Below are 42001 nucleotides of genomic sequence, written 5' to 3' on the forward strand. Positions count from 1 at the left end.
GTGGGCGAGACGCGGGTCCTGATCGTCACCTCCGAGACGCAGAGCATTCATGAGCTGGGCGTGCCGCGCTCGGAGCTGTTCTACGGGATGATCCTGGACCTGGAGACGAAGAGCCTGGTCCAGGTTCTGCGGCGAACGCCGGACGTGCTGGCGACGCTCTATGGCGGCGCCTCTGTGCGCCAGACGGCCCAGGGCGCGGCGGTCTTCACGCGGGGCGTCAACGTAAGCAATGGCCAGATCAACCTGCATCGCGTCGATCCGGGCACGGGACGGGGGCGAAGCGTGGAGTCCATGGACCGTGACACGCAAGGCTATGTCCTGGATGCACAAGGCGAGGTGATCGCTCTTTCCCGGTATTTCGAACGCAGCGGGCGCTGGTCTCTGCGTCTGCCGGATGGGCGAGGCTTCCGCGAGGTCTGGGCCGTGGACGCCCCGGTCGATACGCCCGTCCTCCTCGGTCTGGGGCGAACCCCGCGGACGATCGTGATCAGCGCGGACCGGCCGGATGTCGCCGCTGGCGGCGATGATTCGGAAACCGGCTTTGTCCTGTTCGAGGTCAATGTGGACAGCGGCGAGTGGACCCGCCTGCCGTTTGAGCACGACCCGGATTTTCTGGTTCACCATCCGCAAAGCCTGCTGCTGATCGGGGCGGGGCGCACGGAGGAGGGCGGGGTTCGTTATGAATTCCTGGCCCCGGAGGCGGCGCGGCGATGGGGCGCCATCGAGCGGGCCTTTCCCGACAAGGCGCCGCGCCTGGTGTCGTGGAACGACAGCCTGAAACTGATCCTGGTCTTCATCGATACCGGCGAGTCCGGCCTCTACCAACTGGTCGATTTTGAGACCGGCGTCGCCACCATCGTCGGCGACGCCTATCCGGCCATCCCGGCGGCCCAGGTCGGCAAGGTCCGTCCGATCCGCTATGCGGCGGCGGACGGGCTGGACATCCACGGCTATCTGACCCTGCCGCCGGGCGTGGAGGCGCCGACAAACCTGCCTTTGGTCGTCCTGGCGCATGGAGGGCCGGCGTCGCGCGACATCGCCGGCTTCGACTATTGGGCCCAGGCCCTGGCGTCGCGCGGCTATGCGGTCCTGCAGGCCAATTTCCGAGGCTCGACCGGATATGGGCGCGCCTTCCTTGAAGCCGGCTATGGCGAGTGGGGCCGCAAGATGCAGACGGATTTGTCCGACGGGGTCCGCTGGTTGGCGGCCGAAGGCGTCGTTGATCCCGCTCGCGTCTGCATCGTCGGCGGCAGCTACGGCGGCTATGCGGCCATGGCCGGGTTGACGCTCGACAAATCAGTCTATCGCTGCGGCGTATCCGTCGCCGGAGTGTCCGACCTGCGCCGGATGGTCAATTGGGAGGCGCAGCAGGAGGGCGAGCGGAACGGTCAGGCCGTTCGCTATTGGAACCGTTTCATGGGGGCGGCGCGACTGAACGACCGAGCGCTGGACGCTTTGTCGCCGGCCTTGTTGGCGGAGGCGGTCGACAGCCCGCTGTTGCTGATCCACGGCAAGGACGACACTGTCGTTCCCATCGAGCAGAGCCGGGTGATGGCCGAGGCTCTGCGGCGCGCGGGCAAGCCGGTGGAGCTGATCGAACTGGCGGGCGAAGACCACTGGATGTCACGCGCCGAGACGCGTCAGCGGATGCTGCGTGAAACCGTGCGCTTCCTTGAAGCGAGCAATCCGGTCGGTCCAATGCAGACGGCGCCGTGACTCCGCTTGCCTCGCGCGGGTCTTCGGCGTAAAAGCCGCCCCTTCGCGTACCGAACAGCCGGGCTAACAGGCATGCCTGGGCCGTTCGTTTCAGCTCCGCACCTTGGGCTCAAGCAGCTCGAAGAGCGGTAGCCCACTAAAATAGAGAGAGTGAAAATGCCGAAACTGAAGACGAAGTCTGGCGCCAAGAAGCGCTTCAAATTCACGGCCACTGGCAAGGTGAAAGCCGGCGTTGCGGGCAAGCGTCACCGCTTGATCAGCCACAACTCCAAGTACATCCGCCAGAACCGCGGCACCTCGGTCATGGCCGACGCCGACGCCAAGAAGATCAAGTCCTACATGCCGTACGCCTGATCGGCGCGCTGCATACCTGATCATCCTGTCACACTGAATTTGAACTCAAGCCTCTGAAGCAGTGAGCCGCCGCGCGGCGAACGTTAGAGGCTTCCCGAAGGGAAAAACAAAATGGCTCGCGTCAAACGGGGCGTAACGTCCCACGCCAAGCACAAGAAGGTTCTGAAGCAGGCCAAGGGCTTCTACGGCCGCCGCAAGAATACGATCCGCACGGCCAAGGCCGCCGTCGACCGCGCAGGCCAGTACGCCTACCGCGACCGTCGCAACAAGAAGCGTTCGTTCCGCGCCCTGTGGATCCAGCGCATCAACGCCGCCGCCCGTCTGGAAGGCTTCACCTACTCGCAGTTCATCCACGGCCTGGACAAGGCCGGCATCGTGCTGGACCGCAAGGTCCTGTCGACGATCGCCGCCGACGAAGCCGGCTTCAAGGCCATCGCCGAGAAGGTCCGCGCCGCTCTGGCCGCCTAACTCGCGACTGCGCTCAAGCAGCTCAGCCCCGCAGGCTGAGCGGTAGCGTATAAAGGTAAAAACGCCCGTCCCGTTCTCGGGGCGGGCGTTTTTCGTGGCCAGGCCTGACCTTTTCGCCCGATCAAGCGTTGGGGTTCGACAGCCGGGTCGACAGGCGACCTTGGCGGTTCAGGAGGCTTTGCCGATGTCCATCGCCCGCGTCACCGAAATCACCGCGTCGTCCACGGTCAGCTTCGACGACGCCATCACCCAGGGGATCGCCCGCGCCGACAAGACCCTGCGTCATGTCGAAGGCGCCTGGGTCCAGGACCAGAAGGTGGTGGTCCGCGACGGCAAGATCGCCGAGTACCGGGTCAATATGAAGATCAGTTTCGTCCTGGCGGATTGAGGGAGCGACTGCGCCTGATCGACGCTGAAGGCTTTGCGTGACGGCCATGTCGGGCTAGACGCTGCGGACCATGACCGATCTCGCCCAGCTAGAACTCGACCTGATCAACGCCATCGGAGCGGCCGAAAGCGTCGCTGCGATCGAGGAGGTGCGTGTCGCCGCCCTCGGCAAGACCGGCGCCGTCTCGGCCCTGCTCAAGGGGATGGGCGCGCTCAGCCCCGATGAACGCCGCGAACAGGGGCCGATCATCAACGGTCTGCGCGACCGCGTGAGCGCCGCCATCGCCGCCAAGAGGGCCGAGCTGGAGGCCGCCGAGCTGGACGCCAGGCTGCTGGCCGAGCGGGTCGATCTGACCCTGCCCGCCCGCCCGCGCCGCAAGGGCGGGGTGCACCCGACCATGCAGGTCATGGACGAGATGATCGCCCTGTTCGCCGAGATGGGCTTCGCCGTGGCCGAGGGCCCGGACATCGAGGACGACTTCCACAACTTCACCGCCCTGAACTTCCCGCCCAAGCACCCGGCGCGGGAAATGCACGACACCTTCTTCCTCAAGCCCGACCCTGAGACGGGCGAGCGCAAGGTGCTGCGCACCCACACCAGCCCGGTGCAGGTGCGGACCATGATGAGCCAGAAGCCGCCGATCCGCATCATCGCGCCCGGCCGCACCTTCCGTAAGGATTCGGACGCCACCCACACGCCGATGTTCCACCAGATCGAAGGCCTGGTGATCGACCGCGACATCCACATGGGCCATCTGAAGACGACGCTGGAGACCTTCATCGCCCGCTTCTTCGAGCTGGACGACGTCAACGCCCGCTTCCGCCCGCACCACTTCCCCTTCACCGAGCCCTCGGCCGAGATGGACATCCGCTGCGACCGTTCGGGCGGCAAGCTGACCCTGAACGAGGGCGACGACTGGCTGGAGATCCTGGGTTGCGGGATGGTGCACCCCAATGTGCTGCGCAACGCGGGCATCGATCCGGACGAGTATCAGGGCTTCGCCTTCGGCATGGGCGTCGACCGCCTGGCCATGCTGAAATACGGCGTCTCAGACCTGCGCCCCATGTTCGAGGCCGATACGCGCTGGCTGGCGCACTATGGCTTCTCCGCCTTCGCCGCGCCCAATGCGGCCTCGGGACTGTCCTGACATGAGCCTGCTTCCGATCAATCGTCCCGTCGCCAAGGCCCAGGATCTGGGGGCTTCGGTCTTTGAAAACCTCGACCTGTCCCTGCAGGAAATCTTCGCCCATGCCGTGCGCGGGGGGCAGCCGGTGATCCAGGGGCGCACCTTCACGGGCTGTCGCATCCAGGGTCCGGCCATTCTGCTGGTGTCCAACCGCGTGACCTTCGAGGACACGAATTTCGGCGATAGCCGCGGCGATATCCGCAACCTCCTGCTCAAGCCCGTGGGCGACAAGGTGATCGGAGCCCTGCCGGTGCGCGACTGCGCCTTTATCGGCTGTGAATTCTACGGCGTCGGCTTCACCGGGACAGATGAGTTCATCGCCCAGGTCGCCGCCCTGCCCACCGCTATCTAGACCGAGACACCCATGACTGACGTCACCGCCCCCATCACGCTTGAACGGCTTGGCCCAGGCCCGGAATACAAGGGCAATGTCTGGCTGCCGCAACTGTTCATGGAGACCAGCCGCGCCGGCGTGCCGGTCATTGAGAACCGCACCTTTGTCGAATGCCTGATCGAGGGACCGGCGGTCCTGTTGCCGCTGGAAGGCTGCCGTTTCGACGGTTGCAACATGGGCGACGCCCACGGGGACCCGCGCAATCTGCTGTTGCAGCCTGTCGGGCCCGAGCGTGTCACGGGCGCCATCCCGCTGAAGAACTGCACCTTCATCAACTGCCGCTTCATCGGCGTCGGCTTTACGGGAACCCAGGCCTATCTCGACGAGATGGTCGCGGCTCTGGGCGGCGTTCCGCAATGAAGTTCACGCTTTCCTGGCTGAAGGACCACCTCGAGACCGAGGCTGACGTCCACCAGATCGCCGAGGCCATGACCATGGCCGGGCTGGAGGTCGAGGACGTCCATGACCCCGTGGCCGTCCTGGCCCCCTTCACCGTGGCCAAGATCCTGTCGACGGCGCGGCATCCCGACGCCGACCGCCTGCAGGTCTGTCAGGTCGAGACCGTGGACGGCCTCAAGGAGATCGTCTGCGGCGCGCCCAATGCGCGACCGGGCCTGACCACCATCTACGCGCCCATCGGCGCCTATGTGCCGGGTCTGGGCGTGACCCTGGTCGAGAAGCCGGTGCGCGGCGTGGTCTCGCACGGCATGCTCTGCTCGGCCTCCGAGCTGGAGTTGGCCGACGAGAGCGACGGCATCCAGGAGCTGCCGCCGGAGATTCCGGTCGGAACTCCGGTCGCCGGCCTGTTCGGCGCCGAGCCGGTCATCGACTTCGAGGTGACGCCGAATCGGCCCGACTGGCTGGGCGTCGCCGGCATCGCCCGCGACCTGGCCGCCGCCAGCGTCGGCAAGCTGAAGCATTTCGACATCGCCGTGGTGCGCGGCGCCTTCCCCTCGCCGATCTCGGTGCGGCTGGATGCGCCCGAGATGTGCCCGGTCTTCGCGGGTCGCGTCATCCGGGGCGTCAAGAACGGCCCGTCGCCGGCCTGGCTGCAGAAGCGCCTGACCGCCATCGGCCTGCGCCCGATCAACCGTCTGGTCGATGTCACCAACCTGATCGCCTATGACCGCGCTCGCCCGCTGCATGTCTATGACATGGGCAAGCTGTCGGGGACCGAGATCGTCGTTCGCGCCGGCCTGACCTCGGCTGAGACGGGCGAGCCCGAGCATCTGATCGCCCTGGACGGCAAGACCTACACGGCTTCGCCCGCCGACTGCATCATCGCCGACGCGGCCGGCGAACGCCCCATCGGCCTAGGCGGCGTCATGGGCGGCGAAAGCACCGGTTGCGACGAGGCGACCACCGACGTCTTCCTGGAGAGCGCCTGGTTCGAGCCCATCGTCATCGCCCAGACGGGCCGCACCCTGGGCATCCATTCCGACGCCCAATACCGCTTCGCACGCGGCGTCGATCCGGTCTCGGTGACGCCGGGGCTGGAACTGGCCACGCGTCTGATCCTCGACCTGTGCGGCGGCGAGCCGTCCGAGATCGTCTTCGTCGGCGAGCCGCCGGCCAGCCCGGCGCCCTTCGCCTTCGACCCGGCCTATGTGCAACGCCTGACCGGCATGGAGCTGAGCGACGACCGCATCGGCACCATCCTGGGCCAGCTCGGCTTCCTGATCACAAAGGGAGGCGCCGATCAGGCCGAGCCCTGGACCGTGACCCCGCCCTCATGGCGTCGCGACGTCGAGGGGCGCGCTGATCTGGTCGAGGAGGTGGCGCGTATCGAGGGCTTCAGCGCCCTGCCGAACACGCCCCTGCCCGAGGTCGCCCGCCATGCGCGCGGCGTGCTCAGCCCGCGTCAGGCCCGCGTCCGCGTCGCCCGGAGGGCCCTGGCCGCCCTGGGCTACGCCGAGGCCGTGACCTGGTCCTTCACCAAGCAGTCGACGGCCGCCCTGTTCGGCGGCGGCGATGATCGTCTGGTGCTGGAAAACCCCATCGCGGCGGACCTCGACTGCATGCGGCCGTCGGTCCTGCCCAACCTGATCCAGGCGGCGGCGCGCAACGCCGCGCGCGGTCACGCCGACGCGGCCCTGTTCGAGATCGGTCCTATCTATCTGAATGATCAGCCGAACGGTCAGCGCACCGTCATCGCCGGCCTGATCGCGCCCCACCCCGACCGTCACTGGGGCGGCGCGGGCGAGGACGCCCTGTTCGGCCTCAAGGGCGACCTGTTCGCCCTGCTGGAGGAGATCGGCGCGCCGGTCGCCTCGCTGCAGCTGGCGCAAGGGGCCAACCAGAGCTGGTGGCATCCGGGTCGCTCGGCCCGTCTGCAACTGGGGCCCAAGAACGTCATCGTCGAGTTCGGCGAACTGCACCCGCGCGTGCTCAAGGCCCTGGACGCCGACGGCCCCATGCTGGCCTTCGAGATCATCCTCGACGCCGTGCCCGAGCCGCGTGGAAAAGGCGGCAAGGCGCGCGGCGCGGCGGACCTGCCGAACCTGATGCCGCTGAGCCGCGACTTCGCCTTCCTGCTGGACGAGGCCAAGGCCGTGGGCGACCTGACCCGCGCGGTGGCCGGCGCCGACAAGGCCTTGATCGCCGAGGTGCGCGTCTTTGACGTCTATCGCGGCCAGGGCGTGCCCGAGGGCCAGAAGTCGGTCGCGGTCGAGGTCGAGATCCAGCCGCGCGCCGCCACCCTGGCCGAGGCCGAGATCGAGTCCCTGACCGCCAAGATCGTCGCCGCCGCCGCCAAGGCCGGCGCGGTCCTGCGGAGCTGATCATGGCGGACAAGAAGCCCTGGGCCGAGGTTCAGTTCGAACGCAGCCTGTTCCGCGCCCGCTGGCTGATGGCCCCCTTTTATCTGGGGCTGGTCCTGGCCCTGGTCATGCTGCTCGTCGTCTTCGTGCGCGAACTGATCTATTACGTGCCGCAGGCCTTCGTCATGGGCGAAGGTCACATGAAGTCGGACGGCGCCATCCTGGCCATCCTCAGCCTGGTGGACCTGTCTCTGGCGGGCAATCTGCTGCTGATCGTCATCTATTCCGGCTATGAGAACTTCGTCTCCAAGCTGGACCTGGACGAGAACCACGTGGATCGGCCGCCGTGGATGGGCTCGGTCGACTTCTCGGGCCTGAAGATGAAGCTGATCGCCTCCATCGTGGCGATCTCGGCCATCTATCTGCTCAAGAGCTTCATGAACATCGGCAAGCCGGGCGTGCCGCTCGACGAGGCGGGGCTGATGTGGGCGGTGATCATCCACCTGACCTTCGTGGCCTCGGGCGTCCTGCTGGCGGTCATGGACTGGGTCGCGGCGAAGACCGACAAGCACTAGAAAGCCCTTCTCCCGCAAGGTGAGAAGGGAAGCGGCCATCTGACGAAGCCTTGATCGCGCCGGGCGGCGCGCAATACGGCCAAGCAAGCTTCGGTTAACCTTAAAGCCCCAAGGCTGCCGCAAAAGACACGGACGGTAGGTCGAGCCCGCGACGATGGGCGCACCGTCCTCTGTCAGGAGCCTCGACATGCATCGCCGCCAACTGATCCGCACCAGCCTTGGTCTCGCCGCCGCCGGCGCTTTGCCTGCCGGCCTGGGGGCCTGCGCCTCGACGCGCCAGCCGACCGATCCCAACTATCCGATCGCCTCGGATCAGAACGCCCAGGCCTATACCTTTGACGAGCTGGTGGCCGCCGGCTCGCGCGAGATGGGCATCGCCGCCGAGGCCATGGGCTCGGCCATCGAGCGCATCTTCGCCGAACAGGGCGACCGCCCGACCGCCTATATCGCCGGCGAGGAAGCCGCCGGCGCCGCCGTGGTCGGCGTGCGCTACGGTCGCGGCGCCCTGCATATGAAGGACCTGTCGGCCTCGCAGGAGGTCTTCTGGCAGGGGGCCTCGATCGGCTGGGACGTGGGCGGCAACGCCAGCCGCGTCTTCACCCTGGTCTACGGCCTCTATCACCCGGACATGCTTTATCGCCGCTATCCGGGCGTCGAGGGCTCGGCCTATCTGGTCGCCGGCCTAGGCGTGAACTATCAGCGCGCCGACGGCATCGTCCTGGCCCCGATCCGCACCGGCGTCGGCCTGCGCCTGGGCGCCAATGTCGGCACCATGAGCTACAGCCGCCAGCGGAATTTGTTGCCTTTCTAAGAAGGAAGAGGGGCTATCGCTCGCTGCTTGAGCTGCATCCTTGGGTGCTAGCGTCCGCCGCGCGGCGGCGGACTGCTTGAGCGCAGAGGGGCGCCTCTATCCCACCGTCATCCTCGGGCTTGACCCGAGGATCGAGTGTTCAGCACGCACTTCGTTCGAGGCGCTCGCACCTGCGCCCGACCCTCGGGTCAAGCCCGAGGGTGACGGCGTGTTGGGGCTAACTACGGGTCGCGATGAGCGCTTCCAAGCCCTCGCACCAGGTTGGATACTTCGGCCGCCAGCCCAGTTCGGCCTTGGCGCGGGCGTTCGAGAGGCGCTTGGAGTCGTTGTAGAAGCGGCGCATGGCGTCCGACACCGACGGGTCGTCCAGCGCCACCTCGGGCGGGAGGGGCAGGCCCAGGCGACGGGCTGCACCCTTCATGACCACGTCGGCCGGGGCCGGCTCGTCGTCGGCCAGGGTGTAGGCGCGGCCCGGATGGGGGCGGGCCATGGAGGCGAAGAAGCCGGCGACGGCGTCCTCGACATGAATACGGTTGAACACCTGGCCGGGCTTCTTCACCAGTCGGGCGCTGCCGTCGCGCAGACGGTCCAGCGGCGATCGGCCGGGACCATAGATGGCGGGCAGGCGGAAGATCTGCACCGTCAGACCCATGCCGCGTCCGGCGTCCAGCCAGTCCTGCTCGGCGCGGACGCGGCGCGCGCCCTCCAGGCTGGCGGCGTTCAGTTCGTCGTCCTCGAAGGCCCAGCCGCCGGCCCGGTCGCCATAGACGGCGGTCGAGGAGACGTAGCCGATCCAGTCGGGATAGGCCTGTGAGGCCGTCAGGGCCGGGACCAGGGCCTTGAGGCCAGGGCAGCCAGCGCCGTCGGGCGCGGCGGTGATCAGGATGGCGGAGGCGGCGGCGACGGCGGCTTGCAAGGCTTCGGTGTCGGCGGGATCGACGGCCCCCACGCCTGCCTTTGTGAACTCAGCGCGCCGCGCCGGATCGCGCGAGGTGGCGAAGGCGCGACCGCCGTGACGCATGGCTTCGCGCGCCGCCTCAAGCCCCAGATAGCCGCCGCCGAAGACCAGAAGCGAAGGGGCGGCGGGGGCAGGCTGGGTCATGGCGGTCCGGTCAGGCGATCAGGCGGTCTTGACGACGACGGGGGCGACGGCGGGGGCTGAGTCCGCCCCCTGAGACTGCAGCGCTTGGGCGCGCTTGCCGTTCCAGCTGGAGACGCAGGGGATCTTGGCGCGGTCGGCGCGGTCGGCGTAGCGGCGGGCGATGTCGGTGACGTCGGCCATCAGACCCTCGGCCAGGGTGATGGGCTTCAGGCCCAGGTCGCGGAACTGGTCGTTGGCGACGACCAGCTCGTTCTCGTCGGCCTCCTGACGCGGATTGGCGACGTTGTGGACCTCGGCGCCGGTCATTTCGGCGACCATGACGGCCAGGTCGCGCACGCGGCGGCTCTCGGTCATCTGGTTGAGGATCTTGACCCGGTCGCCGGACTTCGGCGGGTTCTTCAGCGCCAGTTCGACGCAGCGCACCGTGTCCTGAATATGGATGAAGGCCCGCGTCTGGCCGCCCGAGCCGTGAACCGTCAGCGGATAGCCCAGCGCGCCCTGCATCAGGAAGCGGTTCAGCACCGTGCCGTAGTCGCCGTCATAGTCGAAGCGGTTGATCAGGCGTTCGTCCTGACGGGTTTCCTCGGTCTGGGCGCCCCAGACGATGCCCTGATGCAGGTCGGTGATCCGCAGGCCGTCGTTGCGGGCGTAGAACTGGAACAGCAGGGCGTCCTGCGTCTTGGTCATGTGATAGATGCTGCCCGGATTGGGCGGGAACAGGATTTCCTGCTCGGTCGGGCCGTGGTCGGTGTCGACCGTGACCTTCAGATAGCCCTCGGGGATGCGCAGACCGGCGGTGGTGTAGCCATAGACCCCCATGGTCCCCAGGTGGGCCAGGTGGACGTCCCGTCCGCTTTCGACGATGGCGGCCAGCAGGTGGTGGGTGGCGTTGATGTTGTTGTCGACGGTGTAAAGCTTGTGCCGCGCCGACTTCATCGAATAGGGGGCGGCGCGCTGTTCGGCGAAGTGGACGACGCTGTCGGGCGCCCAGTCCTTGATCAGGGCGACCAGGCGGTCGAACTCCTGGCCCACCGTCAGGTTGACGAAGTCGATGCTGCGGCCGCTGACTTCGCGCCATGCCTTGATGCGTTCGCCCATGGTGCGGATGGGGGTCAGGGACTGGACCTCCAGCTCATTGTCGATGTTGCGACGGCTGAGGTTGTCGACGATCAGCACCTCCCAGCCGCGCGCCGACAGGTGCAGGGCCGTGGGCCAGCCGCAGAAGCCGTCGCCGCCGAGAATGATTACGCGCATGGGTCGAACCTTCGTCTCGTCTCTTGATGCCTAGCCGAACGCGTGAAGGGGCGAAAGCGTGGCGCTTGGGCGCGGGGGAAGCGTTCGGCGAGGAAAAACAGGGTCTGAATAGTCTGAATCGTCTGAATTGCAGGCGAGGGTCGAGCCGCAACCTCAGGATGACATGGCCGGAAGCTCCGGTGCGTTGAATGGACCTGCCGGGCGGTTTGGCGTTGAAGAGGCACGGCTTTTCAACGCCAACCTTGCTGGCGGGCGGCTGACCTTGGACCTTAGAGCAGGGCCGTGATCGCGGCGCGGGTCGCTTCGCCCAGGTCGGGACGCTTCAGGGCCAGGGCCACGTTGGCGCGCAGCAGGCCGATCTTGTCGCCGCAGTCGTGGGTCACGCCCTCGTACTCATAGGCCGTGAAGGTCTGGCTCTTCATCAACCGGTCCATGGCGTCGGTCAGCTGGATCTCGCCGCCGGCGCCGCTCTCCTGGGTTTCCAGCAGGTCGAAGATTTCCGGCTGCAGGATATAGCGGCCCGAGATCGACATGTTGGAGGGGGCCGTGCCCTGCTTGGGCTTTTCGATCATGCCCTTCATGGCGAAGCGGCGACCGTCGCGGCTCGAGGGATCAACGATGCCGTATTTGTGGGTCTCGGCTTCCGGCACGGCTTCGACGCCGATGACATTGCCGCCGACCTCGGCGTAGAGGTCCGCCAGCTGCTTCAGGGCGCCGGGCTGCGAATCCACGATGACGTCGGGCAGGATGACGGCGAAGGGCTCGTGGCCGATGATGTCGCGGGCGCACCAGACGGCGTGGCCCAGGCCCTTGGGCTGCATCTGGCGGGTGAAGCTCATCTCGCCGGCGGTGGCCAGTTCGGCGTTCATGGCCGCCAGGATCTCGGTCTTGCCCTTGGCCGCCAGCTGGGCTTCCAGTTCGATCTGGTGGTCGAAATAGTCCTCGATAGCCTGTTTGGCGCGGCCGGTGACGAAGACGATGTGCTCGATCCCCGCCTCGCGCGCTTCCTCGACGATGTAGGACAGGATCGGCCGGTCGACGACGTTCAGCAGCTCCTTGGGCGTGGTCTTGGTGCCGGGCAGGACGCGGGTGCCCAGGCCGGCCACGGGAAGAACCGCCTTGCGAAGGCGTGCGGGGGAAGTCGTCATCAGTCGTCCTGAAACAGCCGTTGGGCGCCTGTCATAGGCGCAAACCGTGACGGTTCCAAACGCGGCCCCGTCATTTGGGTTCACGCTTTCCTCCCCATTCCATGGGGAGGGGGACCACGCAGTGGTGGAGGGGACGACGCAGAGGTCAGACGTCGAGACGCCCCCTCCGTCACGTCGGCTTCGCCGCCGCGCCACCTCCCCATCGCTGCGCGACAGGGAGGAAGAGGCGCTATTCCACCGTCACCGACTTGGCCAGGTTGCGGGGCTGGTCGACGTCGGTGCCCTTCTGGACGGCGGTGTAATAGGCCAGCAGTTGCACCGGCACGGCATAGACCAGGGGCGCGATCAGGGGGTGGCAGTCGGGGGCGTCGACGCGGCGGATGCCGGCGCCGTGCGGGGCCGGGGCGGTCGCCGGAGCGATCATGACCACCGGGCCGCCGCGGGCGGCGACCTCCTGCAGGTTGGAGGCGGTCTTCTCATAGACCTCGTCCAGGGGAGCCAGGGCGATGATCGGGGTCTTCTCGTCCACGAGGGCGATGGGGCCGTGCTTCAGTTCGCCGGCGGCATAGCCTTCGGCGTGGATGTAGCTGATCTCCTTCAGCTTCAGCGCGCCCTCCATGGCCAGGGGGAACATGGCGCCCCGGCCCAGGAACAGCACGTCCGTGGCCTTGGCCAGGTCGTGGGCGACGGCGCGGATCTGGCCGTCCATCTGCAGGGCCTCGGCGATCAGGCGCGGGGCCTCGAACAGGGCCTTGACCAGTTCGGCCTCGCGCGCCGCGTCGATGCGGCCGCGCGCCACGCCCGCCGCCACGGCCAGGGCCAGCAGGGCCGAGACCTGGGCGGTGAAGGCCTTGGTCGAGGCGACGCCGATTTCCGGCCCCGCGTGGGTCGGCCACAGGACCTCGGCCTCGCGCGCCATGGACGAGGTGTGGACGTTGACGACGGCGGCGGTCTTCAGGCCCTGCGCCTTGCACCAGGTCAGGCTGGCCAGGGTGTCGGCGGTCTCGCCCGACTGGCTGACGGCCACGGCCACCGTGCCCGGCGTCAGGGCGGGGGAGCGGTAGCGGAACTCCGACGCGATCTCGACGTCGCAGGGCAGGCCGGCATATTTCTCGAAGGCGTATTTGCCGATCTGGCCGGCGTAGAAGGCGGTGCCGCAGGCGATGATCTGGATGCGGTCGACGGCGGCGAAGTCCACGGCTTGCGGCTTGGCCGTGCCGGTCACCAGGTCGAGGTATTCCGACAGGGTGTGCTGGACGCTGTCGGGCTGTTCGTGGACTTCCTTCTCCATGAAGTGGCGATAGGCGCCCTTCTCGACCATGGCCGAGGAGGCCGAGACCTGCACGATGGCGCGGTCGGCGGGACGGCCAGCCGCGTCGAACATATGGGCGCCCGAGCGGGTCATGGCGACGTAGTCGCCTTCTTCGAGGTAGCTGATCTTCTGGGTGAAGGGACCGACCGCCAGGGCGTCCGAGCCGAGATACATCTCGCCCTCGCCCCAGCCTACGACCAGGGGGCTGCCGCGACGGGCGCCCAGGATCAGCTCGTCCTCGCCCTCGATCAGGACGGCGAGGGCATAGGCGCCGGTCAGGCGGTCCAGCGTGGCCTTGAAGGCGTCCAGCGGGGGCAGGCCCGCCGTCAGCTTGTGGTCCAGCAGATGGGCCACGACCTCGGTGTCGGTCTGGCTCTCGAAGACGCGGCCCTCGGCCTCCAGCTCGGCCTTCAGCTCGGCGAAGTTCTCGATGATGCCGTTGTGGACCAGGCAGACGCGGCCGGCCTTGTGCGGGTGGGCGTTGGCGGTCGTGGGGGCGCCGTGGGTGGCCCAGCGGGTGTGGCCGATGCCGATGGTCCCGGCCAGGGGTTCGGCGGCCAGGACGGCCTCCAGTTCGCGGATCTTGCCCTTGGCGCGGCGGCGCTCGATGCGGCCGTCGACGACGGCGGCGATGCCGGCGGAATCATAGCCGCGGTATTCCAGCCGCTTCAGGCTGTCGATCAGACGGGGAACGACGGCGCCTGCGCCCGTGATGCCGATGATGCCGCACATATGGTCTGCTCCGGTGAAGGGGCCGGGCGGTCGCGCTTTGCGCGAGGCCGCCGTAAGAGGTAAGCGAGAGGGTTCCGCCCGTCTCGCCCTTTGAGTTTGATCTAGGGGAAGCGCGGACCGGCGACATCAAAAAATGGGTTTCGGAAGGTTTCTTTGCAAACCTGACGGGGCCGCCAGCGAAGGACGACGCCCTTGGGCGAGAGAAAATACTTCGGCACCGACGGCATTCGCGGCCGGGCCAACACCCATCCGATGACGGCCGAGGTCGCTTTGCGGGTCGGGCTGGCGGCGGGCAAGCTGTTCCGCACCGACGACGATCGTCGCCATCTGGTGGTGATCGGCAAGGACACGCGCCTGTCGGGCTACATGATCGAGCCGGCCCTGGTGGCGGGTCTGGCCAGCGTGGGCATGGACGTGCGCACCTTCGGCCCCTTGCCGACGCCCGGCGTGGCCATGATGACGCGGTCGATGCGCGCCGATCTGGGCATCATGATCTCGGCCTCGCACAACGACTATGCCGACAACGGCATCAAGCTGTTCGGGCCGGACGGCTACAAGCTGTCGGACGAGATCGAGCTGAAGATCGAGGCCATGATGGACGAGGGCCTGGATCAGGACCTGGCCCCCGCCAACAAGCTGGGCCGGGTCAAGCGCATCGACGACGCCCCGCCGCGCTATATCGAGATCGCCAAGTCGGCCTTCCCCAAGCGGCTCAGCCTCAAGGGCCTGCGCATCGCCATCGACTGCGCCAACGGCGCCGGCTACCGCGTGGCGCCGACCACCCTCTATGAGCTGGGGGCCGAGGTCTTCCCCGTCGGCGTCGAGCCGAACGGCCTGAACATCAACGCCGACTGCGGCTCGACCCATCCCGAGGCCGTGTCCGAGGCGGTGAAGCGTTATCGCTGCGACATCGGCATCGCCCTGGACGGCGACGCCGACCGGGTCATCATCTGCGACGAGAAGGGGCATGTGGTCGACGGCGACCAGATCATGGCCCTGATCGGCCTGGACTGGGCCAAGCGCGGCCGCCTGAACGGCAAGGGGGTGGTGGCCACCGTCATGTCCAACCTGGGGTTGGAGCGGAAGCTGCAATCCGAAGGCCTGACGCTGGAGCGGACCAAGGTGGGCGACCGCTACGTCATGGAGCGGATGCGCGCCGGCGGCTTCAACATCGGCGGCGAGCAGTCGGGCCACATCATCCTGAAGGACCACGCCACGACCGGCGACGGCCTGATGGCGGCGCTGCAGGTGCTGGCGGTTCTGGTCGAAAAGGGCGTGCCGATGAGCGAGCTGGCGCGCCAGTTCGAGCCGGTGCCGCAACTGCTGCAGAACGTCCGCTACACCGCCGGCAAGCCTCTTGAAGACGCCAAGGTCCAGGCCGCCATGGCCGAGGCGGAAGCCGCCCTGAACGGCGCGGGCCGTCTGCTGGTGCGTCCGTCCGGCACGGAAAAACTGATCCGCGTCATGGCCGAGGGCGACGACGAGGCTCTGGTGAAACGCGTGGTCGCCGATGTGGCGGCGGCGGTGAAGGCGGCGGGCTGAGGGGATCGGCGGGCGCCGCGAACGGCACCCGCCTCTGTCCTCAGATCGAAGCCAGGGCCTGATCCACGTCGGCCCACAGGTCCTCGACGTTCTCGATACCGACCGACAACCGCACCAGGTTGTCGCCGATGCCGCTGCGCGCCTTGGCCTCCGGCGTATAGTCCGAGTGGGTCATGCTGGACGGGTGCGAGGCCAGGCTCTCGGCGCCGCCCAGGCTGACGGCCAATTTGAACAGCCGCAGGGCGTTCAGCATGCGGAAGGCCTCGGCCTCGCCGCCCGGCAGTTCCAGCGAGAAGGTCGAACCCGAACCCTTGCACTGGGTCGCGAAGATGGCCTGCTGTTCGGGCGAGGCGTCCGGTCCCCCGGCGGTCAGGACGGCGCTGACGCGGGGATCGGCGCGCAGGCGTTCGGCCAGTATCAGGGCGTTGTCCTGGGCTCGTTCCATGCGGATGTGCAGGGTCTCCAGACTGCGCAGCAGCAGCCAGGCCGTGTGCGGATCGGTGTTGGTGCCGCAGATGGTGCGCATCTCGCCCACTCGCGCCATGAGGTCGGCGGAGCCCATGCAGCCCCCGGCGATCAGGTCGGAATGGCCGCCGACATACTTGGTCAGCGAATAGAGGACGAGGTCGGCCCCCAGCTCCAGCGGGCTCTGCCACAGGGGGCCGAGGAAGGTGTTGTCCACCGCCACGATCGGACGTTCAGCCTGATCCACGGCCTTGGCGCCGACCACGGCGCGGGCGATGTCGACCAACTGATTGGTCGGGTTGGCCGGCGTCTCCAGATAGACGGCGGCCAGGCGTCCGCCCGTCGTCTTCGCCTCGGCCGCTGCTGCGATCATGGCGGCGTCCAGGGCGTCGGCGCCCTCGGCGGCGGGCACGCTGATCGCCTTGACGCCGTAGCGGGGCAGGATGCGGTCGAACAGGTATTCGGTGCCGCCATAGGCCGGGGCCGTATAGAGGATGACGTCGCCGGGGCGCACCATGGCCAGCATGGCGGTCGAGATGGCGGCCATGCCGGTCGAGAAGACCAGGGCCTTGTCGGCATTGTCCCAGACGGCCAGGCGATCCTCGAGGATTTCGAGGTTGGGGTTGTTGATGCGCGAGTAGATCAGGCCCAGGGCCTCGTCCGGGTCGCGCTGGCGCAGGCCATAGGCGACCTCGAAGAAGCGCTTGCCGTCCTCGGCCGACTTGAAGACGAAGGTGGACGACTGGAACAGGGGCGCCTTGATCGCACCTTCAGACAGGGCGGGGTCATAGCCATAGCCCATCATCAGGGTTTCGGGCGCGAGGGTGCGAGCCCCCAGAACGCGGGTGCGGTGACGGTTCATTTTTATGTTTCCTCTCCTGTTTCGGTGATAGCCGACCCAGAAAAGGCGCGCCAGGCGTTGAATTGCCAATTGTTTGGCGATCTTTCGGCAAATTTTGCCGTGACTGACTTTGGGTCAGTTCGCCAGGGCGTGGGAGAGCGCCTCGATGCGCTGACGGATGTCGGGCACGGCGATGGTTTCCCAGAAGGCGGCGCGGGCGGGCGGGCCCAGGACGTAGAGGTCCGGGTCCGGCGTCCCGTCGGCGTGGCGGACGCGACCGGTCTGATCCAGGTCGAGGCCCAGCCTCAACGGATCGAGGCGGGCGCGGCCCTCGGCGATCAGGGCGGCCGTCAGCGGCGTCGCCGCCGCGTCATGGCCGGGACCGGTGCAGTCGATCAGCCAGGGGGCGGACAGGGTCTGGTCGGCGTTGTTCGCGGTCAGATGCACCGTGACGCTGTCCGCCGAGGGGATGACCTCGCGGATGCGTCCGGCGCGAACCGTGAGCCGGCCTTCCTTGGTAAGTTGATCCAGTTCGGCTGCGATCTCGGGCGCGATGCGGTGGCGATGGACGTCCCACCAGGGGCGCAGGTGGCGCAGGAAGCGGGCGCGCTCGGCCTGGGTTGCGGCGGCCCACAGGTCGAGCGTGATGGGGCGATAGCCTTCCATGACCCGTCGCCAGCCGTGGGCCTGCGCCAGTCGCCGCGCTGTTGACAGGCGAGCGGACAGCGGACCGCTCAGGGCCTGGGGCGGGAGGTCGATCGGCGCGTCGTGGTGCGGGCCGTGCGCGCGGGGCAGCAGGCCGCGCCGCGAGGCCGCCACAGCCCGACCGCGCCAGCCCTGGCTGGACAGCGTCAGCAGGACGTCGACCATGGTCAGGCCGGCGCCGAGGATCAGGACATCGTCGTCGGGCCGGATGGGCGTCAGGGCGTCAGGCGTCCAGGGGTTGGCGATGATGCGGCCGTCTTCGCCGGTCCGGGTCGTGCGCGGCGCGGGATTGCCGGTGGTCAGGACCACGGCGCGGCCGTCGATCCGCTCGCCCGTGGACAGGATGGCGGAGCGGTCTTCGACGGCGATGGCGGCGCCGGTCACGCGGCGGATCAGACCGGGATGCGCCGTCTCGGCCGCCTTCAGCCGGTCGCGGACGTAGAGGCCGTAGAGACGGCGCGGGGCGAAACCGTTGGGGTCCGACTGATCGGGATGATGCGCCGTCAGCCAGTCGACGAAGTCGGCGGGGCGGTCGACGACGGCGCTCATTCGCCCGGCGCGGACGTTCAGGCGGTGGGCGTCGTTGCTGGTGGAATAGGCCACGCCCGGACCGAAGGCGTCGCCGCGTTCGATCAGGGTTGAGGCCTGGCCCCGTTCGGCCAGCCGCGCGGCCAGCATGGCCCCGGAAAAGCCGCCGCCGACGATGACCACGGGGAGGGAGGAGGCGGCGTCGTTCATCGCTTCACCTCGCCCGAGGCGGGGGGAGAGGTCAATCGCTGGATCATCCTCTCCCCAGCTCGCGACCGATCAGATTTCCTGATTGAAGGCGCCGATCTCGGGGTGAGCGGCCAGGCGCGGCTTCACTTCCTTGCGGAACAGGTCGCGCATGTCGTCGGCCGAGCGCATGCTCTCGACCACCACCACCAGCTCGGGCTTGTTGCTGGAGGCGCGGACCAGGACCCAGGAGCCGTCCTCCAGGTGGACACGCACGCCGTTGACGGTGATGGCCTCGACGATCTTGCGGCCCAGGATCGAGCCGCCGCTGGCCGCCAGATCCTCGTATTCCTTCACGATCCTGGCCAGGACGTCGTACTTCAGCTCGTCGTCGCAGTGCGGCGACATGGTCAGGCTGGTCCAGGCGTCGGGCAGGGCGGTCTTCAGTTCGCTCAGCGACTTGCCGGGGTTGCGGTCCAGCATGGCCAGAACGGCGCCGGCGGCGACCAGGCCATCGTCGTAGCCGTGGCCGAGATCGCCCGAGAGGAAGAAGTGACCCGACTTCTCGAACCCGGCCAGGGCGCCCAGCTCGGCGGTCTTGCGCTTGATGTAGGAGTGGCCGGTCTTCCAGTAGACGGTCTCGGCGCCATTGGCCTTGAGCACCTCGTCGGTCTTGTAGAGGCCGGTCGATTTCACATCGACGACGAAGACAGCGTTCGGGTGGATGGCCGACAGGTCGCGGGCCAGCATCAGGCCTATCTTGTCGGCGAAGATCTCCTCGCCGGTATTGTCCACCACGCCGCAACGGTCGCCGTCGCCGTCGAAGCCGAGGGCCAGGTCAGCGCCGGTTTCCTTCACCTTTTCCGCCATCGCCACCAGCATGACGTGGTCTTCCGGGTTCGGATTATATTTGGGGAAGGTCCAGTCGAGGTCGGTGTCCATCTCGATCACCTCGCAGCCCATCAGGCGCAGGGCCTCGGGGGCGAAGGCGCCGGCGGTGCCGTTGCCGCAGGCGGCGACGACCTTGAGCGGGCGGGTCAGCTTCAGCTTGGAGGCCACGTCCTTGATGTAGGTCTCGCGGAAGCCCTCGACGCGCTCGACGCGGCCGCCGGGGCGCGCGACGCCTTCGCCGTTGAGGACGATTTCCTTGAGGCGGGTCATCTCGTCGGGGCCAAACGTGAGCGGCGCCTGGGCGCCCATCTTGACGCCGGTCCAGCCGTTCTCGTTGTGGCTGGCCGTGACCATGGCCACGCAGGGGCAGTCCAGCGCGAACTGGGCGTAGTAGGCCATGGGCGACAGGGCCAGGCCGATGTCCACCACCTCCATGCCGCCTTCCAGCAGGCCCAGGATCAAGGCCTGCTTGACCGACAGGGAGTAGGAGCGGAAGTCGTGGCCGACGGCGATGCGGGGGCGCACGCCGATCTCGTGGGCGTAGGTGGCCAGGCCGAGGCCGAGGGCCTGAATGCCCAGCAGGTTGATCTCTTTTTCCAGAATCCAGCGGGCGTCGTATTCGCGGAAGCCGGTCGGCTTCACCAGGGGAAGGGTTTCGTACTCCGCCGTATTGGGGCGGATGTCCTGGCGCGGTTTCGACATGGGTATTCCTGAAGCATAGGCAGTTGGGCGAACGAAGTTCAGCTATCCGCCCTCAATCGTTGCGGTATAGCGGGCCTCCCCGGAGAGGCCAACAACGCACGAGGACCAAGCTGGCTGCATTCTTTTCCCGCATCGTGAAACCTTGACCGCCCCCGCGTCCACGGCCTACGCGAGAGGCTGCCATACGGAGACGCCCATGCCCCGCCTGATCCTGCTGCGCCACGGCCAGAGCCAGTGGAACCTGGAAAACCGTTTCACCGGCTGGGTGGACGTCGATCTGACCGCCGAGGGCGAGGCCCAGGCGCGGCGCGGCGGCGAGTTGATCGCCGGGGCCGGGTTCAAGCCTGCCGTCATGTTCACCTCGGTCCTGACGCGGGCCAAGCGCACCGGCGCCCTGGCCCTGGATTCGGCCGGTCTGAAGGACGTGCCGGTGGTCGAGGACTGGCGCCTGAACGAGCGCCACTACGGCGGCCTGACCGGGCTGGACAAGGCCGAGACGGCGGCCAAGCACGGCGAGGATCAGGTCAAGGTCTGGCGTCGCAGCTATGACGTGCCGCCGCCGCCCCTGGCCCCCGGCGGCGAGTTCGATTTCGCCTCGGACGCTCGCTACGCCGGCAAGGAAATCCCGGACACCGAGAGCCTGAAGACCACCCTGGACCGGGTCCAGCCCTATTGGGACGCCGAGATCGCCCCGCGCCTGAAGGCCGGCGAGGACGTGCTGATCGCCGCCCACGGCAATAGCTTGCGCGCCATCGTCAAGCTGCTGTTCGCGGTGCCGGACGACCAGATCGTCGGCGTCGAGATCCCCACCGGCAATCCGCTGGAGATCGACCTGAACGGCGAGCTGAAGCCGGTCGCCGCCCGCTATCTGGACGAGGGCCGGGCGCAAGCCCTGCCGCCTATCGCATGAGTTCGGCCAGCACGAACGCGGCGGGGGACGACGCCGTCCATATGCGCCGCGCTATTGATCTGGCGCTGGCCAGCATGGGCGAGACCTGGCCCAATCCGGCGGTCGGCTGCGTCCTGGTCAAGGACGGGGTGGTGCTGGCCGAGGCGGCCACGGCGCCGGGCGGCCGTCCGCACGCCGAGGAACAGGCCGTGCCCGCCGCTGGCGAGGCCGTGAAGGGCGCGACCGCCTATGTCACCCTGGAGCCCTGCGGCGCCCGGTCGTCGGGCCGCAAGTCCTGCGCCCACTTCCTGGCCGAGGCCGGGGTGGAGCGGGTGGTGATCGCCGCGCTTGATCCCTCGCCCTTCGCCTCGGGACGGGGCACCGAGCGGCTGCGCCAGTCGGGCCTGACGGTCGAGACGGGCCTGCTGGCCGAGGACGCCGCCGTGCTCAGCGAAGGCTTCCTGCATCGTCTGGAAACCGGCCGGCCCATGGTCCGCATCAGCGAGGACGGAAAGGGCTTCGACGGCCGTTTCGTCGCCGCGCCGCGCGCCGATCTGACGACCGAGCTGAATCGCCTGGGCGAGGCCGGCTACACCCGGCTGTGGACCAATGAGGGCGAGCTGGCCGAGGCCCTGCGCGACCAGGGTCTGCTGACCGACTAGGGCCGCTGAAACCCCGGTTTCCGCAAAGCTTCCTTAATGGGGCGTAAGCCATGTTGGCGGCATGAGCGACGCCGCCGATCCTGTCCGCAAGAAACCGACCCAGGCCGAGGTCGATCTGATCTGCGCCAAGCATGATCGGCTGTGGCAGGCGCGGCCCGGCGGGGCGCGCGCCGTCTTCGCCTGGATGGACCTGTCGGGGCTGACCTTGCGGGGGCGCAATCTGGCCGATGCCGACTTCGCCGCCGCCCGTCTGCACAACTGCGACCTGTCCGGGGCCAAGCTGGACAACGCCAACTTCTTTGGCGCGGACATGCAGGACATCAACCTGGTCGACGCCAGCCTGAGGCGGGCGGATCTGCGCGGCGCCTGCCTGCGCGGGGCCGACCTGTCGGGGGCCGACCTGTTCGAGGCGGACCTGCGCGAAGGCACGATCGCGGCGGCGGACGGCAAGCTGGGCTTCCGCGTCATCGAGGCTCAGAAGCGCGGCGACACCCAGGCCCAGGGCGCCAGTCTTGTCGGGGCCAACCTGCAACGCTCGCGCATGACCGGTGTGGTGGCCATCGCCGCCGACTTCACCGATGCGGTGATGAAGGACTGCAAGCTGGTCCGGGCCAATCTGAAACAGGCCAACTTCACCGGGGCCGACTTGGCCGGGGCCGATCTGTCGGGGGCGGACCTGTCGGGCGCGGATTTGACGGACGCCATCCTGGTGGGGGTGAAAGCCGCCATGTGGCGCACCGACGGGGCCAATATGGAGGGCGCGTTGACCGACAATCGGTCGGCGGGCGAGTCCGTGAGCCGCATGCCCGCCGCCGAAATGCTGCGCGAGCACGCCCAGTGGTGCGAGACGGGCGGGGCCGAAGGCCAGCCCTCGGTCTTCGACGGGGTCGACCTGCGTCCGCTGGAATCCATTCGCGGCCTGAACCTGACGGCTCTGTCGGCCAAGGGGGCGGTCTTCTACGGCCTGGACATGGAAGGCGTGCAGCTTCAGGGCGCTCAGCTGGAGGGCGCCGACCTGCGCTCGGCCAATCTGCGTCGGGCCGACCTGCGTGGGGCGCGGTTGGGGCGCGCCAAGCTGAACGGGGCCGACCTGCGCGAGGTGCAACTGGGGCCGCTGATGCTGGGGCCCGAGCGGCTGCTGCCGGCGGATTTGTCTGGCGCCATCCTGCGCGGGGCCGACCTGTCGGGCGCCGACCTGCGCCGCGCCGTGCTCAAGGAGGCGGATCTGAGCCGCGCCGTCATGCATGGGGCCCAGGTCAAGCAGGCCGACTTCACCGGGGCCCAGACGGGCGGGGCGCGGGGTCTGGACCCGGCCGATCTGAAGGCGGCCTAGACCCTACACTCGTCATCCCGGCCGAAGCGCAGCGCAGAGCCGGGACCGCCCCATACTCAACGTCGGCGTTTTGAGCGGTCCCGGATAACGGCTGCGCCGTTTCCGGGATGACGGAATGATCGAGCAGGCACGAAAAAGGGGCGACGCGAGCGCCGCCCCTTCCCGGTTTCAGACGTCAGGCTGCGTTCAGGCGGCCTTCTTCGCCTTGTCGGCCTTGCCGGCGGTTTCACCCTCGATCAGGGCCTTGCCGGTTGCGATCTCGATGCGGCGGGGCTTGAGGGCCTCGGGCAGTTCGCGTTGCAGGTCGATGGTCAGCAGGCCGTTCGACAGGTCGGCGCCCTTGACCACCACATAGTCGGCCAGCTGGAAGCGGCGCTCGAAGTCGCGCTCGGCCAGGCCGCGATGCAGATAGGTCTTCTGGGGCGCGCCGTCGTCGTTGGCGGCCTTCTTGCCGGTGACGGTCAGGGAGTTTTCCTTGGCCTCGATGTTCAGCTCGTCAGGCGTGAAGCCGGCGACGGCGATTTCGATGCGATAGGCGTTCTCGCCGGTCGTCTCGATATTATAGGGGGGCCAGCCGTTCTCCTGGCTGGAGCGCGCGGCGCTTTCCAACTGGCGGGCCAGGCGGTCGAAGCCGACGGCGGAACGGTACAGTGGCGAGAAATCATAGGTACGCATGGGTCATCCTTCTGACATTCAGCAAGGTTGAGCCGCCCGGCGATTGGCGCCCCGGACGGCGGAGGGTGTCAGTCCCGGCGGTCCGAAATCGGCCCCGTCAGGTCTGGAGAGCCCGGGATCGGCGCTCTCGGATGAAGAGGTAGGCGCGCATTTTCGCGCCGCAAGGGGCGCTCGGCCCGCGCGAGGCGCGCGAAATCGTCGCTTGGTCCAATCCGCGCCTTGCCGAGGCCGCGAAGCGCCGTAAGGGTTACAGATTGTTTCTTTTCAGGACCGACCGGAGCCCCCCATGCGATCCCTCGTCCTCGCCGCCCTAGTGGCGAGCGCTCTCGCCGCGCCGGCTTTCGCCCAGAACGCCCCGCCCGAGACGCCCGCCCTGCCGCACCGTCAGGGCCTGTCGATGGAGATGCCCCAGGTCGAGGAGGACGCCGCGCTTCAGGCCGCCATCGCCTCGACCGCCCGGCCCGAGGCCGACCGCGTCCGCGACAGCCAGCGTCATCCGTTCGAGACCCTGACCTTCTGGGGCCTGCAACCCGGCCTGACGGTGGTGGAGATCGAGCCCGGCCGCGCCGGCTGGTGGCGCAACATCCTGGAGCCCTATGCGGCGGCCACCGGCGGCCGCTATGTCGCTGTCGGCCGACCGACCGAGGGCATGGGCGTCGAGGATGGGACGGCGGACATGGTGGTGGTGGCGCGCGCCTTCCACAACTGGTCCGGCGACGGCCGCACCGACCCCTATCTGGCCGCCTTCTTCAAGGCGCTGAAGCCGGGCGGCGTCCTGGCGGTCGAGCAGCACCGCAGCGTCGACGGCCTGAACGTCGCCGACGTCGCCTCGACCGGCTATGTGCCCGAAAGCTATGTCATCCACGCCGCGCGTCGCGCCGGGTTCGAGCTGGAGGCGCGCAGCGAGCTGAACGCCAATCCCAAGGATGATCGCGACCATCCGTTCGGCGTCTGGACCCTGCCGCCGGTCCGCACGTCGGAACGCGCGGGCCGCACCCTGACCGCCGAGGAACGCGCCGCCTTTGACGCCGTGGGCGAGAGCGACCGCATGACCCTGCGCTTCCGCAAGCCCGAGACCGTGAACTGATGCCGTTTGCGGTTTTGACCCCGGTGGAGAACGGCCTTAAGCCCGAAGGCATGATGATCCTGACCCAGGGAGGCGCGCATGGCTGAGCGATCGACGCGACGCGCGGTTCTGGCGGGCGCCTGCATGGCCGCCTTCGCCGGCCTGGCCGCCTGCGGCAAGAAGGAAGACAAGGCGGCGCCGCAGGCTCCGGCCGCGCCCGCCGGGCCGCCGGAAGGCTCGCTGGAGTGGGCCGTGGCCGGACCCTGGCGCTCGGCGTCGGACAAGGCGCGCGACGTCTGGCGTCACCCGATCGAGACCCTGCGTTTCTTCGGTCTTCAGCCCAAGATGACGGTGGTGGACTTCTGGCCCGGCAGCGGCTGGTTCATCGAGATCCTGGCCCCCTATCTGAACAAGGGCGGCGGCTCGCTCTATCTGGCGGGCTTCGCCGAAGGTCCCGCCGCGGACCCCGCCCAGATCGCCATCAACAACGCCCTCAAGGCCAAGCTGGAGGGCGACAAGAAGCTGTACGGCCAGGTCCAGTTCAGCGCCTTCGGCGCCGGCACGGGGCCGGTGGCGCCGGCGGGCACGGCCGATCTGGTGTTGTTCATGCGCTATATCCACGCCTGGATGGCCGCCGGCCTGGCCGAGAAGGCCTTCGCCGACGCCTATGCGGCTCTGCGGCCCGGCGGCGTCCTGGGGGTCGAGCAGCACCGGCTGCAGCCGGACGAAGACCAGGACCCGGCGGCGGCCAACGGCTATGTCCAGGAAGCCTTCGTCAAGCAACTGGCCGCCGAGGCCGGCTTCGTCTTCGTCGAGGCGTCCGAGATCAACGCCAACCCGGCCGACACCAAGGACCACCCCTTCGGGGCCGACACCCTGGCGCCCATTCGCCTGACGGCGCCCATGGGCCAGCCAGCCAATCCCGAGTTCGACCGCACCAAGTACGACGCGATCGGCGAGAGCGATCGCATGACCTTGAAGTTCAGGAAGCCCGAGTGAACCGCGCCACCGCCTTCGCCGCCCATGCGCCCCTGATGGGGGTTCCCGGCGCCGCTTCGCCCCCCGGCGGAGAGGGCGACTGGTATCGCGGCGCGGGCGGGCTTCGTCTGCGCGCGGCCCTGTGGACGCCGTCGGCCATGGTGGCCAAGACGCCGCGCGGCACGGTGGTGCTGAGCCCCGGCCGCACCGAGCCGATCGAGAAGTATTTCGAGGTCATCGGCAACTTCCTGGCGCGGGGCTTCTGCGTCCTGGCCCACGATTGGCGCGGTCAGGGCCTGTCGGCGCGGCTGCTGCCCGACCGTCTGCGCGGCCACGCCCGCGCCGTCGAGGAGTTCCTGGACGACTACGCCCGCCTGCTGGACGCCTATGAGACCAAGGCGCCCAAGCCCTGGATCATGGTCGGCCACTCGATGGGCGGGGCGCTGAACCTGCTGTCGCTGGAGGCGGGCGAGAGCCGGTTCGCCGGCGCCGTCCTGTCCAGCCCCATGCTGCGCATCAAGACCGGCAAGCGGTCGATGTGGTCCGTCAAGCTGGCGGTGCGGTGGAACCTGCGCCACGGCAAGGCGGGCGACTATGTGCTGGATAATCCCGACGATCCGTTCGACCACACCTTCGAGAAGGACGGCCTGACCTCGGATCAGATCCGATACGACCTGTGGCGTCAGCAGCTCTACGCCTGCCCGCACCTGGCCATCGGCGGCCCGACCTGGGGCTGGCTGGCCTTTGCTCTGGACGCCGGCGAGCGGGCGCTGAAGCCGCGCGCGCTGAAGTCGGTCAAGATCCCGGTCTGCGTGGTTCAGGCGTCCGAGGACGACAAGGTCTGGAAGCAGACCAACCGCTGGGCGGCGCGCCGTCTGGGACGGGGCCGCTATGTCGAGGTGCCCGGCGCCCTGCACGAGGTCATCATGGAGGCCGATCCGCTGCGCGGCGTCTTCCTCGACGAGTTCGACGCCCTGGCGGGCTATGTCGCCCCCGCCGAAGGCCAGGCGGCGACGCCCGCCCCGGAAAAGGGCGTGGCCTAAGCCTTCAGCACCGCGAGCGCCTGATCGGTCAGGGCGGCGTCGCCCACGGCCAGGATGCGGCCGTCGCCGTCGGGAGCCTGGCCGGTCCAGCTGGTGACCTTGCCGCCCGCCGCCTCGACGACCGGCTTGAGCGCCGACCAGTCCCAGACCTTGAGCTCGGTCTCGGCCACCAGGTCGATGCGGCCCGCCGCCACCATGGCGTAGGCGTAGGCGTCGCAGCCCAGGCGCGCCAGACGGACCGAGGCGCGCAGGCGCGTCCAGGCCTCGCGGTCGGCGCCGACGAAGATGTCGGGGTCGGTGGTGGCGATCAGGGCGTCGTACAGGGCCGGGCAGGCGCGGGTCTTCAGCGGGGTCTCGGCCCTGTCGCGCAGCAGGCGGGCGCCGGAGGGGCCGCCGAGGAAGATCTCGTTCAGATAGGGTTGGCCGATGGCGCCGATCACGGGCTGATCGTCATGACGCAGGGCGATCAGGGTGGTCCACAAGGGCAGCCCGGCGATGAAGGCGCGGGTGCCGTCGATGGGGTCCAGAACCCAGACGTGGTCGGCGTCGGGGCGGTCCTCGCCGTATTCCTCGCCGATGACGCCGTGGTGCGGATAGCGGGCGGCGATCAGGCGGCGGATGGCGGCCTCGGCGGCGCGGTCGGCCTCGGTGACGGGGTCGAAGGCGCCGGGTCCGGCTTTGTTCTCCTGGGCGAACGCGCCGCGGAAGAAGGGCAGGGCCGTGCGGGCGGCCTCATGCGACAGTTCGACGGCGAAGGCTTCCAGTTCGGTCATGCCGAGCAGATACACCGCCCCGCGCCGAGGAGCGAGGGGCTGATCTGACGAAGGGTCAGGCGGCCTTGCTGCCGGGGTGCAGGCTTTCGGCGCGCACGAAGGGCTCGATGCTGACCGTCGGGGCGGCGCGTTCGACGGCTTCGCCGAGACCGTCGTAGAAATAGGTGATCGGGGTCTCCAGCGCCTCGGCCAGCTCCCACAGGCGGGCGGCCGAGATGCGGTTGGCGCCGCATTCGTATTTCTGGATCTGCTGGAAGCGCACGCCGACCTGAACGGCGAGCTGCTGCTGGGTCAGGCCCAGAAGACGACGACGGCGACGCAGGCGGCGGCCCAGGTGAAGATCGATGTCGGCGGCCATGACGGCCCCTCCCTCTGATGATCTGCGCTGTGCCGGATCGGCACGGCTCAGGCCTCGCGCCGCAAGGGGCATGCCGTTTTCGCCTGTCGCGCGAACGGTGAAGCTTATTCCGCGTGGCAGGCAACCTGAGCGGTCGCGGCGCATTACGGTCAAGGCATCACGCCTTTTCACGGGAGGGATTGAATGAGCGGATTTGGATTCATCGCCTGGATCATCATCGGCATCGTCGCCGGATGGCTGGCGGAAAAGATCATGAAGCGCAGCCACGGCCTGCTGACCAATCTGATCGTCGGCGTCATCGGCGCCCTGATCGGCGGCTTCCTGGCCAACAACCTGCTGGGCATCGACGCCTCGGGCAACTGGATCGTCGGCATCATCGTCGCCACGGTCGGCGCGGTGGTGTTGCTGTTCCTGCTCGGCCTGGTCAAGAAGCGGGCCTGAGCCGTTTTCGGATCTGGAACGACAAAGGGGCGGCCCATGACGGGCCGCCCCTTCTTCATTCCGACCTGAGGGATCAGGCGGTCGGTTCGTCAGCCGCGGGCGGCTCCACCGGCTCGGCCGGGGGCGCGTCCGTAGCGTCAGCCGGCGGGGCGGCTTCGGCCGGAGCCTCGCCGCCGATCGGCGCGGCGGACTGGAAGTCGGCCAGGCTGGCGTTGACGACGATGGCGTCGCCTTCCTGACGGATGCCGGCCACCGGCACCGGGCGGACCGAGCCGTCGGCGCCGCGCACGGTCAGTTCCTGACCGGCGGCGCCGTTCTGGGCGCCGACCAGCTTGCCGAGTTCCGAACCGTCGGCGCTCTTGACCGTGGCGCCGGGCGTCAGGGTCAGGCTTTGGGGTTGGGCCGCAGGCGCCTCAACGGGAGCCGGTTCGGGCGTCTGCGGCGTCGTGGCGTCTTGTGCGAGCACAGGGGCGGCGAAGAGGAAGGCGCCGGCGATGCCGGTCAGCAGGGCGGTCTTGCGGATCATGAGGTTACTCCGGTCAAGCGAGTCTGGCGCTCGCGAAAAGGTGAACTCGCTGCATTTCAGATTGTTTCACCTGCCTAGAAATGACCTTTTCAGCGCCCCAAACCGCCGATTCTTGCTCTATGACGGGCGATCATCCCGAGAGGACGAATGACAGCGACGAAACGACAGGGCGGAGCGGGGCGAATCCTCCAGCGGTTGGGAGGCCTGGCCTATGAGTTGACGCCCCAGGTCTTCGCCGTGGCCTCCTTCATTCTGGGCGCGATCATGCTGCTGTCGGCGGCGACCCCGGCCTTTACCGGACGGCTGCAACTGCTGGACCGGATCGCGGCGCCCCTGCTGATCGACCTGTCGCATTTCGGCGCCAGCGTGACCGGCTTCCTGCTGCTGCTGGTGTCGGCGGGCCTGTGGCGCCGGCGACGGGGCGCCTATTACGCGGCCCTGTTCGGCCTGATGCTGGGGGCGGTCTTCTCGCTGATGAAAGGGCTGGACTGGGAGGAGGCGGCCGAGCTGACCCTGGCCGCGGCCCTGCTGCTGCCGTGCCGCGCCGCCTTCAACCGACGTTCGCGCCTGGGCGAGCCCTTGCGGCCCGGTTGGCTGCTGATGCTGGCGGCGGCCGTCGTGGCCATGCTGTGGCTCGGCTTCTTCGCCTATCGCGACACGGCCTATACCGATGAGCTGTGGTGGACCTTCCTGACGGACAAGCAGGCCTCGGGCTTCCTGCGGGCGGGCGCCGTCCTGGCCATCCTCACCCTGGCGGTGGCGGTGCGCTCCCTGCTGACGGCGCCCGGCGCGCGCAGCCACGGCCCGGCGGGGCCCGCCGACATCGAGCGCGCCCGCGCGGCCCTGATGGAGGCCGACACGGCGGCGCCCGAGGCAGGGCTGGCCCTGCTGGGCGACAAGGCCCTGTTGTTCAGCCCCTCGGGGCGCAGCTTTATCGCCTATCGCGTGCGGGGGCGGCGCTGGATCGCCATGGGCGAGGCGGCGGGCCTGAAGGCGGAGCGGCTGGAGCTGCTGTGGGCCTTCGCCGAGATGGCCGACAGCTACGGCGGCACGCCGGTCTTCTATTCGGTGGGCGAGGGCATGCTGGCGGACCTGGCCACCCTGGGCCTGGCCGTGCGCAAGGTGGGCGAGGCGGCCGTCATCGACGCCGAGCACTTCTCGACCGAGGGCAAGGGCAAGCAGAACCTGCGCACCGCCGTGAACCGCGCCGAGCGCGAGGGCGCGACCTTCGAGGTGCTGGCGCCCGGCGCCGTCCGGCCGCTGGAGGTCGAGCTGCGGGCGGTGTCCGACGCCTGGCTGGATCACCACAACGGGTCGGAAAAGGCCTTCTCCCTGGGGCGCTTCGACATCGACTATCTGGATCGTTCGCCGGTCGCGGTGGCGTGGGAGGACGGCCGCATCGTCGCCTTCGCCAACCTGCTGGTCGGGGCGAACGGCGAGGAGGCCATGATCGACCTGATGCGCCACGACCCGGACGGGCCGCACGGCATCATGGACTATCTGTTCACCCGCACGGCCCAGTGGGCGCGGGCCGAGGGCTTCAGGCGCTTTGACCTGGGCATGGCGCCCCTGGCGGGGCTGGAGGACCGTCGTCTGGCCCCCGTCTTCGCCCGCGTCGGCGCCCTGGTGTTCGAGGAGGGCGGGGCGGTTTACGGCTTCCAGGGCCTGCGCGCCTACAAGTCCAAGTTCGGGCCGGACTGGCGGCCCAAGTTCATCGCCGCCTCGACCTCGACCCCCCTGGCCCTGGCCCTGCTGGACGTGGCCCTGCTGACCAGCGGCGGCTGGCTGGGGCTGCTGGGGCTGAAGAAGTAGGGCGCGTGTCATCCCGGACGACCTGAAAGGTCGATCCGGGACCGCCAGAGGTAGCGACCGTCGCGTGTGTGGCGGTCCCGGCTCTCCGCTCCGCTGCGGCCGGATGACGGGATGAGGCAAGCGGCCTCAAGCAGCCCGAAGGGCGGTAGGCTCGGCAAAGACGGCCTCAAGCAGCCCGAAGGGCGGTAGGCCCCAAAAAGAAAGGCGACCCTTGCGGATCGCCTTCTTCATGTCGGTTGTCGCCGGCCTTAGTCGGGGCGCTGGCGCTTCTTGCGGAACGAGGGGTTCAGCGTCTGCTTGCGCAGGCGGATCGACTTGGGCGTGACCTCGACCAGCTCGTCTTCCTCGATGTAGGCGATGGCCTGTTCCAGCGACATCTGGCGCGGCGGGGTCAGGCGAACCGACTCGTCTTTGCCGGCGGCGCGGACGTTGGTCAGTTGCTTGCCCTTGATCGGGTTGACGTCCAGGTCGTCCCAGCGGCTGTTCTCGCCGATGATCATGCCCTGATAGGTCTTCTCGCCGGCGCCGACGAACATGACGCCGCGGTCTTCCAGGTTCCACAGGGCGAAGGCGGCGGTTTCACCGTCCGAGTTCGAGATCAGCACGCCCTTCAGACGGCCCTCGATGGCGCCCTTGTGCGGCTCGTAGTGCGAGAAGACGCGGTTCAGCACGCCCGAACCACGCGTGTCGGTCAGGAACTCGCCCTGATAGCCGATCAGCGAACGCGACGGGCACTTCAGCTGGATGCGGGTCTTGCCGGCGCCCGAGGGGCCCATGTCGGTCATTTCGGCCTTACGGGCCGACAGCTTCTCGATGACGATGCCCGAGAACTCGTCGTCGACGTCGACCATGACGTCTTCGATCGGCTCTAGCTTCTCGCCGTTCTCGCCGGTCTGGAAGACCACGCGCGGACGCGAGATCGAGACCTCGAAGCCTTCGCGGCGCATGTTCTCGATCAGAACGCCCAGCTGCAGTTCGCCGCGGCCGGCGACCTCATAGGCGTCGCCGCCTTCGGTCGTGGTGACGCGGATGGCGACGTTGGCTTCGGCTTCCTTCAGCAGGCGGTCGCGGATGACGCGCGACTGGACCTTGTCGCCTTCGCGGCCGGCCAGGGGGCTGTCGTTGACCGAGACGGTCATGGAGATGGTCGGCGGGTCGATCGGTTGGGCCGGCAGGGCGTCCATGACTTCCATGGCGCACAGGGTGTCGGCCACGGTCGCCTTGGACATGCCGGCGATGGCGACGATGTCGCCTGCTTCCGAACCCTCGTCCAGGGGCTGACGCTTCAGGCCGCGGAAGGCCAGAACCTTGGTGATGCGGCCGCGCTCGATTTCCTTGCCGTCACGGTCCAGGGCGTGGATGGCCATGCCGGGAACGGCCTTGCCGCTCTGGATGCGGCCGGTCAGCAGGCGGCCCAGGAAGGGGTCGCTTTCGATCAGGACGTTCAGCATCTGGAACGGCTTGTCGCGGTTCTCTTGCACCTTGGGAGCCGGGACGTGGTCGACGATCAGGTCGAACAGGGGGTGCAGGTTGTCGTTGGGGACGTTCAGGTCCAGCGTGGCCCAGCCCGAGCGGCCCGAGGCGTAGATGTGGGGGAAGTCCAGTTGCTCGTCCGTGGCGCCGATGGCGGCGAACAGGTCGAAGGTCTCGTTGTGGACGCGGTCCGGATCGGCGTGGGCGCGGTCGACCTTGTTGATGCACAGGATCGGGCGCAGGCCCATCTTCAGCGCCTTGGTCAGCACGAACTTGGTCTGGGGCATGACGCCCTCTTCGGCGTCGACCAGGATGACGCAGCCGTCCACCATGCCCAGGATGCGCTCGACTTCACCGCCGAAGTCGGCGTGGCCGGGGGTGTCGATGATGTTGATGCGGGTTTCGCCAGCCTTGCCGTTCCACAGCACCGAGGTGCACTTGGCCAGGATGGTGATGCCGCGCTCTTTTTCCTGGTCGCCCGAGTCCATGGCGCGCTCAGTGGTCGCCTCGTTGGCTCGGAAGACGCCGGACTGAGCCAGCAGCTGGTCAACCATGGTGGTCTTGCCGTGGTCAACGTGGGCGATGATAGCGACGTTACGAAGGTTCATTTCGGGCTCGGGCGGACTGTGTTCGGCCACGGAAGTCCGGGCCGCTGCAAGATGCGGAAAGCGGGAAGGAAGCGGCGCCTCTTACAGCCCTATCGACCGAAAGGCCAGCGGGGCGGTTCGATTGTGCGTCAGCCGGGTAAAATGAGCACGATCGTCGCCAGCGCAAGCGCGCCGATCAGCAGGGCCGAAAGGGCGGCCACGGCGGCCACGCGCGGGCCGGCGCGGACGACGGCGCGCGGATCGACCATCAGGCCCAGGGCGGCCATGGCGATCAGGGTCATCGACGTCACCCCGGCCTGAAGCGGGGGCAGGACGAACTCTGGGATCAGGCCCGCCGAGCGCAGACCCATCAGGATCAGGAAGACGATGATAAACCAGGGGGCCATGTGGTGCAGCCTGGGCCGCTTGGCGCCTTCGACTTTTCCAGAGCGCATCAGGCCCAGGACCAGGCAGACCGGACCCAGCATCAGGACGCGGACCAGCTTGACGATCGCGCCGGTCTGGACGGCCAGCATCCCGGCGGGGGCGGCGGCGGCCAGGACCTGAGGCACGGCATAGACGGTCAGGCCAGCCAGGACGCCGACGCGGGTAGCGTCATAGCCCATCAGGGCGCCGACCACCGGGACCAGCAGGACCACGGCGATGCCCAGGACGGCGGTGAAGCCGATGGCGGCGGCCACGTCCTGGCCCTCGGCCTCTATGACGGGGGCGACGGCGGCGATGGCCGAGTTGCCGCAGATGGCGTTGCCGCAGGCGACCAGCAGGGCCATGGCGGGCGGCAGGCCGAAGGCGCGGCCGAGCGCATAGCCGCCGACGATGGCCAGGGCGACCACGCTCATGATGGCCAGCAGCATGACGGGGCCGAGCGCCATGACGGCGGCGCCGGACACGGTGGCGCCCAGCAGGGCGACGGCGACCTCCAGCAGGGTCTTGGCGCTGAAGGCGATGCCGGGCGCCCAGAGGCTGGACGGGGTCCAGACCAGGCGCAGGGCCGCCCCCACCAGGATGGCGATGACCAGACCCTCGACCCAGGGGTGGCCGAACAGGGCGGTCTCGATCAGTTGCAGGCCATAGGCGGCCGCGCCGACGCTCGCGCTCAGCAGGACGCCGGGCAGCAGGCGGGCGACGCCGCGCAGCGGGGCGGGCAGAGCGCCGGTCTGGCGGAGGTGATCGGAGACGGAATGATGAGCGGTCGCCATGAGGCTGCATCCTCTGCTCCGGCTTCTGATCAATCCAACGGATAGTTCTGGATTTAATGATCGAGAAAAGCGATTGATTGGCCATGACGCTGGAACAGCTCCGCATCTTTGTCGCCGTGGCCGAGCGCCTGCACATGACGCGGGCGGCCGAGGCCCTGCACCTGACCCAGTCGGCGGTCAGCGCGGCGGTGGCGGCGCTGGAGGCGCGGCACGGGACCCAGCTGTTCGACCGGGTGGGCCGGGGTCTGGCCCTGAACGCGGCGGGCGCCGCCTTCCTGCCCGAGGCCCGCGCCGTCCTGGCCCAGGCCGAGGCGGCGGAACAGGCCCTGGACGATCTGGCCGGTCTGAAGCGCGGCGCGGTGCGGCTGTTCGCCAGCCAGACCATCGCCGCCTACTGGCTGCCGCCGCGCATGGCGGCCTTTGCGCGGGCCCATCCGGAGATCCAGCTGCACCTGTCGATCGGCAATACGCACCGGGTGGTCGAAGCGGTGCTGGCGGGCGAGGCGGAACTGGGCCTGATCGAGGGGGCGTTTGAGGCCCCCCGGGTCGAGAAGGTGCGAATGGACGCCGACCGGCTGGTGGTGGTGGCGGCGCCGGGGCATCCGCTGGCGGGGCGGAGCGAGGCGCTGTCGGCGGCGGAGCTGAAGGCGCTGGACTGGGTGCTGCGTGAAGAGGGTTCGGGGACGCGCAGCGAGTTCGAGGCGGCCTTGCCGCGCGGCGTCGCGGCGGGGCTGCGGGCGGTTCTGACCCTGCCGTCCAACGAGGCCATCCTGTCGGCGGTGGCGGCGGGGGGGCTGGTCACGGCGATCTCGGAACTGGCCGCCCAGCCCCTGATCGAGGCGGGGCGGCTGGTTCGTCTGCCGCTCGATCTGCCCGAGCGGCCGTTTCATCTGCTGCGTCACCGCGAACGGCGGCCCAGTAGGGCGGCGGAGGCGTTCGCCTCCGCGCTCTAGGGATTTTAGACCTTGGCCGAGCGGCTGCGGATCCAGGAATAGAGGGCGAAGGTCAGGACCGCGAAGGCGACCAGACCGGCCCACATGGCGGGCCAGGCCGTGTCCTTGGGCAGAAGCGCGAAGGGGGCTTCGTTCCGGGTGCTGACGATGACGGCGGCGGTGAAGACGCCGAACAGGCTTTCCCCGACGATCAGGCCCGACGCCAGCAGCACGCCCATGCGACGACCGACGTCGGCGAAGCGGGTCGTGGCGATCCACTTGTCATAAGCCCAGCCGCAGACGGCGCCGACGACCAGCATGGTGGTGACAGCGGCCGGCAGATAGACGCCGATGCCGGCGGCCAGGGGCGGCAGCTTGACCTTGTCCTTGGTGGCGCCGCGCAGGACGACATCGAGGATGATGACGAGGACGCCGACGACGGCGCCGATGCCGATCAGGTCCCAGCGCAGCTCGCCGCTGATGACGCCCTTGGCCAGGGCCGAGATCAGGGTGGCCTGGGGCGCGGCCAGGGTCTGGGCGCCTTGGACGATGGCGGGCGGGCCGCCCTCGAAACCGAAGGCCTGGTTCATCATGTCCAGGACGAAGGGGATGACCAGGGCGCCGGCGACGACGCCGACCAGCAGGGCCGTCTGCTGACGCCAGGGCGTGGCCTCGACCAGCTGGCCGGTCTTGAGGTCCTGCAGGTTGTCGTTGGAGATGACGGCCACGGCGAAGACCACGGCGGTGACGATCAGGGCGAAGGCGATGATCGACGGATCGGCGGGCACGCCGGCGATGGCCATGACGCCCAGCATCAGCAGGGAGGCGATGATGATGGCCAGGATGCCGACGCCCGACACGGGGCTGTTGGATGAGCCGATCAGGCCGGCCATGTAGCCGCAGATGGCGGCCACGGCGAAGCCGATGACCACGACATAGATGAGGCCGCCGACGACCAGCAGGGGGGTGGAGCCGGCCAGGGCCGTGCCCTGGGCGAAGACGGCCAGCAGGACGGCGATGCCGACCAGAGCGGCGATCGACAGCAGGCCGACGAACTTGATCGGAATGTCCTGCTCGGTGCGGTCCAGGACCTCGCCGTGGGCGCGCTTGGTCTGGGCGGCGACGGCCGAGGCCAGGCCGGCGACCAGGGGCTTGGCCAGCTTGGCCAGGGTCCACAGGGCGGCCACGCCGATGACGCCGGCGCCGATGAAGCGGACTTCCTTGGCCCAGACGGTCATGGCCAGTTCCTCGGCGGGCGCCCCGGCGGGCAGGGTTCCGGCGATGGAGGGCACGCCGTGGGCGGCGGCCCAGGCCATGAACTCGGGCGAGGTCAGGATGGGCACGAAGATCAGCCAGGCCAGGATCAGGCCGAACAACTGGGTCAGGCCGACGGCCAGACCGATCAGGTGACCGGCGCCCAGAAGGGCGAACTGCATGGAGAAGCCGACGCCGGTGGCGCCGCCGCCGAGCGCGGCGGGCAGGCGCGCGAAGGCGACGGTCTCGGCGGCGAAGACGCGGGCCGAGGCCAGGAAGGCGAAGAAGGCCGAGGCGACGGCGCTGCCGATGACCACGAACAGGCCCGAGCGGTTCTCGCGCACGGCCTCGGCGGATTCATCGGCGCCGGGCGAGCCGACCTTGAGCACCTCGGCGGCGGCGACGCCCTCGGGGTAGGGCAGGCCGCCCTGGACCACCAGGGTCCGGCGCAGCGGAATGGAGAAGGTCACGCCCAGCACGCCGCCGAGCACGCAGATGGCCACCGATTCCCAGAAGGGGAAGTTCATCCACCAGCCGATCATGACCAGGCCGGGCAGGACGAAGATGATGGAGCTCATGGCGCCGCCGACCGAGGCGACGGTCTGCACCGTCATGTTCTCCCAGATGGTCGAACCCTTGAAGGCGCGCAGCAGGGCCATCGAGATGACCGCCGCCGGAATGGCCGAGGCGAAGGTCAGGCCGACCTTCAGGCCCAGATAGGTGTTGGCCGCCGTGAAGACCGCCGCCAGCAAACAGCCCAGGATCAGGGCGCGGATGGTCAATTCGATGCGTTTGCCGGTTCCGGCGGGTCTGTCTGTCATGCGCGGTTCTTTCCGTTGTGCGCGGAGGTAAGCCGGAAAGCGCGGCCGTGACAACGGGTCGCGGAGGCTTCCCTTCTCCCCTTGCGGGAGAAGGTGGCGGCCGAAGGCCGACGGATGAGGGGTTTTGCCGGCGGTCGCGAGACCCCTCATCCGACCTCGCTCCGCTCGGCCACCTTCTCCCGCAAGGGGAGAAGGAACTTCTTGAGTGCGCTATCGCCCTTCGGGCTGCTTGAGCGCCGGCGTCCGCCTCGCGAAATCGCGGGCGGTGGAAGGGCTGGGCGGGACGCCGGGCCTTCGCCCGGAGTGAGTGAGTAATACCGTTTCGACGAAGACCGACGCCCCGCGCGAAGAGTTGTTCATGAGCTCGGGGCAGGCGCCGGTCTTATCGGCTACCCCCGGCGCCCATGACGGGCAGGCTGCACCGGCGTGCAGTCCTGGAACGGTCCGCGTAACCCCCGCGACCCTGACCGGGACCTCTCTGGCGGACGGGTCGAACGCCCCGTCGCTAGGCCCCTGCGGCGTCTTGATTGAAGTGGGGTCTACCGCCCTTCGGGCTACTTGAGACCCCGAGATTAGCCCGCGTTCGCGCGCTGCCCCCTTCACTCCTGAACCCTCCGCCCGATCCGTCGCCGCCTTCCGCTGGGTGCTCCCTTGCCCGGCGCGCGCGATGGAGGGCGGGAGGTTCGACAAGACCCCCGTTCTCTCCGCTCCCGCCGCCGCTTCGGTTCGCCGGCCGAGCGAGCCCTCCCTTGCGACGGGACGGGAGGAAGCATGGCAGGGGTTGGAGGTGCGGCGAGCAGATGGGGGATGGGGGCGGCCAATCCCGCTGATTTTCAGGGATTGGCGAGGTTGGATGTGAAGGCTCAGCCCTTTCACCGCTCATCCCGGCGGACGCCGGGATCCAGTGAGAGCTCCGCGCGCGGCCTTTGCAGCCAAAGGACTGGACCCCGGCGTCCGCCGGGGTGAGCGGACCTTTAAGGGAGCGAGCCCCCTCATCCGTCAGCCCCCAGATCAAGTCCGAGGACTGCCACCTTCTCCCGCAAGGGGAGAAGGATTAGGCTTCTTCCATGCCTGAATTACCCGAAGTCGAAACCGTGCGGCGTGGTCTGGAGCCGGTGCTGGAGGGGGCGCGGCTGACGGCGGCGCGTCAGAACCGGCCGGACCTGCGCTTTCCCTTTCCCGAGCGGTTCGTGGAGCGGCTGGACGGGGCGACGGTGCTGCGGCTGGATCGGCGGGCCAAGTATCTGTTGTTCCCGCTGTCGACCGGCGAGACCTGGGTGACCCATCTGGGGATGACGGGGCGGTTCACCCTGGAGGGCGTGGCGCCGGGGGTGTTCGAGACGGAGGCGCCCGTCGCGGGCAAGCACGAGCATATGAGTTTGACGGCGGAGCGGGCCGGGGTGCTGACGCGGTTGGGATACGCCGATGCGCGGCGGTTCGGCTTCATGGGGTTGATCCCGACCGAGGCGGTCGAGGGCCATGCCTGGTTTATGGACCTGGGGCCGGAGCCGATGGGCAACGCCTTTTCGGCCGCCCATCTGGCGGAGGCCTTCGCCGGCAAGGCGCAGAACATCAAGGTCAGCCTGCTGGATCAGAGGATCGTGGCGGGGCTGGGCAATATCTATGTCTGCGAGGCGCTGTATCGGGCGCGCATCTCGCCGCTGACGGCGGCGGGCAAGGTTAGTCGGCCCCGGCTGGAGCGGCTGGCGACCGAGGTGCGCAACGTCCTGGCCGACGCCATCGCGGCGGGCGGCTCGACCCTGAAGGACTTCGCCAATGTCGAGGGCGGCCAGGGCTATTTCCAGCATCGCTTCGACGTCTATGGCCGCGAGGGCGAGCCGTGCCGGACCGAAGGCTGTTCCGGCGTGGTGGCGCGCGTGGTCCAGGGCGGGCGCTCGACCTTCTTCTGTCCGGTCTGCCAGAAGCGGTGACGTGTCCGATAAATCGGACGTGATGTAAAAAATTATAGACATGATGTCTGTGTCATGCGACATCGCCTCATCGCTTGGGATCAAGGAGGAGGCGGCTGATGTCGTTCAGGGAAAAACTGTCGTGGGGCATGCTGCTGACCACCTCGGCGGTGTGGAGCTTCTATTTCGTCCGGCTGGGGCTGAAGGCGGCCGACGGCCTGCTGACGCAGGATCTGGTGCTGTGGACCATGGGGGTCTGCATCGGTTTCAGCGTGGCGGCCCATGTCGGTTTTTCCATTCTGGCGGCGGTCAGCACCTCGAAGGCGGAGCGCGGCGTCATCGACGAGCGCGAGCAGGGCGTGGCCCTGAAGGCCAGTCAGGCGGCCTTTCTGACGATGAGCGCCGTGCTCGGCGGTCTGGCGGCCTTCGCCTATGTCTATGCCCGCAAGCACCCGGACCTGTTGGGGGCGGAGGCGCTGGCGCCGGCCATGCTGCTGGCGGCCAATGGGGTGATCTTCGCCCTGGCCCTGTCCGAGGTGGTGCGTCACGCCACCCAGATCACCCTGCTGCGCCGGGTCGGTTGAAAGCCGGCCAAGGAAGGGAGCGCGTCATGACGTTTCGTGAGAAGAGCCTGTGCCTTCAGTTCCTGGCCACGGCCGGGGTCTGGGGCTTCTATTTCTGGACATTGATCGGGATGTGGGGCGGAGGTCGCGCGCGCGATCTGCTGGCGGACGCTACGACCTTGTTCGTGGTCTGCGTCTTCCTGTCCCTGGCGATCAGCGCGGCGACCGGGGTGATGTCCCTGCTGATCTCGCGCCGGGCCGAGCGGGCGGTGCGCGACGAGCGCGAACTGGCGGCCCGCGCCCGCGCCATGCAGGTCGGCTATGTCCTGTTGTGCGGAGCCGTGGTCTGGGGCGCCTGGAAGATCTACGCCCTGGCTGCTTTCCTGGCCTATGCCTATGGTCTGCCGGAGACGGGTCAGGCCGGCACGCCGGGGCCGTGGATCCCCAATCTGGTTCTGGAGCAGGCCAACTGGATCCTGTTCGGCTTCGTGGCGGCGGAACTGCTGCGGATGGCGACTGAACTCATCCTTCTGCAGCGGGGCCGCTGATGGGCAAGTCGCCGCCTCCAATCCGAAACCGCATCCGCGAGCTGCGCTTTCACGCCGGGGAAATGACCCAGGCGGATCTGGCCGCGCGCATCGGCATGACGCGCCAGACCATCGTGGCCATGGAGCAGGGAAAATACTCGCCCAGCCTGGAGGCCGCCTTCCGCATCGCCCAGGTCTTCGGCGTCGAGATCGGCGAGGTGTTCCAGTGGGAGGGCTGAACCCCCTTCCGATCACCCCGGCGGAGGTCGGGGTCCAGTAAGAACCTCGGGCTCGTCCAGCGAACCTATCGCCCTTGGCCAAAGAACTGGATCCCGGCTTCCGCCGGGATGAGCGGGTTGGTAAAGCCGGGGCGACATAATCAGGAGCGCCCAGATGACCGACGCCTATTCCACCCTGCTGATCGAACGCCACGCCGACGGCTATGCGGTCGTCACCCTGAACCGGCCCGAGGCGCTGAATGCGCTGAACACCACCCTGACCGGCGAACTGGGCGACTTCCTGGAGAGCGTGGCCGACGACGACAGCGTGCGCTGCGTGGTCCTGACCGGCTCGGTCAAGGCCTTTGCGGCCGGCGCCGACATCAAGGAGATGGCGGATCAGGCCTATGCCGACATGTATCGCGGCAACTTCTTCGCTCGCGCCCATGACCGGGTGGCCAGCTTCCGCAAGCCGATCATCGCGGCGGTCTCGGGCTATGCGCTGGGCGGCGGCTGCGAGCTGGCCATGCTGTGCGACTTCATCATCGCCTCGGAGACGGCCAAGTTCGGTCAGCCCGAGATCAACCTGGGCGTGGCCCCCGGCATCGGCGGCTCGCAGCGCCTGACCCGCGCCGTGGGCAAGGCCAAGGCGATGGACATGTGCCTGACCGGGCGGATGATGGACGCGGCCGAGGCCGAGCGGTCCGGTCTGGCAGCACGCGTGGTCGCGGTTGACGTCTTGCTGGACGAGGCGCGGGCGGCGGCGGCCAAGATCGCCGGCCAGTCGATCCTGGCGGTCATGGCCAACAAGGAACTGGTCAACGCCGCCTTCGAGACGACCCTGACGCAAGGGGTGGTGTTCGAGCGCCGCCTGTTCCACTCCCTGTTCGCCTTCGAGGACCAGAAGGAGGGGATGGCGGCCTTCGTGGAGAAGCGCAAACCCGCCTTCACCGGCCGTTAAACCCAGGCCCTGATTCAATTCCGGCCGGATCGCGTTGACCGGCCGGAGCCTTTCCGCTATAGCCGCCCGCTCTTGAGATTTCCTCGCCGTGGACGTGGGTTCGCGGCGTTTTCGTTCGAAGGTTTTTACCCGATGGCCAACAATGCAGGCGCCCGCAAGGCGATCCGCAAGATCGAAGCGCGGACCGAAGTGAACAAGGCCCGCCGTACGCGCGTTCGCACCTACCTGCGCAAGTTCCAGGAAGCCCTGACGGGCGGAGACGTCGAAGCCGCCAAGAGCGCCTTCATCACGGCTCAGTCGGAACTGATGCGCGCCGTGTCGAAGGGCGTGGTTCACAAGAACACCGGCTCGCGCAAGGTTTCGCGCCTGGCCGCCCAGCTGAAGAAGCTGTCGGCCGCCTGATTTAGGCGACGTCGGGACGGGCTTTCACGTCTTTGTCAAACGACGTCATCTAACGCGCTCGGACGACCCGTAACCGGGTTGTCGCAAGAAAATCTAACGATTTCAACGGCGAGGAAGCGCAAGCTCCCTCGCCGTCTTGCTGTCTGACGCTAAGTCGCGGACGGAATTCCATAGAATCCAGCGTTAGCGAATGGGGCGAAATCGCCATTTTCCCAAGCGACGCCGGGGTTTGCCGGAGTCAAACAATTTAAGTGCGAATCTCGACTCGAATCAGCGTTGATCTCCGCCGTGCGACGCGTAAGTTTTGGCCTGTAACGCACTTCCATCCCAATCCGGATGAAGACGGGGGAAATCAATGGTTTCCGCCGGCGGGAGACGTCTGTCCGTGAGTACGACCCCACCTGCAAAACCTCGGTTTTGCGGGGCAGGAGAAGTCGTCCCGGCTGTCGCCTTCGTTGTGCGTTCGTTCGGTGGTTCTAACTCTTGGCGGGTGTGTTTTGACGATATTGGGGGGCGCG

At 68.4% G+C, this 42001-nt stretch carries 39 protein-coding genes and 1 pseudogene (1 of these 40 cut by a window edge); 26 read left to right on the top strand and 14 right to left on the bottom strand.

Translation table 11 applies throughout. The features are described 5' to 3' along the window. From ACR9FL_RS18005 to ACR9FL_RS18050, 10 genes are all read left to right on the top strand, one after another. Window positions 1–1716, top strand: the 3' portion of a protein-coding gene (locus ACR9FL_RS18005) for an alpha/beta hydrolase family protein (protein ID WP_436356623.1). 270 nt of this gene lie to the left of the window's left edge; 1716 of the gene's 1986 nt are visible here — the last part of the coding sequence; the start codon falls outside the window, past its left edge; its stop codon occupies window positions 1714–1716. 156 nt (window positions 1717–1872) lie between these two features. Beyond that, a complete protein-coding gene (rpmI, locus tag ACR9FL_RS18010) occupies window positions 1873–2070 on the top strand; it encodes a 50S ribosomal protein L35 (protein WP_003166435.1) in 198 nt (65 codons plus the stop codon). A 111-nt stretch (window positions 2071–2181) separates the two neighbouring features. After that, the gene (rplT, locus tag ACR9FL_RS18015) at window positions 2182–2538 is read left to right on the top strand and encodes a 50S ribosomal protein L20 (protein WP_296176061.1); all 357 of its coding nucleotides are present in this window, start codon (window positions 2182–2184) and stop codon (window positions 2536–2538) included. A 184-nt stretch (window positions 2539–2722) separates the two neighbouring features. After that, window positions 2723–2926 carry a dodecin family protein gene (locus ACR9FL_RS18020; RefSeq protein ID WP_105562775.1) on the top strand — a complete coding sequence of 68 codons (204 nt, stop codon included), beginning with the start codon at window positions 2723–2725 and terminating at the stop codon, window positions 2924–2926. A gap of 70 nt (window positions 2927–2996) precedes the next feature. After that, entirely contained in the window at window positions 2997–4073 is a 1077-nt protein-coding gene (pheS, locus tag ACR9FL_RS18025) for a phenylalanine--tRNA ligase subunit alpha (RefSeq protein WP_436356624.1), read from the top strand. A gap of 1 nt (window position 4074) precedes the next feature. Beyond that, window positions 4075–4464, top strand: a complete 390-nt coding sequence (locus ACR9FL_RS18030; RefSeq protein ID WP_296176057.1) for a hypothetical protein — start codon at window positions 4075–4077, stop codon at window positions 4462–4464. A gap of 12 nt (window positions 4465–4476) precedes the next feature. Continuing rightward, a complete protein-coding gene (locus tag ACR9FL_RS18035) occupies window positions 4477–4866 on the top strand; it encodes a hypothetical protein (protein ID WP_296176056.1) in 390 nt (129 codons plus the stop codon). After that, a complete protein-coding gene (gene pheT / locus ACR9FL_RS18040; RefSeq protein ID WP_436356625.1) occupies window positions 4863–7286 on the top strand; it encodes a phenylalanine--tRNA ligase subunit beta in 2424 nt (807 codons plus the stop codon). Before ACR9FL_RS18035 ends, pheT begins: the two co-directional genes overlap by 4 nt. Window positions 7287–7288: 2 nt before the next feature. After that, a complete protein-coding gene (locus tag ACR9FL_RS18045) occupies window positions 7289–7840 on the top strand; it encodes a TIGR00645 family protein (RefSeq protein ID WP_296176052.1) in 552 nt (183 codons plus the stop codon). Window positions 7841–8027: 187 nt separating this feature from the next. Beyond that, on the top strand, window positions 8028–8651 hold the full coding sequence (locus ACR9FL_RS18050; RefSeq protein WP_105562769.1) for an EipA family protein: 624 nt from the start codon (window positions 8028–8030) through the stop codon (window positions 8649–8651). A gap of 217 nt (window positions 8652–8868) precedes the next feature. On the opposite strand, the gene ACR9FL_RS18055 is transcribed toward ACR9FL_RS18050, so the two are convergent. The 4 genes from ACR9FL_RS18055 to glmS all read right to left on the bottom strand — a co-directional run bounded on the left by ACR9FL_RS18055 (window position 8869) and on the right by glmS (window position 14199). Further along, window positions 8869–9753 (bottom strand): SDR family NAD(P)-dependent oxidoreductase, encoded by an 885-nt coding sequence (locus tag ACR9FL_RS18055; RefSeq protein ID WP_436356626.1) that lies wholly within the window; start codon window positions 9751–9753, stop codon window positions 8869–8871. An 18-nt stretch (window positions 9754–9771) separates the two neighbouring features. Beyond that, window positions 9772–11007 carry an NAD-dependent epimerase/dehydratase family protein gene (locus tag ACR9FL_RS18060; RefSeq protein ID WP_436356627.1) on the bottom strand — a complete coding sequence of 412 codons (1236 nt, stop codon included), beginning with the start codon at window positions 11005–11007 and terminating at the stop codon, window positions 9772–9774. Window positions 11008–11276: 269 nt separating this feature from the next. Further along, entirely contained in the window at window positions 11277–12155 is an 879-nt protein-coding gene (gene galU / locus ACR9FL_RS18065) for a UTP--glucose-1-phosphate uridylyltransferase GalU (RefSeq protein ID WP_296176045.1), read from the bottom strand. 229 nt (window positions 12156–12384) lie between these two features. Continuing rightward, complete coding sequence (glmS, locus tag ACR9FL_RS18070; RefSeq protein ID WP_296176044.1) at window positions 12385–14199, bottom strand: glutamine--fructose-6-phosphate transaminase (isomerizing); 1815 nt, start codon at window positions 14197–14199, stop codon at window positions 12385–12387. Window positions 14200–14391: 192 nt separating this feature from the next. On the opposite strand from glmS, the gene glmM reads away from it, so the two are divergent. Beyond that, window positions 14392–15741: a phosphoglucosamine mutase gene (gene glmM / locus ACR9FL_RS18075; RefSeq protein WP_436356628.1), complete on the top strand. Its 1350-nt coding sequence runs from the start codon at window positions 14392–14394 to the stop codon at window positions 15739–15741. Between the two features lie 40 nt (window positions 15742–15781). Here the strand turns inward: glmM and ACR9FL_RS18080 are convergent, their stop codons facing one another. The 3 genes from ACR9FL_RS18080 to ACR9FL_RS18090 form a co-directional block, all read right to left on the bottom strand. Next, on the bottom strand, window positions 15782–17068 hold the full coding sequence (locus ACR9FL_RS18080; RefSeq protein ID WP_436356629.1) for a cystathionine gamma-synthase family protein: 1287 nt from the start codon (window positions 17066–17068) through the stop codon (window positions 15782–15784). A gap of 114 nt (window positions 17069–17182) precedes the next feature. Beyond that, window positions 17183–18490 carry an FAD/NAD(P)-binding protein gene (locus ACR9FL_RS18085; protein ID WP_436356630.1) on the bottom strand — a complete coding sequence of 436 codons (1308 nt, stop codon included), beginning with the start codon at window positions 18488–18490 and terminating at the stop codon, window positions 17183–17185. A gap of 69 nt (window positions 18491–18559) precedes the next feature. Next, window positions 18560–20059 carry a phosphomannomutase/phosphoglucomutase gene (locus ACR9FL_RS18090; protein WP_296175788.1) on the bottom strand — a complete coding sequence of 500 codons (1500 nt, stop codon included), beginning with the start codon at window positions 20057–20059 and terminating at the stop codon, window positions 18560–18562. Window positions 20060–20255: 196 nt separating this feature from the next. Between ACR9FL_RS18090 and ACR9FL_RS18095 the strand changes: the two genes are divergently transcribed. The 3 genes from ACR9FL_RS18095 to ACR9FL_RS18105 all read left to right on the top strand — a co-directional run bounded on the left by ACR9FL_RS18095 (window position 20256) and on the right by ACR9FL_RS18105 (window position 22943). Then, window positions 20256–20969 (top strand): 2,3-bisphosphoglycerate-dependent phosphoglycerate mutase, encoded by a 714-nt coding sequence (locus ACR9FL_RS18095; protein ID WP_296175786.1) that lies wholly within the window; start codon window positions 20256–20258, stop codon window positions 20967–20969. A 41-nt stretch (window positions 20970–21010) separates the two neighbouring features. Next, window positions 21011–21610, top strand: coding sequence for a bifunctional diaminohydroxyphosphoribosylaminopyrimidine deaminase/5-amino-6-(5-phosphoribosylamino)uracil reductase RibD (locus tag ACR9FL_RS18100; protein ID WP_436356631.1), 600 nt, complete (start codon window positions 21011–21013; stop codon window positions 21608–21610). A gap of 61 nt (window positions 21611–21671) precedes the next feature. Continuing rightward, window positions 21672–22943 (top strand): pentapeptide repeat-containing protein, encoded by a 1272-nt coding sequence (locus ACR9FL_RS18105; RefSeq protein WP_296175784.1) that lies wholly within the window; start codon window positions 21672–21674, stop codon window positions 22941–22943. Between the two features lie 186 nt (window positions 22944–23129). Here ACR9FL_RS18105 and ACR9FL_RS18110 read toward each other — a convergent pair whose 3' ends face one another. After that, window positions 23130–23618: an Hsp20 family protein gene (locus ACR9FL_RS18110; RefSeq protein ID WP_296175783.1), complete on the bottom strand. Its 489-nt coding sequence runs from the start codon at window positions 23616–23618 to the stop codon at window positions 23130–23132. 286 nt (window positions 23619–23904) lie between these two features. Between ACR9FL_RS18110 and ACR9FL_RS18115 the strand changes: the two genes are divergently transcribed. From ACR9FL_RS18115 to ACR9FL_RS18125, 3 genes are all read left to right on the top strand, one after another. Beyond that, window positions 23905–24705, top strand: a complete 801-nt coding sequence (locus tag ACR9FL_RS18115; RefSeq protein WP_296175780.1) for a class I SAM-dependent methyltransferase — start codon at window positions 23905–23907, stop codon at window positions 24703–24705. Window positions 24706–24783: 78 nt separating this feature from the next. Further along, entirely contained in the window at window positions 24784–25683 is a 900-nt protein-coding gene (locus ACR9FL_RS18120; protein ID WP_296175779.1) for a class I SAM-dependent methyltransferase, read from the top strand. Further along, a complete protein-coding gene (locus tag ACR9FL_RS18125; protein ID WP_436356632.1) occupies window positions 25680–26705 on the top strand; it encodes an alpha/beta fold hydrolase in 1026 nt (341 codons plus the stop codon). The genes ACR9FL_RS18120 and ACR9FL_RS18125 overlap by 4 nt, the downstream gene beginning before the upstream one ends. On the opposite strand, the gene hisN is transcribed toward ACR9FL_RS18125, so the two are convergent. Next, a complete protein-coding gene (hisN, locus tag ACR9FL_RS18130) occupies window positions 26702–27478 on the bottom strand; it encodes a histidinol-phosphatase (protein WP_296175776.1) in 777 nt (258 codons plus the stop codon). The two genes, ACR9FL_RS18125 and hisN, sit on opposite strands and share 4 nt — an antisense overlap. Window positions 27479–27557: 79 nt before the next feature. After that, window positions 27558–27836: pseudogene (locus tag ACR9FL_RS18135) on the bottom strand (helix-turn-helix domain-containing protein); the annotation flags it as partial. Window positions 27837–28019: 183 nt separating this feature from the next. Here ACR9FL_RS18135 and ACR9FL_RS18140 point away from each other — a divergent pair. Then, the gene (locus tag ACR9FL_RS18140) at window positions 28020–28277 is read left to right on the top strand and encodes a GlsB/YeaQ/YmgE family stress response membrane protein (protein WP_105562752.1); all 258 of its coding nucleotides are present in this window, start codon (window positions 28020–28022) and stop codon (window positions 28275–28277) included. A 73-nt stretch (window positions 28278–28350) separates the two neighbouring features. On the opposite strand, the gene ACR9FL_RS18145 is transcribed toward ACR9FL_RS18140, so the two are convergent. Next, a complete protein-coding gene (locus tag ACR9FL_RS18145) occupies window positions 28351–28803 on the bottom strand; it encodes a superoxide dismutase (protein WP_296175772.1) in 453 nt (150 codons plus the stop codon). Between the two features lie 147 nt (window positions 28804–28950). On the opposite strand from ACR9FL_RS18145, the gene ACR9FL_RS18150 reads away from it, so the two are divergent. Further along, window positions 28951–30615: a phosphatidylglycerol lysyltransferase domain-containing protein gene (locus tag ACR9FL_RS18150; RefSeq protein WP_436356633.1), complete on the top strand. Its 1665-nt coding sequence runs from the start codon at window positions 28951–28953 to the stop codon at window positions 30613–30615. A 248-nt stretch (window positions 30616–30863) separates the two neighbouring features. Here the strand turns inward: ACR9FL_RS18150 and typA are convergent, their stop codons facing one another. Together typA and ACR9FL_RS18160 are read right to left on the bottom strand one after the other, a co-directional pair. Further along, complete coding sequence (gene typA, locus ACR9FL_RS18155; RefSeq protein WP_436356634.1) at window positions 30864–32696, bottom strand: translational GTPase TypA; 1833 nt, start codon at window positions 32694–32696, stop codon at window positions 30864–30866. Between the two features lie 128 nt (window positions 32697–32824). Then, on the bottom strand, window positions 32825–33895 hold the full coding sequence (locus ACR9FL_RS18160) for a YeiH family protein (RefSeq protein WP_436356635.1): 1071 nt from the start codon (window positions 33893–33895) through the stop codon (window positions 32825–32827). Between the two features lie 83 nt (window positions 33896–33978). Between ACR9FL_RS18160 and ACR9FL_RS18165 the strand changes: the two genes are divergently transcribed. Then, entirely contained in the window at window positions 33979–34848 is an 870-nt protein-coding gene (locus tag ACR9FL_RS18165) for a LysR substrate-binding domain-containing protein (protein ID WP_436358182.1), read from the top strand. 5 nt (window positions 34849–34853) lie between these two features. Here the strand turns inward: ACR9FL_RS18165 and ACR9FL_RS18170 are convergent, their stop codons facing one another. Then, on the bottom strand, window positions 34854–36902 hold the full coding sequence (locus tag ACR9FL_RS18170; RefSeq protein ID WP_436356637.1) for an OPT family oligopeptide transporter: 2049 nt from the start codon (window positions 36900–36902) through the stop codon (window positions 34854–34856). A gap of 1067 nt (window positions 36903–37969) precedes the next feature. On the opposite strand from ACR9FL_RS18170, the gene mutM reads away from it, so the two are divergent. From mutM to rpsT, 6 genes are all read left to right on the top strand, one after another. Further along, a complete protein-coding gene (gene mutM, locus ACR9FL_RS18175) occupies window positions 37970–38833 on the top strand; it encodes a bifunctional DNA-formamidopyrimidine glycosylase/DNA-(apurinic or apyrimidinic site) lyase (RefSeq protein ID WP_296178475.1) in 864 nt (287 codons plus the stop codon). Window positions 38834–38931: 98 nt separating this feature from the next. Further along, a complete protein-coding gene (locus ACR9FL_RS18180; RefSeq protein WP_436356638.1) occupies window positions 38932–39396 on the top strand; it encodes a hypothetical protein in 465 nt (154 codons plus the stop codon). Window positions 39397–39422: 26 nt separating this feature from the next. After that, window positions 39423–39923: a hypothetical protein gene (locus ACR9FL_RS18185; RefSeq protein ID WP_296178479.1), complete on the top strand. Its 501-nt coding sequence runs from the start codon at window positions 39423–39425 to the stop codon at window positions 39921–39923. Further along, window positions 39923–40141: a helix-turn-helix transcriptional regulator gene (locus ACR9FL_RS18190; RefSeq protein ID WP_296178481.1), complete on the top strand. Its 219-nt coding sequence runs from the start codon at window positions 39923–39925 to the stop codon at window positions 40139–40141. The genes ACR9FL_RS18185 and ACR9FL_RS18190 overlap by 1 nt, the downstream gene beginning before the upstream one ends. Window positions 40142–40295: 154 nt before the next feature. Beyond that, on the top strand, window positions 40296–41081 hold the full coding sequence (locus tag ACR9FL_RS18195; protein WP_436356639.1) for an enoyl-CoA hydratase-related protein: 786 nt from the start codon (window positions 40296–40298) through the stop codon (window positions 41079–41081). Between the two features lie 132 nt (window positions 41082–41213). Next, entirely contained in the window at window positions 41214–41483 is a 270-nt protein-coding gene (rpsT, locus tag ACR9FL_RS18200) for a 30S ribosomal protein S20 (protein WP_105562740.1), read from the top strand. The last annotated feature ends 518 nt before the right edge of the window (window positions 41484–42001 follow it).

The organism is Brevundimonas sp. CEF1 (assembly GCF_051353055.1).
Lineage (GTDB): Bacteria > Pseudomonadota > Alphaproteobacteria > Caulobacterales > Caulobacteraceae > Brevundimonas.

What these genes read in the sequence shown, in the direction of transcription:
- rpmI (WP_003166435.1), top strand. Translation starts at nt 1,873, where the DNA reads ATGCCGAAACTGAAGACGAAGTCTGGCGCCAAGAAGCGCTTCAAATTC.
- rplT (WP_296176061.1), top strand. Translation starts at nt 2,182, where the DNA reads ATGGCTCGCGTCAAACGGGGCGTAACGTCCCACGCCAAGCACAAGAAG.
- ACR9FL_RS18020 (WP_105562775.1), top strand. Translation starts at nt 2,723, where the DNA reads ATGTCCATCGCCCGCGTCACCGAAATCACCGCGTCGTCCACGGTCAGC.
- pheS (WP_436356624.1), top strand. Translation starts at nt 2,997, where the DNA reads ATGACCGATCTCGCCCAGCTAGAACTCGACCTGATCAACGCCATCGGA.
- ACR9FL_RS18030 (WP_296176057.1), top strand. Translation starts at nt 4,075, where the DNA reads ATGAGCCTGCTTCCGATCAATCGTCCCGTCGCCAAGGCCCAGGATCTG.
- ACR9FL_RS18035 (WP_296176056.1), top strand. Translation starts at nt 4,477, where the DNA reads ATGACTGACGTCACCGCCCCCATCACGCTTGAACGGCTTGGCCCAGGC.
- pheT (WP_436356625.1), top strand. Translation starts at nt 4,863, where the DNA reads ATGAAGTTCACGCTTTCCTGGCTGAAGGACCACCTCGAGACCGAGGCT.
- ACR9FL_RS18045 (WP_296176052.1), top strand. Translation starts at nt 7,289, where the DNA reads ATGGCGGACAAGAAGCCCTGGGCCGAGGTTCAGTTCGAACGCAGCCTG.
- ACR9FL_RS18050 (WP_105562769.1), top strand. Translation starts at nt 8,028, where the DNA reads ATGCATCGCCGCCAACTGATCCGCACCAGCCTTGGTCTCGCCGCCGCC.
- ACR9FL_RS18055 (WP_436356626.1), bottom strand. Translation starts at nt 9,753, where the DNA reads ATGACCCAGCCTGCCCCCGCCGCCCCTTCGCTTCTGGTCTTCGGCGGC.
- ACR9FL_RS18060 (WP_436356627.1), bottom strand. Translation starts at nt 11,007, where the DNA reads ATGCGCGTAATCATTCTCGGCGGCGACGGCTTCTGCGGCTGGCCCACG.
- galU (WP_296176045.1), bottom strand. Translation starts at nt 12,155, where the DNA reads ATGACGACTTCCCCCGCACGCCTTCGCAAGGCGGTTCTTCCCGTGGCC.
- glmS (WP_296176044.1), bottom strand. Translation starts at nt 14,199, where the DNA reads ATGTGCGGCATCATCGGCATCACGGGCGCAGGCGCCGTCGTTCCCCGT.
- ACR9FL_RS18080 (WP_436356629.1), bottom strand. Translation starts at nt 17,068, where the DNA reads ATGAACCGTCACCGCACCCGCGTTCTGGGGGCTCGCACCCTCGCGCCC.
- ACR9FL_RS18085 (WP_436356630.1), bottom strand. Translation starts at nt 18,490, where the DNA reads ATGAACGACGCCGCCTCCTCCCTCCCCGTGGTCATCGTCGGCGGCGGC.
- ACR9FL_RS18090 (WP_296175788.1), bottom strand. Translation starts at nt 20,059, where the DNA reads ATGTCGAAACCGCGCCAGGACATCCGCCCCAATACGGCGGAGTACGAA.
- ACR9FL_RS18095 (WP_296175786.1), top strand. Translation starts at nt 20,256, where the DNA reads ATGCCCCGCCTGATCCTGCTGCGCCACGGCCAGAGCCAGTGGAACCTG.
- ACR9FL_RS18100 (WP_436356631.1), top strand. Translation starts at nt 21,011, where the DNA reads ATGCGCCGCGCTATTGATCTGGCGCTGGCCAGCATGGGCGAGACCTGG.
- ACR9FL_RS18105 (WP_296175784.1), top strand. Translation starts at nt 21,672, where the DNA reads ATGAGCGACGCCGCCGATCCTGTCCGCAAGAAACCGACCCAGGCCGAG.
- ACR9FL_RS18110 (WP_296175783.1), bottom strand. Translation starts at nt 23,618, where the DNA reads ATGCGTACCTATGATTTCTCGCCACTGTACCGTTCCGCCGTCGGCTTC.
- ACR9FL_RS18115 (WP_296175780.1), top strand. Translation starts at nt 23,905, where the DNA reads ATGCGATCCCTCGTCCTCGCCGCCCTAGTGGCGAGCGCTCTCGCCGCG.
- ACR9FL_RS18120 (WP_296175779.1), top strand. Translation starts at nt 24,784, where the DNA reads ATGGCTGAGCGATCGACGCGACGCGCGGTTCTGGCGGGCGCCTGCATG.
- hisN (WP_296175776.1), bottom strand. Translation starts at nt 27,478, where the DNA reads ATGACCGAACTGGAAGCCTTCGCCGTCGAACTGTCGCATGAGGCCGCC.
- ACR9FL_RS18140 (WP_105562752.1), top strand. Translation starts at nt 28,020, where the DNA reads ATGAGCGGATTTGGATTCATCGCCTGGATCATCATCGGCATCGTCGCC.
- ACR9FL_RS18145 (WP_296175772.1), bottom strand. Translation starts at nt 28,803, where the DNA reads ATGATCCGCAAGACCGCCCTGCTGACCGGCATCGCCGGCGCCTTCCTC.
- ACR9FL_RS18150 (WP_436356633.1), top strand. Translation starts at nt 28,951, where the DNA reads ATGACAGCGACGAAACGACAGGGCGGAGCGGGGCGAATCCTCCAGCGG.
- typA (WP_436356634.1), bottom strand. Translation starts at nt 32,696, where the DNA reads ATGAACCTTCGTAACGTCGCTATCATCGCCCACGTTGACCACGGCAAG.
- ACR9FL_RS18160 (WP_436356635.1), bottom strand. Translation starts at nt 33,895, where the DNA reads ATGGCGACCGCTCATCATTCCGTCTCCGATCACCTCCGCCAGACCGGC.
- ACR9FL_RS18165 (WP_436358182.1), top strand. Translation starts at nt 33,979, where the DNA reads ATGACGCTGGAACAGCTCCGCATCTTTGTCGCCGTGGCCGAGCGCCTG.
- ACR9FL_RS18170 (WP_436356637.1), bottom strand. Translation starts at nt 36,902, where the DNA reads ATGACAGACAGACCCGCCGGAACCGGCAAACGCATCGAATTGACCATC.
- mutM (WP_296178475.1), top strand. Translation starts at nt 37,970, where the DNA reads ATGCCTGAATTACCCGAAGTCGAAACCGTGCGGCGTGGTCTGGAGCCG.
- ACR9FL_RS18180 (WP_436356638.1), top strand. Translation starts at nt 38,932, where the DNA reads ATGTCGTTCAGGGAAAAACTGTCGTGGGGCATGCTGCTGACCACCTCG.
- ACR9FL_RS18185 (WP_296178479.1), top strand. Translation starts at nt 39,423, where the DNA reads ATGACGTTTCGTGAGAAGAGCCTGTGCCTTCAGTTCCTGGCCACGGCC.
- ACR9FL_RS18190 (WP_296178481.1), top strand. Translation starts at nt 39,923, where the DNA reads ATGGGCAAGTCGCCGCCTCCAATCCGAAACCGCATCCGCGAGCTGCGC.
- ACR9FL_RS18195 (WP_436356639.1), top strand. Translation starts at nt 40,296, where the DNA reads ATGACCGACGCCTATTCCACCCTGCTGATCGAACGCCACGCCGACGGC.
- rpsT (WP_105562740.1), top strand. Translation starts at nt 41,214, where the DNA reads ATGGCCAACAATGCAGGCGCCCGCAAGGCGATCCGCAAGATCGAAGCG.